This window comes from Mesorhizobium sp. M0051 (assembly GCF_040323235.1).
Lineage (GTDB): Bacteria > Pseudomonadota > Alphaproteobacteria > Rhizobiales > Rhizobiaceae > Mesorhizobium.
The window spans coordinates 56,171-112,282 of the sequence record NZ_JAMYUT010000022.1; the positions used below are offsets into that span (position 1 = coordinate 56,171).

At 62.8% G+C, this 56,112-nt stretch carries 52 protein-coding genes and 1 pseudogene (1 of these 53 running past the window's edge); 25 read left to right on the forward strand and 28 right to left on the reverse strand.

What is annotated here, in order from left to right:
* On the reverse strand, positions 1-13 hold the beginning of the coding sequence (locus NKJ90_RS21860; RefSeq protein ID WP_023758203.1) for an ABC transporter substrate-binding protein. Its footprint begins 1,580 nt before the window's first position; the window shows 13 of its 1,593 coding nt (coding positions 1-13); the start codon lies at positions 11-13; its stop codon lies beyond the left edge, outside the window.
* 446 nt (positions 14-459) lie between these two features.
* Between NKJ90_RS21860 and NKJ90_RS21865 the strand changes: the two genes are divergently transcribed.
* On the forward strand, positions 460-2,472 hold the full coding sequence (locus NKJ90_RS21865; RefSeq protein ID WP_352486764.1) for a long-chain fatty acid--CoA ligase: 2,013 nt from the start codon (positions 460-462) through the stop codon (positions 2,470-2,472).
* 85 nt (positions 2,473-2,557) lie between these two features.
* Positions 2,558-3,226 (forward strand): class I SAM-dependent methyltransferase, encoded by a 669-nt coding sequence (locus NKJ90_RS21870; protein WP_084025251.1) that lies wholly within the window; start codon positions 2,558-2,560, stop codon positions 3,224-3,226.
* Positions 3,227-3,608: 382 nt separating this feature from the next.
* Here the strand turns inward: NKJ90_RS21870 and NKJ90_RS21875 are convergent, their stop codons facing one another.
* On the reverse strand, positions 3,609-4,502 hold the full coding sequence (locus NKJ90_RS21875; protein ID WP_023758206.1) for an NAD(P)/FAD-dependent oxidoreductase: 894 nt from the start codon (positions 4,500-4,502) through the stop codon (positions 3,609-3,611).
* Here NKJ90_RS21875 and NKJ90_RS21880 point away from each other — a divergent pair.
* The gene (locus NKJ90_RS21880; protein WP_032907120.1) at positions 4,501-4,686 is read left to right on the forward strand and encodes a hypothetical protein; all 186 of its coding nucleotides are present in this window, start codon (positions 4,501-4,503) and stop codon (positions 4,684-4,686) included. The genes NKJ90_RS21875 and NKJ90_RS21880 overlap by 2 nt on opposite strands.
* Before the next feature lie 101 nt (positions 4,687-4,787).
* A complete protein-coding gene (locus NKJ90_RS21885) occupies positions 4,788-5,435 on the forward strand; it encodes a TetR/AcrR family transcriptional regulator (protein ID WP_023758208.1) in 648 nt (215 codons plus the stop codon).
* A 140-nt stretch (positions 5,436-5,575) separates the two neighbouring features.
* Here NKJ90_RS21885 and NKJ90_RS21890 read toward each other — a convergent pair whose 3' ends face one another.
* Both NKJ90_RS21890 and pgi read right to left on the reverse strand, forming a co-directional pair.
* Entirely contained in the window at positions 5,576-6,298 is a 723-nt protein-coding gene (locus NKJ90_RS21890; protein ID WP_023758209.1) for an HAD family hydrolase, read from the reverse strand.
* A 5-nt stretch (positions 6,299-6,303) separates the two neighbouring features.
* Positions 6,304-7,947 (reverse strand): glucose-6-phosphate isomerase, encoded by a 1,644-nt coding sequence (pgi, locus tag NKJ90_RS21895; protein WP_023758210.1) that lies wholly within the window; start codon positions 7,945-7,947, stop codon positions 6,304-6,306.
* A 301-nt stretch (positions 7,948-8,248) separates the two neighbouring features.
* Between pgi and pdxR the strand changes: the two genes are divergently transcribed.
* Positions 8,249-9,742, forward strand: a complete 1,494-nt coding sequence (gene pdxR / locus NKJ90_RS21900; protein ID WP_023758211.1) for a MocR-like pyridoxine biosynthesis transcription factor PdxR — start codon at positions 8,249-8,251, stop codon at positions 9,740-9,742.
* A 194-nt stretch (positions 9,743-9,936) separates the two neighbouring features.
* Positions 9,937-11,523: a trimethylamine methyltransferase family protein gene (locus tag NKJ90_RS21905; RefSeq protein WP_352486766.1), complete on the forward strand. Its 1,587-nt coding sequence runs from the start codon at positions 9,937-9,939 to the stop codon at positions 11,521-11,523.
* Between the two features lie 18 nt (positions 11,524-11,541).
* On the opposite strand, the gene NKJ90_RS21910 is transcribed toward NKJ90_RS21905, so the two are convergent.
* Positions 11,542-11,940: a hypothetical protein gene (locus NKJ90_RS21910; RefSeq protein ID WP_023758212.1), complete on the reverse strand. Its 399-nt coding sequence runs from the start codon at positions 11,938-11,940 to the stop codon at positions 11,542-11,544.
* 425 nt (positions 11,941-12,365) lie between these two features.
* Entirely contained in the window at positions 12,366-14,171 is a 1,806-nt protein-coding gene (locus NKJ90_RS21915; protein ID WP_023758213.1) for an IlvD/Edd family dehydratase, read from the reverse strand.
* A gap of 147 nt (positions 14,172-14,318) precedes the next feature.
* Between NKJ90_RS21915 and NKJ90_RS21920 the strand changes: the two genes are divergently transcribed.
* Positions 14,319-14,768, forward strand: coding sequence for an SRPBCC family protein (locus tag NKJ90_RS21920; protein ID WP_023758214.1), 450 nt, complete (start codon positions 14,319-14,321; stop codon positions 14,766-14,768).
* Positions 14,769-14,934: 166 nt separating this feature from the next.
* Here NKJ90_RS21920 and NKJ90_RS21925 read toward each other — a convergent pair whose 3' ends face one another.
* On the reverse strand, positions 14,935-16,119 hold the full coding sequence (locus NKJ90_RS21925) for an Mrp/NBP35 family ATP-binding protein (RefSeq protein ID WP_023758215.1): 1,185 nt from the start codon (positions 16,117-16,119) through the stop codon (positions 14,935-14,937).
* Positions 16,120-16,367: 248 nt separating this feature from the next.
* On the opposite strand from NKJ90_RS21925, the gene NKJ90_RS21930 reads away from it, so the two are divergent.
* Complete coding sequence (locus NKJ90_RS21930; protein ID WP_023758216.1) at positions 16,368-16,745, forward strand: VOC family protein; 378 nt, start codon at positions 16,368-16,370, stop codon at positions 16,743-16,745.
* A gap of 11 nt (positions 16,746-16,756) precedes the next feature.
* Here the strand turns inward: NKJ90_RS21930 and NKJ90_RS21935 are convergent, their stop codons facing one another.
* Positions 16,757-17,761, reverse strand: a complete 1,005-nt coding sequence (locus NKJ90_RS21935) for an inorganic phosphate transporter (protein ID WP_023758217.1) — start codon at positions 17,759-17,761, stop codon at positions 16,757-16,759.
* 3 nt (positions 17,762-17,764) lie between these two features.
* Complete coding sequence (locus NKJ90_RS21940) at positions 17,765-18,406, reverse strand: DUF47 domain-containing protein (RefSeq protein WP_023758218.1); 642 nt, start codon at positions 18,404-18,406, stop codon at positions 17,765-17,767.
* 151 nt (positions 18,407-18,557) lie between these two features.
* Here NKJ90_RS21940 and NKJ90_RS21945 point away from each other — a divergent pair, with 151 nt between their 5' ends.
* The 9 genes and pseudogenes from NKJ90_RS21945 (at position 18,558) to NKJ90_RS21985 (ending at position 27,248) form a co-directional block, all read left to right on the forward strand.
* Positions 18,558-19,457, forward strand: a complete 900-nt coding sequence (locus NKJ90_RS21945; protein WP_023758219.1) for a LysR family transcriptional regulator — start codon at positions 18,558-18,560, stop codon at positions 19,455-19,457.
* Positions 19,458-19,594: 137 nt separating this feature from the next.
* Positions 19,595-20,068 carry a formate dehydrogenase subunit gamma gene (locus NKJ90_RS21950; protein ID WP_502904929.1) on the forward strand — a complete coding sequence of 158 codons (474 nt, stop codon included), beginning with the start codon at positions 19,595-19,597 and terminating at the stop codon, positions 20,066-20,068.
* Positions 20,065-21,621, forward strand: coding sequence for a formate dehydrogenase beta subunit (locus NKJ90_RS21955; protein WP_023758221.1), 1,557 nt, complete (start codon positions 20,065-20,067; stop codon positions 21,619-21,621). The genes NKJ90_RS21950 and NKJ90_RS21955 overlap by 4 nt, the downstream gene beginning before the upstream one ends.
* 10 nt (positions 21,622-21,631) lie before the next feature.
* Positions 21,632-24,544: a formate dehydrogenase subunit alpha gene (gene fdhF / locus NKJ90_RS21960; protein WP_023758222.1), complete on the forward strand. Its 2,913-nt coding sequence runs from the start codon at positions 21,632-21,634 to the stop codon at positions 24,542-24,544.
* Between the two features lie 226 nt (positions 24,545-24,770).
* Positions 24,771-25,601, forward strand: coding sequence for a formate dehydrogenase accessory sulfurtransferase FdhD (fdhD, locus tag NKJ90_RS21965; RefSeq protein ID WP_023758223.1), 831 nt, complete (start codon positions 24,771-24,773; stop codon positions 25,599-25,601).
* Positions 25,591-25,902, forward strand: coding sequence for a formate dehydrogenase subunit delta (locus NKJ90_RS21970; RefSeq protein ID WP_023758224.1), 312 nt, complete (start codon positions 25,591-25,593; stop codon positions 25,900-25,902). The genes fdhD and NKJ90_RS21970 overlap by 11 nt, the downstream gene beginning before the upstream one ends.
* Positions 25,903-26,234: 332 nt before the next feature.
* Positions 26,235-26,363: pseudogene (locus tag NKJ90_RS21975) on the forward strand (carboxymuconolactone decarboxylase family protein); the annotation flags it as partial.
* A gap of 82 nt (positions 26,364-26,445) precedes the next feature.
* Complete coding sequence (locus tag NKJ90_RS21980) at positions 26,446-26,808, forward strand: nuclear transport factor 2 family protein (RefSeq protein WP_023758226.1); 363 nt, start codon at positions 26,446-26,448, stop codon at positions 26,806-26,808.
* Between the two features lie 125 nt (positions 26,809-26,933).
* Positions 26,934-27,248, forward strand: a complete 315-nt coding sequence (locus NKJ90_RS21985; protein WP_023758227.1) for a hypothetical protein — start codon at positions 26,934-26,936, stop codon at positions 27,246-27,248.
* A 131-nt stretch (positions 27,249-27,379) separates the two neighbouring features.
* Here the strand turns inward: NKJ90_RS21985 and NKJ90_RS21990 are convergent, their stop codons facing one another.
* The 7 genes from NKJ90_RS21990 to NKJ90_RS22020 form a co-directional block, all read right to left on the reverse strand.
* Positions 27,380-27,865, reverse strand: coding sequence for an ester cyclase (locus NKJ90_RS21990; RefSeq protein WP_031259802.1), 486 nt, complete (start codon positions 27,863-27,865; stop codon positions 27,380-27,382).
* A gap of 37 nt (positions 27,866-27,902) precedes the next feature.
* Entirely contained in the window at positions 27,903-29,330 is a 1,428-nt protein-coding gene (locus NKJ90_RS21995) for a gamma-aminobutyraldehyde dehydrogenase (protein ID WP_023758229.1), read from the reverse strand.
* Between the two features lie 103 nt (positions 29,331-29,433).
* On the reverse strand, positions 29,434-30,249 hold the full coding sequence (locus tag NKJ90_RS22000; protein WP_023758230.1) for an ABC transporter permease: 816 nt from the start codon (positions 30,247-30,249) through the stop codon (positions 29,434-29,436).
* A complete protein-coding gene (locus NKJ90_RS22005; protein ID WP_023758231.1) occupies positions 30,239-31,204 on the reverse strand; it encodes an ABC transporter permease in 966 nt (321 codons plus the stop codon). The genes NKJ90_RS22000 and NKJ90_RS22005 overlap by 11 nt, the downstream gene beginning before the upstream one ends.
* A 223-nt stretch (positions 31,205-31,427) precedes the next feature.
* Positions 31,428-32,426 carry an ABC transporter ATP-binding protein gene (locus tag NKJ90_RS22010; RefSeq protein ID WP_023758232.1) on the reverse strand — a complete coding sequence of 333 codons (999 nt, stop codon included), beginning with the start codon at positions 32,424-32,426 and terminating at the stop codon, positions 31,428-31,430.
* 215 nt (positions 32,427-32,641) lie between these two features.
* Complete coding sequence (locus tag NKJ90_RS22015) at positions 32,642-33,796, reverse strand: ABC transporter substrate-binding protein (RefSeq protein ID WP_023758233.1); 1,155 nt, start codon at positions 33,794-33,796, stop codon at positions 32,642-32,644.
* Between the two features lie 217 nt (positions 33,797-34,013).
* Positions 34,014-34,859, reverse strand: coding sequence for a class I SAM-dependent methyltransferase (locus NKJ90_RS22020; protein ID WP_023758234.1), 846 nt, complete (start codon positions 34,857-34,859; stop codon positions 34,014-34,016).
* A 79-nt stretch (positions 34,860-34,938) separates the two neighbouring features.
* Here NKJ90_RS22020 and NKJ90_RS22025 point away from each other — a divergent pair, with 79 nt between their 5' ends.
* Positions 34,939-35,412, forward strand: a complete 474-nt coding sequence (locus NKJ90_RS22025) for a helix-turn-helix domain-containing protein (RefSeq protein WP_023758235.1) — start codon at positions 34,939-34,941, stop codon at positions 35,410-35,412.
* Positions 35,413-35,418: 6 nt separating this feature from the next.
* Here the strand turns inward: NKJ90_RS22025 and NKJ90_RS22030 are convergent, their stop codons facing one another.
* Positions 35,419-36,324, reverse strand: coding sequence for a LysR family transcriptional regulator (locus NKJ90_RS22030; RefSeq protein ID WP_023758236.1), 906 nt, complete (start codon positions 36,322-36,324; stop codon positions 35,419-35,421).
* 69 nt (positions 36,325-36,393) lie between these two features.
* Positions 36,394-37,170 carry a DeoR/GlpR family DNA-binding transcription regulator gene (locus NKJ90_RS22035; protein WP_023758237.1) on the reverse strand — a complete coding sequence of 259 codons (777 nt, stop codon included), beginning with the start codon at positions 37,168-37,170 and terminating at the stop codon, positions 36,394-36,396.
* Positions 37,171-37,573: 403 nt separating this feature from the next.
* Here NKJ90_RS22035 and NKJ90_RS22040 point away from each other — a divergent pair, with 403 nt between their 5' ends.
* A complete protein-coding gene (locus NKJ90_RS22040; protein ID WP_023758238.1) occupies positions 37,574-38,461 on the forward strand; it encodes a phosphotransferase family protein in 888 nt (295 codons plus the stop codon).
* Positions 38,458-40,911 (forward strand): GcvT family protein, encoded by a 2,454-nt coding sequence (locus tag NKJ90_RS22045; protein ID WP_023758239.1) that lies wholly within the window; start codon positions 38,458-38,460, stop codon positions 40,909-40,911. The genes NKJ90_RS22040 and NKJ90_RS22045 overlap by 4 nt, the downstream gene beginning before the upstream one ends.
* 1 nt (position 40,912) lies before the next feature.
* Here the strand turns inward: NKJ90_RS22045 and NKJ90_RS22050 are convergent, their stop codons facing one another.
* The gene (locus NKJ90_RS22050; RefSeq protein WP_352486767.1) at positions 40,913-41,545 is read right to left on the reverse strand and encodes a class I SAM-dependent DNA methyltransferase; all 633 of its coding nucleotides are present in this window, start codon (positions 41,543-41,545) and stop codon (positions 40,913-40,915) included.
* Positions 41,546-41,647: 102 nt separating this feature from the next.
* On the opposite strand from NKJ90_RS22050, the gene NKJ90_RS22055 reads away from it, so the two are divergent.
* The gene (locus tag NKJ90_RS22055) at positions 41,648-42,550 is read left to right on the forward strand and encodes a phosphotransferase family protein (RefSeq protein WP_023758241.1); all 903 of its coding nucleotides are present in this window, start codon (positions 41,648-41,650) and stop codon (positions 42,548-42,550) included.
* Positions 42,551-42,624: 74 nt separating this feature from the next.
* Here NKJ90_RS22055 and NKJ90_RS22060 read toward each other — a convergent pair whose 3' ends face one another.
* The 3 genes from NKJ90_RS22060 to ilvD form a co-directional block, all read right to left on the reverse strand.
* Positions 42,625-43,548, reverse strand: coding sequence for a DMT family transporter (locus tag NKJ90_RS22060; RefSeq protein WP_352486768.1), 924 nt, complete (start codon positions 43,546-43,548; stop codon positions 42,625-42,627).
* Positions 43,549-43,759: 211 nt separating this feature from the next.
* The gene (locus tag NKJ90_RS22065) at positions 43,760-45,040 is read right to left on the reverse strand and encodes an amidohydrolase family protein (RefSeq protein WP_023758242.1); all 1,281 of its coding nucleotides are present in this window, start codon (positions 45,038-45,040) and stop codon (positions 43,760-43,762) included.
* A gap of 69 nt (positions 45,041-45,109) precedes the next feature.
* Positions 45,110-46,954 carry a dihydroxy-acid dehydratase gene (gene ilvD, locus NKJ90_RS22070; RefSeq protein ID WP_023758243.1) on the reverse strand — a complete coding sequence of 615 codons (1,845 nt, stop codon included), beginning with the start codon at positions 46,952-46,954 and terminating at the stop codon, positions 45,110-45,112.
* 273 nt (positions 46,955-47,227) lie between these two features.
* Between ilvD and NKJ90_RS22075 the strand changes: the two genes are divergently transcribed.
* The gene (locus NKJ90_RS22075) at positions 47,228-47,698 is read left to right on the forward strand and encodes a VOC family protein (RefSeq protein WP_023758244.1); all 471 of its coding nucleotides are present in this window, start codon (positions 47,228-47,230) and stop codon (positions 47,696-47,698) included.
* 160 nt (positions 47,699-47,858) lie between these two features.
* On the opposite strand, the gene NKJ90_RS22080 is transcribed toward NKJ90_RS22075, so the two are convergent.
* Positions 47,859-49,451 (reverse strand): peptide chain release factor 3, encoded by a 1,593-nt coding sequence (locus NKJ90_RS22080; protein WP_023758245.1) that lies wholly within the window; start codon positions 49,449-49,451, stop codon positions 47,859-47,861.
* A gap of 238 nt (positions 49,452-49,689) precedes the next feature.
* Here NKJ90_RS22080 and NKJ90_RS22085 point away from each other — a divergent pair, with 238 nt between their 5' ends.
* On the forward strand, positions 49,690-50,763 hold the full coding sequence (locus NKJ90_RS22085) for an NAD(P)/FAD-dependent oxidoreductase (RefSeq protein ID WP_023758246.1): 1,074 nt from the start codon (positions 49,690-49,692) through the stop codon (positions 50,761-50,763).
* Here the strand turns inward: NKJ90_RS22085 and NKJ90_RS22090 are convergent.
* The 3 genes from NKJ90_RS22090 to NKJ90_RS22100 all read right to left on the reverse strand — a co-directional run bounded on the left by NKJ90_RS22090 (position 50,757) and on the right by NKJ90_RS22100 (position 52,976).
* On the reverse strand, positions 50,757-52,130 hold the full coding sequence (locus NKJ90_RS22090) for an amidase (protein ID WP_023758247.1): 1,374 nt from the start codon (positions 52,128-52,130) through the stop codon (positions 50,757-50,759). The two genes, NKJ90_RS22085 and NKJ90_RS22090, sit on opposite strands and share 7 nt — an antisense overlap.
* A 280-nt stretch (positions 52,131-52,410) precedes the next feature.
* Positions 52,411-52,635, reverse strand: a complete 225-nt coding sequence (locus tag NKJ90_RS22095) for a hypothetical protein (RefSeq protein ID WP_023758248.1) — start codon at positions 52,633-52,635, stop codon at positions 52,411-52,413.
* 98 nt (positions 52,636-52,733) lie between these two features.
* The gene (locus NKJ90_RS22100) at positions 52,734-52,976 is read right to left on the reverse strand and encodes a hypothetical protein (RefSeq protein WP_023758249.1); all 243 of its coding nucleotides are present in this window, start codon (positions 52,974-52,976) and stop codon (positions 52,734-52,736) included.
* Positions 52,977-53,297: 321 nt separating this feature from the next.
* Here NKJ90_RS22100 and NKJ90_RS22105 point away from each other — a divergent pair, with 321 nt between their 5' ends.
* Entirely contained in the window at positions 53,298-54,248 is a 951-nt protein-coding gene (locus NKJ90_RS22105) for a hypothetical protein (protein ID WP_023758250.1), read from the forward strand.
* 141 nt (positions 54,249-54,389) lie between these two features.
* On the opposite strand, the gene NKJ90_RS22110 is transcribed toward NKJ90_RS22105, so the two are convergent.
* Together NKJ90_RS22110 and NKJ90_RS22115 are read right to left on the reverse strand one after the other, a co-directional pair.
* Positions 54,390-55,187, reverse strand: coding sequence for a class II glutamine amidotransferase (locus NKJ90_RS22110; RefSeq protein WP_023758251.1), 798 nt, complete (start codon positions 55,185-55,187; stop codon positions 54,390-54,392).
* Between the two features lie 16 nt (positions 55,188-55,203).
* A complete protein-coding gene (locus NKJ90_RS22115) occupies positions 55,204-55,452 on the reverse strand; it encodes a DUF6356 family protein (RefSeq protein WP_023758252.1) in 249 nt (82 codons plus the stop codon).
* Positions 55,453-55,567: 115 nt separating this feature from the next.
* Between NKJ90_RS22115 and NKJ90_RS22120 the strand changes: the two genes are divergently transcribed.
* On the forward strand, positions 55,568-56,038 hold the full coding sequence (locus NKJ90_RS22120) for an Lrp/AsnC family transcriptional regulator (RefSeq protein ID WP_023758253.1): 471 nt from the start codon (positions 55,568-55,570) through the stop codon (positions 56,036-56,038).
* Positions 56,039-56,112: the final 74 nt, after the last annotated feature.

Here is a 56,112-nt window from a genome sequence, read left to right on the forward strand (position 1 = left end):
GTTTCTTCTTCATTGAGCACTCCCTGATGTTCTTCCAAGCCCCTCTATCAGGCTCGCGAAGCGCGCATATAAGCACCGTTTTTCCGGCTTTGGAACACCCCGTTTGCTTACCCCGCGGGAAGCAGGAAAAAAATCCGCGATTTCGCTTAAACGCAGAAAAAATTAGCAGTTTTTTCCAATCACGAGATTGTTAACGACCGCATTTTTTTATTGATTGCCGATCTGACGATATTGATGCCGCGCGCACTTCCGAGCCGCCGGGTGTGCGGCAGGACAACGGTCGCGGCAGGAAGTATTTCTCGACGGCAAATCTTTCGCCGCCTTGCCGCAGGGGCAAGACTTGCACGGTCGTCAATGGAGGCAATACATAGGTGGTATAGCGGCGGCAGCGGAGGACGTCTCTGTCAATTCAGGGGCGAGCGCGGCGCGATCGAACAAGAATTGTCGAGGGAGGAACGGGTGGCAAAAGCATCGAGGAAGACGGCGCCGGCGAAGACGGAAGCCAAGGCGGCTCCAAAAGTAGCCGGCGGCATGTCCACGCCGAAAGTGCCCGCTGCCAAAGCCGCCGCGCCCAAGCCGAAGGCGCCCGTGCCGGCGAAGGCAAGCCCAAAGCCGGCAACCAAAGCCCCGATCAAGAAAGCCTCGACAAAGACTGTTGTCGGAAAGACGGTGCCCGCGGCAAAGTCGGCAGCTGCCAAGCCGGTGGCGAAGGCTGCGGCGGCCAAGGCCTCGCCGGCAGCGAAGCCTGCCGAGACTGCCGCCAGGCGATTGCCGAATGCACTGACGGCGCTGGCCGCCGGACTGCCGGAAAAGCCGTGGCTTAAGAGCTATCCGAAAAACGTGGCGGCCGAAATCGGCCCTCTGCCCTATAGTTCGATCGGCGATTTCCTGGTTGCCGCCTGCAAGCAATTTTCCGCGCAGCCCGCCTTCACCTGCATGGACAAGTCCATCAGCTACGCCGATGTCGAGCGGCTGTCGGCGGCCTTCGGCGCCTATCTACAATCGAAGGGTCTTCAGAAAGGCGCGCGCGTCGCGCTGATGATGCCGAACGTGCTGCAATATCCGGTGGCGATGATGGCCGTCTTGCGCGCCGGTTATGTCGTGGTGAACATCAACCCGCTCTACACGCCGCGCGAGCTCGAACATCAACTCAAGGACTCCGGTGCGCAAGCCATCGTCATCCTCGAGAACTTCGCCAACACCTTGCAGGCGGTGATCGCCAGGACGGCGGTCAAGCATGTCGTGGTTGCCGCGATGGGCGACATGCTCGGGGGACTGAAGGGTAGCATCGTCAATTTCGTCGTGCGCCGGGTGAAGAAGATGGTGCCGGCCTGGTCATTGCCCGGTCACGTCAAGTTCAATGTGGCCTTGAAGGCCGGCGCCGGCGCGACCTTCAAGCCGGCCAAGGTGACGGCCAATGATGTTGCCTTCCTGCAATATACGGGGGGCACCACGGGTGTCTCGAAGGGAGCCACGCTGCTGCACAGCAACGTGCTCGCCAACGTCGCGCAGAACGCGCAATGGATGGAGGACGCCTATACGATCAAGCCGAAACCGGCGCATCCCAACTTCATCTGCGCGCTGCCGCTCTATCATATCTTCGCGCTGACGGTTAACGCGCTGATGGGCATGCAGCAAGGCGCCCGCAATGTGCTCATTCCCAACCCGCGCGACATTCCCGGCTTCGTCAAGGAGCTCCAGAAATACCCGGTGCACATCTTTCCGGGCCTCAACACGCTGTTCAACGCACTGCTCAACAATGAGGATTTCCGCAAGCTCGACTTCAGGCCGCTGATCCTGACGCTGGGCGGCGGCATGGCGGTGCAGAAGGGCGTCGCCGAACGCTGGAAGGCGCTGACCGGTTGTTCGGTCACCGAAGGCTACGGCCTCTCGGAAACCTCGCCGGTGGCCACGGCCAACAAGTTCACCGCCGGCGACTTCACCGGCACGATCGGCCTGCCGCTGCCTTCTACCGAGATCGCCGTCCGCGACGACGACGGCAACAACCTGCCGCTCGGCGAGGTCGGTGAAATCTGCATCCGGGGACCGCAGGTGATGGCGGGCTACTGGAACCGGCCCGATGAGACCGCCAAGGTGATGACCAAGGACGGCTACTTCAAATCCGGCGACATGGGCTTCATGGACGAGCGCGGCTACACCAAGATCGTCGACCGCAAGAAGGACATGATCCTGGTCTCGGGCTTCAACGTCTATCCGAACGAGCTCGAGGAAGTCGTGGCGATGCATCCGGGAGTGCTCGAAGTGGCGGCGATCGGCGTGCCGGACGAGCATTCGGGCGAGGTGCCGAAACTGTTCGTGGTCAAGAAAGATCCGGCGCTGACCGCAGAGACGCTCACCGCGTATTGCCGCGAGAACCTGACCGGCTACAAACGGCCCAGATACATCGAGTTCAGGACCGAACTGCCGAAGACACCGGTCGGCAAGATCCTGCGCCGAGCGCTGCGGGAATAAACGCGATTTGAAGGATGGCCCTGGCAATCGAGGGTTCGCGGACGATGGCCGACGTCCCGACGCGGCTACGTTCATCAAGGCGAATATGCGCCTTGTGCCTGTTCCGGCACTTCCCCAAATCCTGCTCTACACGGCCCATCCTGCAAGCGGTCTCAGGCGGCTGATCGAGTGGTGTGACCATGGCGTCGAGCCGGAAGACAGCATCGAGGCCGACGAGAACGGGACCGAAGCGCAGCCGCCCTACTGGGCCTATGCCTGGGCCGGCGGCGCGGTGCTTGCCCGCTTCATATTCGAGCGACCGCAGACGGTAATCGGGCGGCGTGTGCTCGACCTCGGCGCCGGTTCAGGCCTCGTCGGTATCGCCGCCGCCAAGGCTGGCGCCCGCGCGGTGCTTGCGGCCGAGATAGACCGTAACGGCGTTGCAGCGATCGGCCTCAATGCCGCCGCCAACGGCGTCACGATCACCGTTGTCGACAAGGATATCACCACTGGCCCGCCACCGGCCGTCGACCTTGTGCTCGCAGGCGATGTTTTTTACGGCCATGAGGTTGCCTTACGCGTTACCCCATTCCTCGACCGCTGCCTGGCCGCCGGCATCGAGGTTCTGGTCGGCGATCCCCGTCGCACCGATCTGCCGCTGTCACGGCTGCGATTGCTCGCCGAGTACCGGGTGCCGGATTTCGGCGACGCGAAGGGTGTCGCGACGAAACCGAGCGGTGTGTTTTCCTTTGAAGCGGATGACCGCTGTCGCTGAACCCAGTCACTCGGAATGTACCGAGTTCGACCGCCAACGCAGATGATCATCCAATCAAAGGCACGTTCAGATAGCAGTCGTGACGGCCGCTAACATCTAAGCTCAGCGTCCCCTAATTCGCCAATGTACTTTTCGCCATACAGATGTATCCGCTCAAGTCGCTCGAAGCAGCTCTCCGCGAATAGAGCGCCCCGTCGCTAACGTCGCCTACGTCACGGTCGTCCTCACGCGCCATGCCAAGTCTAACAGATGCGGTTGCGCCGACGATCTTCTTGCCACGGGCCTCTATCGCACCACCGCTGATCTGCTGGCGTAGGCGCTCTCCCCCAAAAGGAGGTTTTCCGCGACGGCCCGCGGCAACCGGAGAAGGGAACCTGTGCTCTCAAACCAGCATCGACTGCTGGGAGAAGATGCCCGCCATCGCGCCGTGCGATGATGCCGTGGTGACCGAGGCCATGAGGGGGTTGGCGAGGTCGCCGGCGGCGTAGATGCCGGGCATGCTGGTTTCGCGGCGCTCGTCGACCTTGAGGGCAATGCCGAGGGGCGAATCGACCGTGGCGAGGCCCAGTGATTCATGCAGGCTTGCGGACGGCTTGTTGCGCGGATGCGCGAACAGGATGTCGACTGCGACATTGGGGCCGGTATCGAGCTCGACGGTGGCGTGATGGCCCCCGTGATGGGCGATTCCGGTGATCCGGCCATCGACGACAGGTATATTGCGGTGCCCCAGATCGGCCCGAATATCGGGCGGAATGTCGTGACCATCGGCGAAGAGCGTCAACGTGTCGGTCCAGTCGTGGTACAGCCTGACATAATTGTGCGACTGCCGGCCGGACCAGACGAGGCCCCAATGCTGGCCGGCGACTTCAAAGCCGTCGCAATAGGGACAGGGCACGATGGACGTGCCCCAGCCTTCGGCAAAGCCCGGAACATCAGGCATCTGGTCGACGACGCCATAGCTCAGGATCAGCCGGCGCGCCGCAAGGCTTTCGCCGTCGCCAGTGAGGACGGAGAAATCGTCGATGGCGCCAGAGATGCTGTCGGCCCGGGCATTGACCAGCCTGATCGTGGGATAGCGCGCCAGTTGCTGCCGCGCCTCGGCCAGGATGTCCAGCGGTGGCTTGTGGTCGTGGCCGAGCAGGCCATGCGAGTGGCCGGCAAAGCGGTTGCGCGGCAGGCCGGTATCGAGAACGGTGACCTTGCGGCGGGCACGGCCGAGCTGCAGGGCGCCGGCGAGACCGGCAAAGCTGCCGCCGATGATGATGACGTCATCCATGATGGGCTCCGTGTTGTGGATGGAGGGGGTTGGGCTGGGCCGGGCGCGAAATATCGTCCACCGATACGCGCTCGAGACGGTCAGCGAGCAGGGCTTCGGCATCGACGAGAATGTCGCCCATCACTGTGTTGACCGGCCGGACAATGCCGCATTCGATATCGCCGGGCGGCCCGGGGAAACTTGATTTGGAGGACAAGTTGAAACCGACCCGTTGGCTTGCACATTTCAGATACTACGTGGTATCGTAATGCACGAATTAGGATACTGTCAAGGACTGGAATTGTCGTGACCGTAAACAGCCAGGGCCGGCGCGGCCGGCCGGCCAACGAGGCGCTTGGCCAAACGATAGTCGACGCCGCGTGCGAACTCTTTGAGGAACTGGGTTTTCATGCGACGACATTGGACAAGGTCGCCCAGCGAGCGAAGATATCCAAGCTCAGCATCTATCGGCACTTCGAGAACAAGGAGGCGCTGTTCAGCGCGGCCATCGCGGCCCGCTGCCGTCAGTTTGCACCACAGGCCCTTGTTGAAGGCGTCGACGGTTCGGCCGAAGATCAGCTCATGGCGGTGGGATCATCGCTGCTTCGCACGCTGTTGAGCCCGGACGTCCGCAGTGTCGAAGCCATGATCATGGCCGACAAGACGAATCAAAATTCGTTAAGCAAGGTCCATTACGAAGCCGGCCCCGCCCATGTCATCGCCCAAATCGAGGCCCTGTTGCGCCGGTTGCACGCGAAGGCGGTTCTGAACGTGCCCGATCCTCTCCGGTCCGCCCGCTTGTTTGCCGCGCTTTTCAAAGGATCCGATCTCCTGATTATCGCACGCTTCGATCAGGCGAGAGCAGAGGACGACAACGAAATCGAATCCTATTGCCGGTCGGCCGTCGCCATGTTCATCGCCGCGCACGGCGGCAAAGGCCACGCAGGATACTAATCCCGCACATCTTATGTCGCGGGGTGAAGTGAAGAACGGCAGCTAACCGTCGGTTTCGACTACCTGCAGACGTTCGGCTCACCACCCCATCTCAGCCGTTGGCGGGAAAGTCCCAAGTCGATTTGCCAAGCCTAGCCCGGTCAGATCGTCTCCTTGACCCGTGCCGAGAGGAAGTCGGGCAGATCGGCAACCGAATCAAGAACAATGTCGGCAATCCCGGCCAGCGATTCGCGGGTGCCGGTGCCGGAGAGCACGCCGACCGCCAGTCCGCAGCCGCCGGCCCGCGCCATTTCGAGATCGTGGCGGTTGTCGCCGACCATGGCGATTTCCGTGGGCTTCAGCCCGGTGAGATCGCTGAAGGCCAGGATGGTGTCGGGCGCCGGCTTCGGATTGGCCACCGCGTCGTAGCCGTAAGCCGCGTCGAACAGCTGGGCGACGCCGAGCGTGACAAGCGTCTTTTCCGCACCGCTGGTCGAATCGTTGGTGGCGACGCCGAGCCGGTAGGACTTCCTGTGCAAGGCCGTCAGCGTGTCGACGATGCCCGGCAGCGCCACAGCCATCGCCGAGCCCTGCACCGAGGTGATCTCGTTGAAGCGGGCAACCGCAAGCATCTGGTCCTCGTTGGACAGCCGCGGGAACCACAATTCGACGACGTCGAGATTGGTGCCGGATGCAAAGATGGAGTCAGGCTTGAAGCGCTTGCTGGTGAAATCGAAGCCGGCGGCCGCCAGCAGCCTGTCGGCTTTCCAGCGATCACCCTCGGACGCATCCATGGCCATGAAGTCGGCAACTCCAAGCCAGGTCGCGTTGAAGTCGACAAGCGTTCCATCCTTGTCGAACAATATACCCTTGATGTCTGCCAAGCTTTTCACTCCGATCCACGCAAATGGTGGATGAATCCCACGAGACCAGCGGTCGATGCATCCCGCTTGGCGGCACTTTCCTTGCCCTCCACGACAGGCAGAAGGCCGGTGGCGAGTTCCTTGCCGAGTTCGACGCCCCACTGGTCGAAGGAGTTGATGTTGAACAGCGTTCCCTCGACGAAGACGCGGTGCTCGTAGAGCGCGATCAGCCGGCCGAAGGTGCGCGGATCGAGTTTGCGGTAGAGGATGGTCACGGAGGGCCGGTTTCCGGAGAAGACGCGGTGCGGGGCAATTTTGTCGACCTCGGCCGGCTTCATGCCCTTGGCCAGCATCTGGGCACGGGCCTCGTCCAGCGTGCGGCCCTTCATCAGCGCTTCCGACTGCGCCAGGCAGTTGGCGAGCAGCAAATCGTGCTGATGCTTTAGATCGGGCTCGTGGCCGACGGCCGCGGCAAGGAACTCGACCGGGATGAAATCGGTGCCCTGGTGCAGCAGTTGGAAGAAGGCATGCTGGCCGTTGGTGCCAGGCTCGCCCCAGACCAGTGGTCCGGTTTGCGTCGTTACGTCGGTGCCTTCGAGGGTGACGCTCTTGCCGTTGGATTCCATATCGAGCTGCTGCAGATAGGCCGGCAGCCTGGACAGGCGCTGGTCATAGGGGATGACGGCGCGCGCCGGATACCCGCAGATCACGCGATGCCACCAGCCGACCAGTCCCAGCAACGCCGGCAGGTTCTCCAGCACGGGCGCGGTGCGGAAATGCTCGTCCATCTCGTGCGCGCCATCGAGGAACGCGCGGAAATTCCGCGGGCCTACAGCGATCATCACCGGCAGGCCGATCGCACCCCAGAGCGAATAGCGGCCACCGACCCAGTCCCAGAAGCCGAAGACGCGATCCGGCGCGATGCCGAACTTGGCCACAAGGTCGAGCGCGGTCGAGACGGCGGCGAAATGCTTGCCCACCGCTTCCTTGCAGAGCGCTTCCTGCACCCATTTGCGCGCCGTCTGCGCATTCGTCATCGTCTCGACGGTGGTGAAGGTCTTGGAGGCGATAATGAACAACGTGGTTTCGGCCGACAGGCCCTTCAGCGTGTCGTGGATATGGGCGCCGTCGATGTTGGAGACGTAATGCGCGCGCGGCCCGTCATGATAGGGCGCCAGTGCCAGCGTTGCCATGGCCGGACCGAGATCGGAACCACCGATGCCGATGTTGACGATGTCGGTGATCTTCTTGCCCGTAGCGCCGGCCGCCTTGCCCGACCGCACGGCGTCGGCAAAGGCGCCCATCGCGTCGAGCACGGCTATGACGTCCGCCTTGACGTCCTGGCCATCGACGGTGACGCCCTTGCCGGTCAGGTTGCGCAACGCCGTATGCAGCACGGCGCGATCCTCAGTGAGGTTGATCTTCTTGCCGGCGAACATGGCGGCGCGACGACCTTCGAGATTGGCCGCCTTGGCGAGCCGTTCCAGCAAGTCCATGGTGAGCCCGTCGACGGCGCATTTCGACCAGTCGAGCAGAAGGTCGCCGTCGGTGGCGGAGAATGTCTCGAAACGCTTGGGATCAGCGGCGAAGGCCTGGCGCATGCTGGCGGGCGCCGCCGCGCGATGATCGCGCAAGGCAGCGAGCTGTTTTTGGAAGGACGATTGATCCACTGCCGAACTCCGAAACCTCGAGCCATCATTACGAACCGGATGTTTCCGGCGCGTGTCGTCGCGACAATCTATCGAACCTAATTCGAGCCATTTCAATGCGCAGCGATGACGCACGAAGTCATCGCCGGGACGAGGCGCCGCGTCACCCCGCGATGCCGCAGCGCAGCATCAAAATGGCGTGAAGGATCACTGGCATAAATCCCAACGATCAGAAAAATTGATTGGCGCAACCCCTTGTGCCACGGTTACGTTCGGCTGGTCCAGCCAAGCGAAAAAGACTGGCCATCGAGGAACACCTCCCATGCCACAGCGTAACGACACGGCCATATGGTCCGGCCTGTTCCGGATTTCGGCGGAATCGGGCCAGACCCTGCAGGCGCAGATCCGCCAAGCCATCGTGGCCGCCATTCTCGACCGCCAGATTGCCGCTTCGATGCCGCTTCCTTCGTGCCGGATCCTGGCTGAAAAGCTCGGCGTTGCGCGCGGAACCGTCGTGCTGGCGTTCCAGCAGCTCGTCGACCAGGGCTTCCTGGTGGCACGCGAGCGGCGTGGCCATTTCGTCAATCCCGATGTGCTGGCAACGCCTGCCAAGCCGCACCAGAAGGCGCCCGACCAGGCCAACGAAATTGACTGGAAGGCACGCCGCAAGATCGCCGCCAGCGACATGCCGCCGCCGGCCAAGCACGAGAACTGGATCAAGTCGTCCTACCCCTTCGTCTACGGCCAGTTCGACCCGGCGCTGTTCCCGACCGCCGAGTGGCGCGAGTGCAACCGCATGGCGCTTGCCGTGCTCGAAATCCGCAACTGGGCGTCCGACATGGTCGACCGCGACGATCCGCTGCTGATCGAGCAGATCCAGGCGCGGCTGTTGCCGCGACGCGGCATCTTCGCCAATCCCGACGAGATCATCGTCACGCTGGGCGCCCAGAACGCGCTTTACATGCTGGCGACGCTGCTGATGTCCAAGGGCTCCAAGGTGGCGATGGAGGATCCCGGCTACCCCGATGCACGCTCGATCTTCCGCCTTGCAGGCGCCGACATACAGCCGGTGCCGGTCGACCAGTCCGGCATCGTAACCGCTTCTATTCCCAACGATTCCGGGTTCGTCTTCGTCACGCCCAGCCACCATTGCCCGACGATGGTGCCGCTTTCGGCGGAACGGCGGCAGGATCTTCTGGCGCGAGCCAACCGCTACAACCAGATCATCATCGAGGACGGCTATGACAGCCAGCTTCTCGACGAAGCACCGCAGCAGGCGCTGAAAAGCCTCGATCGTTCCGGCCGTGTCGTCTATGTCGGCTCGATGTCGAAGACGCTGGCTCCCGGCCTGCGGCTTGGCTACATCGTGGCGTCTGCCGGACTGATCTCCGAGCTCAGGGCACTGCGCCGCTTCATGCTGCGTCATCCGCCGGCCAACAATCAGCGCGCCGTAGCACTCTTCCTGTCGCTCGGCCATCATGAGGCGCTGGTACGACGGCTGTCGTCGGCCTTCGACGAGCGGCGCAAGCGGCTGGTCCATGCGATTTCCGCCTTCCTGCCGGAGTGGCGCTCGACTGATTCGGCCGGCGGCACGTCGCTGTGGCTCGAGGGACCGCGCGGCACCGATTCACGCGGGCTGGCCGAGGCAGCAGCCTCGCGCAGCGTCATCATCGAGCCGGGCGACCGTTTCTTCGATCGGACCGAGAAGCCTTCGCGTTTCATGCGGCTGGGCATCTCGTCAATCGCGCTGCAGCACATCGAGCCAGGCATCCGTGAACTCGCCACCGCCGCCGGACGCAGGCCGGCGGCCGCCTGATCCATCGCCCACCCCTTTGGACCGCAGCCGTGCAGGCGTGGCTCCGGTCCTTTAGTGTTCTGGCATATGCGACCGGACCCTCTGGCTCATAGTCTGGGCCAATGCCGGCGGCATAGTCGGAGCACAAAGGGGAAGAAGCAGCCGATGGTGGACCAACCGCCGCGCCCTGCTTCTCGGAAAGGTGGAGTGTCTCCATGTCAGTTCTTGAAAAGCAGGAAGCGGCGGCGGACCAGCGTTCGCGTCGCTCCGGCGGGCGCGAAGCGCGCCGCGCCATGCGGGCAGCACCCTTGGCCGACGACATCAAGCCGGTGCGCGCCGGCCTCGAAGGCGGCAGCTACGGACCGCTGACACAGAACGACCAGGAACGCATCCACGAAGCGGTGTTGACGCTCCTGGAGACGGTTGGCTTTGCCAATGCCATCCCCTCTTGCATCGAAGCCTTGACAGAGGCCGGCGGCACCTATGGCGACGATGGGCGCATCCGCTTTCCACGAGCGCTCGTGCTCGACACGATCAAAAAAGCGGCACGGCATTTCACGCTACACGGCCAGGACCCCAAGCACGACATGCTGATCAAGGGTAAGCGCGTGCATTACGGCACGGCCGGAGCTGCCGTGCATCTGGTCGACGTCGAGAAGCGCGAATATCGCGAGTCGCTGCTGCAGGACATCTATGACGCCGCCCGCCTCGTCGAAGGGCTCGACAATATCCACTTCTTCCAGCGGCCGATGGTGCCGCGCGATATTCCCGATCCGCTCGAAATGGATTTCAACACGCTCTATGCCTGCGTGATGGGTACGTCCAAGCATGTCGGCACCTCGTTTACGGTGCGCGAGAATGTGCAGCCGGCGCTCGAAATGCTCTATGCCATTGCCGGAGGCGAGGAGAACTTCCGCGCCCGGCCGTTCGTGTCGAACTCGAACTGCTTCGTGGTGCCGCCGATGAAGTTCGCCGAGGACGCCTGCGGCGTGCTCGAGGCTTGCGTCGAGGGCGGCATCCCGATTCTCCTGCTGTCGGCCGGGCAGGCCGGCGCCACGGCACCGGCGGCGATTGCCGGTGCGGTGGTGCAAGCGGTGGCCGAAGTGCTGGCCGGTCTGGTCTATGTCAACGCCATCAAGCCGGGCCACCCGGCGATCTTCGGTACCTGGCCGTTCGTTTCGGATCTGCGCACCGGCGCAATGTCCGGCGGTTCGGCCGAGCAGGCAGTCCTGACTGCAGCGTGCGCACAAATGGCGCAATACTACGACTTGCCTGGCGGTTCAGCCGCCGGCATGACGGATTCGAAACTGCCCGATATCCAGTCCGGCTACGAAAAGGGCATCACCGACGTGATGGCCGGTCTCGCCGGGCTCAATCTCGTCTATGAATCGGCCGGCATGCATGCCTCCCTGCTCGGCTTTTGCCTGGAAAGCCTGATCATCGACAACGACATGCTCGGCCACTGCCTGCGCTGCGTGCGTGGCATCGAGGTGACTGACGAAGCGCTGTCGATCGATACCATTGCCGATGTCTGCCTGAAGGGTCCGGGCCACTATCTCGGCAATGAGCAGACGCTGCGGCTGATGCAGACGGAGTATTTTTACCCCGCCGTCGGCGACCGCTTTTCTCCCAAGGAATGGAACGAGAAGGGCCGGCCCGACATCTTGCAGCGGGCGATCATCGAGAAGAAGCGGGTGCTTGCCGAGCGCTTTCCGCGCCATGTGCCGAAGCCGATCGACGACCGGCTGCGCGCCCGCTTTGGCGAAATGATCAAACTGCCTCGCGGCAGGATGGGCGGGTAAACAACGCTCCCGGAACAGCTATTCGGTGCCCAGCCCATAGCGCTCGACGACCTCGGCGCTGATCAGCTTGGCGTGCAGGGTCATCAATACGATTTGCGCATCGAAACTGTCGCCGGCCTGCACCGCGGCCTCGACCCGGCGCTCGACGTCCTGCCGTTGCGGCAGGCCATGGGAGCTTTCGAAGGTTTCTGGCCCGGCAACGCAATAGCTGAACAATTGCGCCACTTCCGCATAGGCCTTGGTGGGCGGCTCGTCGGACCAGTGATCCTTCATCAGATTGACGATGGTGAGTTTTACGCCCTCCGGCACAAGGGCTGGGTGAAGGTCGGCGGCCCGCAACGCGACGTCGAGCTGTCTCAAATCGCTTGAGCGGCCGAACATTCCGAGGAAGCCGAGAGAAGAGCGCCGTCCCGCCATGAGTTCCAATCCGTTTCAACGCAATTAGGAGGTTCGCAAGCGGAATACAAAGGCCGTGGCTTTGGATCATTCCTGATGCGTGTCGTCTCCCCTGCCGGGGGCGCCCGGCAAACCGATGAGCCGGGACAATCGCGGTATGGTGATAGCGGTTGTTGACGGCATGGCGTCCACCTCCTGGAAGAGAAGCTTGGACGCGAACGTTGGGCTGACGCCTCACGGGGTCGTTGCGATGCACCCTTTGTCATGCTGGTGGAATTGTTGCGTGGCTTGTCAAGGATGGTTCTCGACCCTCGACCGGGACACGCTGAACGGAGCCCGAGAGGCAGCCTGATTGTTCAGGCCGCCTGTCAACGATCCAGCATCAGCAATCGTCGTCTGGAATAATCAGCGATTATCCGAGGATTATCAGCGATTATCCTGGAATATCAGTGATTGTCCCTGGGAACACCGCTGGTATGCGCGACATCCTGGTATTTCACCGCTGGCTCCAGCACCATTCCCTCCGAGAACTGCGCCACCATGCCACGCTGGATCTCCTGCCAGGGCGTCTGGTGCTTGGGATAGTGATAGCCGCCATTGTTCTGCAGTTCGGCGCGGCGGCGGGTGATCTCGTCATCGGTGACGAGGATATCGGCCGTGCCCTTGCGCAGGTCGATGCGGACACGGTCGCCCGTCTTCAACAGCGCCAGCCCGCCGCCGATCGCCGCTTCCGGCGAGGCGTTGAGGATCGACGGCGAACCTGACGTGCCCGACTGGCGACCGTCACCAATGCAGGCGAGCGCGTGGATGCCCTTCTTGATGAGGTAGGCTGGCGGCTGCATGTTGACGACCTCGGCACCGCCGGGATAGCCGACCGGGCCAGCGCCGCGCATGAACAGGATGGTGTGTTCGTCGATGCCTTGCGCCGGATCGTCGATGCGGGCGTGGTAGTCTTCCGGCCCGTCGAAAACCATGGCGTTGCCTTCGAAAGCCTCGGGGTCCCTGGGGTTGGACAAATAGCGTTCGCGGAACTCCGGCGAGATGCCGCTGGTCTTCATGATCGCCGAATCGAACAGATTGCCCCGCAGGTTGATGAAGCCGGCATTGGCTTTCAACGGCTCGGCCACGGTGCGGATGACCTCGATGTTCTCGTTGACGACCCCCTTGCAGTTGTCGCCGATCGATTTGCCGTTGACGGTGATGGCTTCGGGGAAAGGCAGCAATCCGCCCTTCATCAATTCGGCCACGACGGCGGGCACGCCGCCCGCGTGGTGATAATCCTCGCCGAGATATTCGCCGGTCGGCTGCAGATTGACGATGAGCGGGATCTTGAGCCCGACCTTCTGCCAGTCGTCATTATCGAGCGGCACGCCGAGATGGCGAGCGATGGCGTTGAGATGGATCGGTGCATTGGTCGAGCCGCCAATGGCCGAGTTGACGACGATGGCGTTCTCAAAGGCTTGGCGCGTCATGATATCCGACGGCTTCAAATCCTCGTGCACCATCTCGACAATGCGCTTTCCCGTCTCATAGGAAATCTGGCCGCGCTCGCGGTACGGCGCGGGAATGGCGGCCGAGCCAGGCAACTGCATGCCAAGCGCCTCGGCCAGCGAGTTCATCGTCGTGGCGGTGCCCATGGTGTTGCAATAGCCGGTGGACGGCGCCGAGGAAGCGACGATATCCATGAACTCGTCATAGCCGATCTCGCCGGCCGATAGCCGCTGGCGCGATTCCCAAACGATGGTGCCGGAGCCGGTGCGCTTGCCCTTGTGCCAGCCGTTCAGCATCGGGCCGACCGACAGCGCAATCGCCGGGATGTTGACGGTGGCCGCCGCCATCAGCAGGGCCGGCGTCGTCTTGTCGCAACCAATGGTGAGCACGACGCCATCGAGCGGATAGCCGTAAAGCACTTCGACTAGGCCAAGATAGGCAAGGTTGCGGTCAAGAGCGGCGGTCGGGCGCTTGCCGGTCTCCTGGATCGGGTGGCAGGGAAATTCGAAAGGGATGCCGCCCATCGAGACGATGCCTTCGCGCACGCGCTTGGCGAGTTCGATATGGTGCCGGTTGCAGGGCGAAAGATCGGAGCCGGTCTGCGCGATGCCGATCAGTGGCTTGCCGGACATCAGTTCGGCGCGCGTCAGGCCGTAATTCAGGTAGCGCTCGAGATAGAGCGCCGTCATGCCCGGGTTGTCGGGATTGTCGAACCACTCCTGCGAGCGAAATTTTTTCTTGTGGGTGGGGGCGCCTGCCATTGGTGGTCTCCGTATTTGTAAGACAAATCGATATGGCAACGCGCGAGAGCAGGCAAGAGGGCGTGCGGTCGCAACCGGACTTTGGTGTGATAGACAGGCAGCCAGCCGTGCGTTAGGGCTTTATTCAGTCTTGTCCGGGAGGTTTTCATGGCTTTGGTGATCGAAGGCGAGGAGCGCATTGCCGCTTCCCTGCAAAAAGTGTGGGAAGCGCTGAACGATCCCGAGGTCCTGAAGGCGACCATTCCCGGCTGCCAGAGCCTGGAGATGAGATCGACGACCGAAATGGCGGCGACCGTGGTGGTGAAGATCGGACCGATCAAGGCGACGTTCAACGGCGAAGTGACGTTGAAGAACTTGAAGCCGCCGCACTCCTACACCATCCAGGGTGAAGGCAGGGGTGGCATTGCCGGTTTCGCCAAGGGCGGTGCGGACGTGACGTTGGCATCAGATGGGCCCGATACAACGGTGTTGAAATACGCCGCCAAGGCCGATGTCGGCGGCAAGATCGCCCAGCTCGGCAGCCGGCTGATAGAATCGACCTCGAAGAAACTCGCCGGACAGTTTTTTTCGAGCTTCGGCGAAAAGGTCGGCGGCTAACCCTCTCCCTTGAGGGGAGGTCGCCTCGCAAAGCGAGGCGGGAGGGGTCGCCTCAGCTGCCTTAACTAACTGAACTGCCTCGACCTTCGACAAGTTGGAGCGCGTCACCGCGGACCCCACCCGGCCCTTCGGGCCACCCTCCCCTCAAGGGGGAGGGATATCCGTGCTACTCGAACACGATGCTCGGCACCGCCGCAGCAGCGGCACCACGCTCTTCGTTGACCCGGTCCCAAACCTTCGAAGCGATGTCGCGGTAGACTTTCGCCTCGGCGCCGTCGGGCTTCGAGACGACAACCGGCGCGCCGGCATCCGAGCTTTCGCGGATGCCCATCTCGAGCGGCACTTCGCCGAGGAAGGTGACGCCGAGACGCTCGGCCTCGCGACGGGCGCCGCCATGGCCGAAGATGTCGTAGCGTTTGCCGGTGTCCGGCGCGACGAAATAACTCATGTTTTCGACGATGCCGAGCAGCGGCACGTCGACCTTCTTGAACATGTTGAGGCCTTTTCGTGCGTCGATCAGGGCCAGATCCTGCGGCGTCGAGACGATGACGGCGCCGGCCAGCGGCACCTGCTGGGCCATGGTCAGCTGCGCGTCGCCGGTGCCGGGCGGCATGTCGACGACGAGCACGTCGAGCCGGCCCCATTCGACCTCGCGCAGCATCTGCGTCAGTGCCGACATCACCATCGGGCCGCGCCAGATCATCGGCGTTTCCTCATCGACGAGGAAGCCCATCGACATCACCTTCAGGCCGTAATTCTCCATCGGTTTCAAGATCTTGCCATCGACGGTCTGCGGCCGGCCATGAATATTGAGCAGCCGCGGCATGGATGGGCCGTAGATGTCGGCGTCGAGCACGCCGACGCGCAGGCCGTTGGCGGCGAGGCCGAGCGCGATGTTGACGGCGGTGGTCGACTTGCCGACGCCGCCCTTGCCGGAAGCAACGGCAATGATTGCCTCTATGCCGGGCACGCCGCGTTTGCCGGAGCTGTGCGAGGCCGGCGCGTGCGGGGTAGCACGCGGCGCAGCAGCGGGCGGAGCCGGCCTGGGTGCGGGGCGCGACGGGACCGGAGCCTCCATGCCGCCGCCCTTCTTTTCGGCCGTCAGGGCGACGACGGCGCCGGCGACACCGGGGATCGCCTTGACGACACGTTCGGCGGCGGCACGCAGCGGCTCCATCTCCTGGGCGCGGGCGGCGGGAACGGTAATCGAGAAGAAGACCTTCCCGTCGGCGATGAAAATCTCCGAAACCATGCCGAGGTCGACGATGTTGCCGGTGAAATCCGGCCCGTTGACCGTCTTCAGACGCTCGGTGACGATTTCCTTGGTGACGTTCTGCTGGACGGCGGACATGATATTTTTCCTTGGACGTTCAGGGCTTCAGATAATGCAGTTTCCGGACAGAACCAAGCCGTGGAGCAACAGCTGCCTCGGCGTGCCCGGAAAAACGACGAGGCCTGTCTGATCGCCTGATCGAATGCATCCGCGGAAAACGGCAGCCAAGGTGACCGATCACTCCAGCAAGTTGACGGTCGCCAATCTGCCGGTGCGACCTATCTGCATGACCATGGTGAGCACAACAACCAGGGAAGGAGATCATCATGCTCGCAAACTTCAACGCAACGGCCAACCTCGCGGTGAAGGATCTCGCGAAAGCCAAGGCTTTCTATGAGGGAACGCTTGGCCTGAAGCAGGTGCACGATGAGGGCGGTGAACTGATCGTGTATAAAAGCGGCGACACAGCCATCAATGTCTATCATTCCCAATATGCCGGAACCAACAAGGCAACAGCGGTGACGTGGACCGTGGGCGACGAGATCGGCAATGTCGTCAAGGCGCTGAAGTCGAAGGGCGTCAGCTTCGAGCACTATGATATGCCGGGCTTGACACTGGAGGGCGACGTCTATGTCGGCTCCGGCATGAAGGTCGTCTGGTTCAAGGACCCAGACGGCAACATCCTGAACCTTGTGAACAGGTAGATGTCTTCACGTCACCTCGCCAGGCCGACAGCGAGGTAGGTGAGCGCCGAGATCATAGCGGTTGCCGGCAAGGTGACGATCCAGGCGATGACGATGCTGCTGGCAATGCCCCAGCGCACCGCCGAGACCCGGCGAGCGGCGCCAACGCCTATGATGGCGCCGGTGATGGTGTGCGTGGTCGAAACGGGAACTCCGAGCCAGGTGGCGGCAAACAGGGTGATGGCACCACCGGTCTCGGCGCAAAAACCCTGCATCGGATTCAGCCGGGTGATCTTCGAGCCCATGGTGTGAACGATACGCCAGCCGCCGAACAGGGTGCCGAGGGCCAGCGCCGACTGACAGGTGAGTACGACCCACAGCGGCACATAGAAAGTCGCGCCGAGCATGCCTTGCGAATAGAGCAGCACGGCGATGATGCCCATGGTTTTCTGGGCGTCGTTGCCGCCATGCCCGAGCGAATAGAGCGAGGCGGAAAAGAACTGCAGGACGCGGAAGGTGCTGTCGACCGCAAACGGCGACTGGCGCACGAAGAGCCAGGAAACGGTCAGGATCAGGACGAGCGCCAAGACAAAGCCGGTCGCCGGCGACACGACGATAGCAGCGACAGTCTTGCCGAGTCCCGTCCAGACGATGGCACCGAGCCCGGCCTTCGCTACCCCGGCACCGACAAGACCGCCGATCAACGCATGCGAGCTGCTCGACGGAATGCCGACCATCCAGGTTACGATGTTCCAGACGATGGCGCCGACAAGGGCGGCGAAAATCACCGCCGGCGTGACGACGCTGACGTCGACGATACCCTTTCCCACTGTCTCGGCGACGTGGAGGCCGAAGAACATGAAGGCAATGAAATTGAAGAAGGCTGCCCACAACACCGCATATTGCGGCCTCAGCACCCGGGTGGACACGATGGTGGCGATGGAGTTGGCCGCGTCGTGCAGGCCGTTGAGAAAATCGAAGAACAGCGCGACGACGACGAGGCCGACCAGCACGGGAAAGGCAATGGTGGCTTCCATCACCTAAACATTCTCGATGACGATGCCGCTGATCTCGTTGGCGACGTCCTCGAAGCGATCGACCACCTTTTCCAGCTGGCCATAGATCTCTGAGCCAATCAGGTAGGCCATCGGGTCGCTGCTGCCATGCTTCCTGAAGAGATCCTTCAAACCCTGCTCGTGCAGATCATCGGCCCGGCTTTCGACGCGCATGACCTCTTCGGCGATGGCATTGAGGCGCACGGTGTGCGCACCAACCTTGCTGAGCAGCGGAATCGCCTCGGCCACCAACTTGGCGGCGGCGACGATGACGCCGCCCATTTCCTGCATCAGCGGATCGAATTCCTTCTTTTCGAACAGCCTCACCGTCTTGACCGTCTTGTGCATCATGTCGATGGCATCATCCATCGATTGGATCAGGTCCTTGATGTCGCCGCGATCGAAAGGCGTGATGAAGGAGCGCCGCACCGCCAGCAGCACTTCCGCGGTGATATGGTCGGCTTCGTCTTCGAGATCGATGATTTTCTGGCACCAGCGCTCGATGTCCTTGCCCTGGAGAAGCTGCTCCAGCGCCTCGGCGCCGCCGACCACCGTGCGGGAATGTCGTTCGAACAGTTCGAAGAAGCGATCTTCGCGCGGCAAAAGCTTGCGGAACCAGCCCAGCATGGTCGATCTCCCAGTTTCATCCACATAGCGCCGCATTCAGCCGGGGGGAACAGCTAGCCGGCTTAAAGATGTGGATGCAGGCCAATTGCGCATGGCGCTTGCGATAAAATGCGATTTCCCCGACCTTGCGTCGAACGACCGGAAAGATCGCATGATCGACAAGCTGGAATTCTTCATTGCGCTGGCCAGGGAGGAGCATTTCGGCCGGGCGGCGGAATTGTGCGGCGTGACCCAGCCGACGCTGTCGGCCGGCATCAAGCAGCTGGAGGGCCAGCTCGGGGTGATGCTGGTTTTGCGCGGCTCGCGCTTCCAGGGGCTGACGCCGGAGGGAAAACAGGTCCTGGTGTGGGCGCGCCGGATCGTCGGCGACACCCGCACCATGCGCGAGGAGATGCGCGCTGCGCGCTACGGTCTTTCGGGCCGCATCCGCATCGCCGCCATCCCGACGGCTCTGGCCATGGTGGCGCGGCTGACGACGCCGTTTCGGGCAAAGCATCCGGGCGTCACCTTTTCGGTGCTGTCGCGAACCTCCATCGAGGTGCTGTCGCTGCTTGGCAATTTCGACATCGATGCCGGCATCACCTATCTCGACAATGAGCCGCTGGGACGAGTGACCAGCGTGCCGCTCTATGACGAGCGCTATCAACTGATCACCGCGATGGGAAATCCCTATTCCGATCGCGACAAAGTGACATGGGCGGAGCTCTCAAGCCTGCCGCTGTGCCTGTTGACGCCGGACATGCAGAACCGCCGTATCATCGACCAGCATCTGGCCGAAGCCGGCGTGCAGGTGCGGCCGACGCTGGAATCCAACTCGATGATCGTGCTGTTTTCACATATCCGGACCGGCAAATGGTCGTCAATCATGCCACTCAACCTCACGGAAACATTCGGCTTTTCCGAACCGATCCGGGCCATTCCGATCGTCGAACCGGACGCCAGCCACACGGTCGGCCTGGTGGCGGCGCCGCGCGAACCGCACACGCCGCTGGTCTCGGCGCTGTTGGACGAGGCGATGGCGCTGGCGGACGATTTCCACGCCCACCGCTAGGCTAACAATGCTGGATGGAGGACTGATAGAAATTTTCTATCAATCAACGAAACAGCTTTATTGATTCAGCGGGTTTCCTCTGATTTTGTAACGGCTTAGCGATAAAAGCTATCGACCAGGGAGGGCGCTGCTTGACGATGCAGCCTGCAAGTACCGAGATCACATCGCGCACAGCCGCGATCATCCAGGAGTTGAAGGGCCTCGAAGGCCCGCTGCTGCCGATCCTTCACGGCATCCAGGAAGAGTTCGGCCATGTGCCCAAGGATGCGCTGCCGGTCATTGCCGAGGCGCTGAATATCTCCAGGGCCGAGGTGCACGGCGTCGTCAGCTTCTACCATGATTATCGCAGCCACCCCGCCGGCCGGCATGTGCTGAAGCTCTGCCAGGCGGAATCCTGCCAGTCGATGGGTTCGGACGCCATCGCCGCCAAACTTAAACAGTTGCTTGGCATCGGCTTCCATGAGACGGCCCGCGACGGTTCGGTGACGCTGGAGCCGGTCTATTGCCTGGGCTTGTGCGCCTGTTCGCCCGCCGCAATGCTCGATGGCCAGGTGATCGGGCGGCTCGATGACGAAAAGCTCGACGAAATCGTTGCCGAGGTGCGCTCATGATCCCGCGTATCTACATTCCCGGCGACTCCGGCGCGCTGGCGCTGGGTGCCGAAAAAGTCGCGAAGGCGATCGCAAGTGAGCTTGCCGAACGCGGCATCGAAGCCAAAATCGTGCGCAACGGCTCGCGCGGGGCTTACTTCCTCGAACCGATGGTCGAAGTGGCGACCGCCAATGGCCGGGTCGCTTATGGACCGGTCAAGCCGTCTGACGTCAAAAGCCTGTTCGACAGCGGCTTCCTCACCGGCGGCCATCACAAACGCTGGCTGGGCGTGCCGGACAAAATCCCCTTCCTGGCCAAGCAGACGCGATTGACCTTCGCACGCTGCGGCGTCACGGATCCGCTGTCGCTCGAATCCTACAAGAAATATGGCGGGTTGAATGGACTGACGAATGCGCTGGGACTGACGCCGGCCGCCATTGTCGCCGAGGTGACCGAATCCGGGCTGCGCGGGCGCGGCGGCGCGGGCTTCCCGACCGGCATCAAGTGGAAGACGGTGCTCGATACATCAGGCGACCGCAAATACATCGTCTGCAACGCCGACGAAGGCGATTCAGGCACCTTCGCCGACCGCATGATCATGGAGGGCGATCCCTTCGTGCTGATCGAAGGCATGACGATTGCCGGTATAGCCACGGGCGCGACCAAGGGCTTTGTCTATGTCCGCTCTGAATATCCGCATGCGGTGGCGGTGATGAACAAGGCCGTCGAGATCGCCCGCAAGGCCGGTGTTCTTGGCGCCAGCGTGCTGGGTTCGGCCCATGCTTTCGACATGGAGATCCGGGTTGGCGCAGGCGCCTATGTCTGTGGCGAGGAGACGGCGCTGCTGGACTCGCTCGAAGGCAAGCGCGGCATGGTCCGGGCAAAACCACCGCTGCCGGCTCACAAGGGGCTGTTCGGCAAGCCGACGGTGATCAACAACGTCATCTCGCTGGCTTCGGTGCCTATCATCATGGACAAGGGTGCGGCCTTCTACAAGGATTTCGGCATGGGCCGCTCGCGCGGCACGATCCCGATCCAGATCGCCGGCAATGTCAAATATGCCGGCCTGTTCGAAGCCGCTTTCGGCATGACGCTCGGCGAGATCGTCGACGAGATCGGCGGCGGCACGGCCACGGGGCGTCCCGTCAAGGCTGTGCAGGTCGGCGGACCGCTCGGCGCCTATTTCCCGCGCGCGCTGTTCGACACGCCGTTCGATTATGAGGCCTTCGCGGCCAAGGACGGGCTGATCGGCCATGCCGGCATCGTGGTGTTCGACGACACCGCCGACATGTTGAAACAGGCCCGCTTTGCGATGGAATTCTGCGCCATCGAAAGTTGCGGCAAGTGCACGCCATGCCGCATCGGCTCGACGCGCGGCGTCGAGACCATCGACAGAATTGCCGCGGGCATCGAACCGGAGAAGAACCTCGCTCTGGTCACCGACCTCTGCAACACGATGAAATTCGGCTCGCTGTGCGCGCTGGGCGGCTTCACGCCCTACCCTGTCATGAGCTCGATCACCCATTTCCCCGACGACTTCAAGCCCGCGCCCGTGCGCGTGGCTGCTGAATAGGAGCTGGCAGATGAACATCAAGGCCGACTTCCCGTCCCTCGTCGAAGAGATCGACTACGGAACCCCGGAATCGAAGGCGCAGAAGCAGGTCACGCTGAACGTCGACGGCCGCAGCATCACCGTCCCGGAAGGCACCTCGATCATGCGTGCCGCGATGGAAGGCGGGGTCGAGATCCCGAAGCTTTGCGCCACCGACATGCTGGACTCCTTCGGTTCGTGCCGTATCTGCCTTGTCGAGATCGAAGGGCGCGGCGGCACGCCGGCCTCCTGCACGACACCCGTCGGCGAGGGCATGGTGGTGCGTACGCAGACCGAGCGGCTCGACGCCATTCGCCGCGGTGTCATGGAACTCTACGTCTCCGACCATCCGACTGGCTGGAACGAGAAGGCCGGAACCGGCGTCAGCGAATTCGATGCGGTGGCGAAGTCGATCGGCCTGACCGAGAACCGCTACGGCATCGAGGGCCGCAACCACGTCAAGCCGGAAGGTGGCGTGGCGCCTGGCCACGGCTCGCTGGCGGTCGATTACATCGCCCGCGATGAGTCCAATCCCTATTTCACCTATGACGCCTCGCAATGCATCGTCTGCTCGCGCTGCGTGCGGGCTTGCGAGGAGGTCCAGGGCACTTTTGCGCTGACCATCGAGGGCCGTGGTTTCGAATCCAGGGTCTCGGCGGGAATGCACGAGGCATTCATCGATTCGGAATGCGTTTCCTGCGGAGCCTGCGTGCAGGCTTGTCCGACCGATGCGCTGCGCGAGAAAACGGTGCTTGCCAAGGGCCTGCCGGAACGCTCGGCCGTCACCACCTGCGCTTATTGCGGCGTCGGCTGCTCGTTCAAGGCCGAAGTGAAGGGAGACGAGGTCATTCGCATGATGCCCTACAAGGAGGGCAAGGCGAACCACGGCCATTCCTGTGTGAAGGGCCGTTTCGCTTATGGCTACGCCACCCACAAGGACCGCATCCTGTCACCGATGATCCGGGAAAAAATCACCGATCCATGGCGCGAGGTGAGCTGGGAAGAGGCGATCGCCCACACGGCCAAGGAATTTCGCCGCATCCAGTACCAGTACGGACGCACCGCGATCGGCGGCATCACCTCGTCGCGCTGCACCAACGAGGAAACCTATCTCGTCCAGAAGATGGTGCGACAGGGCTTCCGCAACAACAATGTCGACACCTGCGCACGCGTCTGCCATTCGCCGACGGGCTACGGGCTCGGCCAGACCTATGGCACCTCTGCCGGCACGCAGGATTTCGACTCCGTCGATTACACCGACGTCGCCGTCGTCATCGGTGCCAATCCCGCTTCGGCCCATCCGGTGTTCGCCTCGCGGCTGAAGAAGCGGCTGCGCCAGGGCGCCAGGCTGATCGTGCTCGATCCGCGGCGCACCGAGATGGTCAAGTCGGCACATATCGAAGCGGATTATCATCTGCCGCTGAAGCCCGGCACCAATGTGGCCGTGCTGACGGCGCTTGCACATGTCATCGTCACCGAAGGTCTTTTCGACGAAGCCTTCATCCGCGAACGCTGCGACTGGACGGAGTTCCAGGATTGGGCGTCGTTCGTCGCCCTGCCGGAGAACAGCCCGGAAACCGTCGGCAAGCTGTCCGGCGTCGATCCAGAGGCGATCCGCGGCGCGGCCCGACTCTACGCCACCGGCGGCAACGGCGCGATCTACTACGGCCTCGGGGTGACGGAACACAGCCAGGGTTCAACCACGGTGATGGCGATCGCCAATCTCGCCATGGCCACCGGCAATATCGGCCGGCCGGGCGTCGGCGTGAACCCGCTGCGTGGCCAGAACAATGTGCAGGGCTCCTGCGACATGGGCTCCTTCCCGCACGAACTGCCCGGCTATCGCCATATCTCCGGCGAAGCCGTGCGCGACATCTATGAGACCTTGTGGGGTGTGAAACTGGACGACGAGCCCGGCCTGCGCATCCCCAATATGCTGGATGCCGCCGTCGACGGCAGCTTCAAGGGCATCTACATCCAAGGTGAGGACATTCTTCAGTCCGACCCCGACACCAAGCATGTCGCCGCCGGGCTGGCCGCCATGGAATGCGTCGTCGTGCACGACCTCTTCCTCAACGAGACGGCGAACTACGCCCATGTCTTCCTGCCGGGCTCGACCTTCCTGGAGAAGGACGGCACCTTCACCAACGCGGAGCGCCGCATCAACATGGTGCGCAAGGTTCTGGAGCCGAAGGCGCGCTATGCCGATTGGGAGGCGACGCAGGAGCTTGCCCGCGCGATCGGGCTGGACTGGAACTATCGGCATCCTTCCGAGATCATGGATGAGATCGCGATGACGACGCCAAGCTTCGCCGGCGTTTCCTTCGACTTGCTCGACCGTGTCGGATCCGTGCAATGGCCCTGCAATGAGAAGGCACCGCTCGGCACCCCGATCATGCACATCGATGGGTTCGTGCGCGGCAAGGGCAAGTTCATCCGCACCGAATATGTGGCGACGGACGAGAGGACCGGCCCGCGCTTCCCGCTGCTGCTTACCACCGGCCGCATCCTTTCGCAGTACAATGTCGGAGCGCAGACCAGGCGCACCGATAACATCATGTGGCACGGCGAGGACCGGCTGGAGATCCACCCGCACGATGCCGAGAACCGCGGACTGCGCGACGGCGACTGGGTCCGGCTGACCAGCCGCTCGGGCGAGACGACGCTGCGCGCGCTGATCACGGACCGGGTGTCGCCAGGCGTCGTCTACACGACGTTCCATCATCCGGACACGCAGGCCAACGTCATCACCACCGACTTCTCCGACTGGGCGACCAACTGCCCGGAATACAAGGTGACGGCGGTGCAGGTCGGCGCCTCGAACGGGCCGTCGGAATGGCAGCGCGACTATGACGAGCAAGCCAAGCAGAGCCGTCGCATCGCGAAACTGGAAGCGGCGGAGTAGCTGTGTCGAGGCATTCGACAGCAAGAGCTTCAATCTCGACGGTTGGTCGACCCCCACTCCGTCGAGCTTCGCTCGACACCTCTCCCCCGATCGACGGGGGAGAGGAAAGGCGCGAGCCTTTGCCGGGAGGCGCCCTTCCTCTCCCTCCGGAGGGGGGAGAGGTGGCGCTGCGCAGCAGCGACGGAGTGGGGGACGGCTTTTCCGGCAGGCCAGAGGGGCGTGCTGCGTGACCCGCCAACGCCAGCCAATCAGCCAGATTTCCCGTCTCGCGCACCGCGCCAGCGGCACCGCCGCAGCCGACCGCATGGTGCCGGAAGAGACGCCGGTTGCGTTCTCCTTCGCCGGCACCACGCATGCGGTGATGATGGCGAGCCCAGCCGATTTCGAGGATTTCGCGCTCGGTTTCTCGCTAACCGAAGGCATCATTGCGCAGCCCGACGAGATCGAAGCGATCGAGGTCGAGGACCATGGCGCCGGCATCGACATCCAGATCCGGTTGAAGGACACCGCCAATACGCGCTTCGAGGCGCGGCGCAGGCGATTGGCCGGCCCGGTTGGCTGCGGGCTCTGCGGCATCGAATCCATCGAAGAAGCAATGCGCTCGGTCAATGCGGTTAGTGCGTCGAAGCTTACGCTCGATGCCGACGATATCGCCGCCTCGGTCAAGCTTCTGTCGAAAGTGCAGCCTCTGCACAGCGAGACCGGAGCGGTGCATGCCGCCGGCTTCTATGTGCCCGGCAAGGGCATCGTCATGGCGCGCGAAGATGTCGGCCGTCACAATGCGCTGGACAAGCTGGCTGGCGCGCTGGCCAAGGCCGGCATCGACGGCGCATCCGGTGCTGTCGTGGTGACGTCGCGCGTTTCGGTCGAAATGGTGCAGAAGGCGGCTTCTATCGGCTCGGCCTTCATCATCGCCGTCTCGGCGCCGACCGCATTGGCCATCCGCACGGCGCAAGAGGCTGGCATGACGCTGGTGGCGCTGGTTCGCGGCGACGATTTTGATATTTTCACCCACCCCGACCGGGTGGTTTGCGGAGTTGCCAAGCATGTCGCATGACGAAGAACACATCATGAGCACCAGCGAGAAGCTGGTGCGCATGGCGAACCAGATCGCCGATTTTTTCCATTCCAAGCCGCGCGAGGAAGGCATTGCCGGCGTCGCAGAGCACATCAACAAGTTCTGGGAGCCGAGAATGCGGCGGCAGTTCTTCGAGATGCTGGACGGCGGCACCGCGGATTTCAACGAGTTGGTGGTTGCTGCCTCCGCCAGGATCAAGCGACCGATCACACCAGCCGAGGCCGACATCAGGCTCGGGCTCAAGGCTTCTCCGGCCGACATCGCCGCCTCGCAAAAATAATCGTCGAGCCACGCCGGCGTATATTCCTTATCGCTAAGGTTTGGGCTGCCCCGATCGGCGTTGCTCTGCTATGGTTTACGACCAGAAATCGTCAGGCCAGGCGGAAAACCTCGTGAGGCCGATCGAGACCCGATACGCTCGCAGCGGCGATGTGCGGCTCGCCTATCAGGTGGTCGGGCAGGGGCCGTTCGATCTCGTCTTCGTGCCGGGCTTCATTTCCAACCTCGACCTGCAGTGGGAAGACGAAGGCTATAGCCGCCTCTTGAAACGGCTCTCGGCCTTCTCGCGGCTGATCCTGTTCGACAAGCGCCGTGACCGAGGTGGACCGCGTGGAGGCGGTGGCGATGGCGGCGATCGTGCGCCACTGGTCGACGATGCTCAATGGCAGCCAGGTCGATCTCGCCACCTTCAAGAAGCAGACCGACGACCTGTTCGCCGCCGTCAAGGCGAAGTCGCAGTGAAGAAATCACTGCCCGGCGATGAACGCCGGGCAGCACTTCGACCATCAACCGCCCGTCGGAAGACGGGCCAATGGAGCATGAAATGCTGACCAAGACCCAAACAGTGAATGGCGCGTCGATCAAGAAGGCTATCGAAGGCCGTGATGGCAGGATGCTGTCGAGCTTCTATGCCGACGACGCGCTGGTGCGGGTGATCGACCGCAACAACCCACCGAGCAAGCCGCGTGAAATTCGCGGGCGCGCGGCGATAAGCACGTTCTGGGACGACATCTGCAGCCGTGCGATGACCCATAAGGTCGAAACCACCATCGCCGAGGGCGACAACCTCGCCTTCACGCAAGCCTGCGCCTATCCGGACGGCACCAAGGTGTTCTGCGCGGCGACGCTGGAGCTGAAGAATGGGCTGATTGCACGGCAGACCGTCGTGCAGGCATGGGACGAGTAGGTCAACGGCGAAGCTGCCCATCCCGATTGAATCGGGATGGGCTCTGTTTCAGTGCTGGTGCCTGATCCCGATCGGATTCCACTTTTCTGGATCATGCCCCGGCCGCAACCCCGGAGGAGAAGACAATGTTCAGCGCCAGATGGCAGATCGACGCCAAGTTCGGACACAAGCAGACCGTGCTCGACCTGTTGAAGAAATGGGAACGCGAGATCGGCTCGCAGGTCGGACTCGCCGACCTTGAGTTCAAGATTATGACCGGCTCGATCGGCGCCCGGGAAGCGACGGTCGAGTCGCACCACCAGGTCGAGAGCCTGGCCCAATTGGAGGCTTTCTTCGCCAAGATCGGCAAGATCGACGCGCACGCCAAGTGGGGCAAGGAGATGGAGCCCTACGTCGTGTCAGGCACCAGCCTGTGGAATATCTACCGCATCGTGGAGTAGTGCTCTCTTCTCGCCGCTTACGGGAAGAAGATGCCGGCAGACAGATCGGGGCAGAGGCCAGCTTTTAAAGGTTGGCCCTGCGTCATACCGGTCCTTCGAACCGTTCTTCCTGCTCCCCACGAACGGTGCCTCTACATCAGGCCAAGCTGCTTGTAGAAGCCGAGCGCGTCATAGTAGTCACTCTGGGTGGCTATCTTGCCGTCCTTGATCGAGAACATCGAAGCGCCGGTGAAGGAAAATTTCTTGCCGGTGGCGGCCGTGCCATCGGCCCAAGCGCCTGTGTTAGTGCCGGAAAACTCCCATTCGAAGGAGACGCGGTCGCCTTCCACCACAGGCGCGCCCTTCATCGTCCAGACGGCATCAGGAACGGCCTTGAGGAAGTTGTCGATGACGCCGGTCTTGGCGGTTTCCTTGCCTTTGACCGGGGTGCCGACCGAGGCATCGTAGTAGATGACGTCGTCGGCGAAATAGCTGGCGGCCTTGGTCGAATCATGGGCATTCCAGGCGGCGAGATAGGCTTCGACGACCGATTGGGCGGTGTCGGCAGCAAAGGATGGCCCAGTGGCCAACAGTGCTCCAGCGATGGCTGCGGATGACAGAAACTGGCGGCGATGCATGGTCATTCCTCCTTCTGAGTGCTTGCATTTCCAAGCGCTAGCTATGCGCAACCATCACGTGCCGGACGGCGGTGTAGTCCTCGAGCGCGTAGAGCGACATGTCCTTGCCGTAGCCGGACTGTTTCAGTCCGCCATGCGGCATCTCGTTGGTCAGCATGAAATGGGTGTTGATCCAGGTGCAGCCATATTGCAGGCGGGCAGCCGTCGCCATAGCGCGGGACACGTCCTTGGTCCACACCGAGGATGCAAGGCCATAGTCGCTGTCATTCGCCCAGTTTACCGCCTCGTCGACTTCGGTGAAACGGGTGATCGAGACGACCGGCCCGAACACTTCGCGTCGCACGATCTCGTCTTCCTGCAGGGCGCCGGCAACGACGGTCGGCTGGTAATAGAATCCGGAGCCCTCGCCCGGTTTGCCACCGGTGGTGATCTCGATGTGCTTCAGTTCCGAGGCACGCTCGACGAAGCTCGAAACACGGTCGCGCTGGCGGCGCGAGATCAGCGGCCCGATCTCGTTTTCGGTGTCGTCTGGGCGATTGTACTTGATGGTCGAGACGGCTGAGGACAGATCGGCGACAAGCTTGTCGTAGATCTTCTTGCCGGCATAGATGCGGCAGGCGGCGGTGCAATCCTGGCCGGCATTGTAGTAGCCGAAGGCGCGCAGGCCGTTAACCACCGAGCGGAGGTCGGCATCGTCGAAGACGATGACCGGCGCCTTGCCGCCGAGTTCGAGATGGGTGCGCTTGACCGACTTGGCGGCCGCCTGCAGCACCTTCTTGCCGGTGGCGACGTCGCCGGTGATCGAGATCATGTTGACTTTGGGATGGTTGATCAGCGTGTTGCCGACACTGTCGCCGCGGCCGAGCACGACATTGACCACGCCTTCAGGCAGGATCTCGGCAAGGATTTTCGCCAGTTTCAGGGCCGTCAGCGGCGTCTGCTCGGACGGCTTGAAGACGACGGTGTTGCCGCCGGCGATCGCCGGCGCCACTTTCCAGGCCATCATCATCAGCGGGTAGTTCCACGGCGCGATGGAAGCGACGATGCCGATTGCGTCGCGGCGGACCATCGAGGTGTGGCCGGGAATGTATTCGCCGGCGACGACGCCCGGCATCGAGCGCACGGCGCCGGCAAAGAAGCGGTAGCAGTCGACGATCGCCGGGATTTCGTCATTGAGCACGGCATTGATCGGCTTGCCGCAATTGAGCGCCTCGAGCGTGGCGAACTCCTTGGCGTCGGCCTCGATGCGGTCGGCGATCTTAAGCAAATAGCCGGAGCGCTGCGCCGGCGTGGTGCGCGACCACAGGAAGAACGCCTTTTCGGCCGCCAGTACCGCCGCCTCGATCTGTGCCTGGCTGGCCTCGGGCAGGTTGAGGATGGTCGCCCCGGTCTTCGGATTGAGGATGGGTTCCTCGGTTTCGGTGCCCTTCTCGAATTTCGAGCCGATCAGCATCTGGGTTTCCATCGGGTTCTCCTTGAACAGGAGCGAGTAGCGAATAGCGAGCAGCGAGCAGGTCTTGGCAGTCGGTTTCCCTATTCGCTATTCGCTACTCCCTATTCGCTGTTTTTCATTTCCCGCTTCCAGCGATCTGGTCGCCGTCGCGGGTGAGGTAATAGGCGGCAAGGATCGGCAGCAGCGTCACCAGCACCACGACCATGGCGACGACGTTGGTGACCGGGCGCTGGCGCGGACGGATCAGCTCTTCCAGCATCCAGATCGGTAGCGTCTGCTGCTGGCCTGCGGTGAAGGTGGTGACGATGACCTCATCGAAAGACAAGGCAAAGGCCAGCATGCCGCCGGCCAGCAGCGCGGTGGCGATGTTGGGCAGCACGACATGGCGGAAGGTCTGGAAGCCGTCGGCACCAAGATCCATCGACGCCTCGATCATCGAGCCCGATGTGCGGCGAAAGCGGGCGACGGCGTTGTTGTAGACGACGACGACGCAGAAGGTGGCGTGGCCTAGCACGATCGTCCAGAACGAGAACGGGATGTCGGCCAGCGAAAAGGCCGAGCGCAACGCAATGCCGGTGATGATGCCGGGCAGCGCGATCGGCAGGATGACCAGCAGCGAGATGGTTTCGCGGCCGAAGAATTTCGTCCGCGACACAGCCGCCGAACAGAGCGTGCCGAGGACGAGCGCTATCGCCGTCGAGATGGCCGCGACCCTGACCGACAGCGACAGCGCCTGCCAGACGTCGGGCCGGTTCCAGGTAACGGCGAACCATTGCGTCGTCAGCCCCGGCGGCGGCCAGACGAAACTCTTCTCTTCGGTGGTGAACGCGTAGACGAAGATCAGCAGGATCGGCAGGTGCAGGAAAAGCAGCCCGCAGGCGGCGGCCACCTTCAGGCTGAGGGGCGCGGATTGCGAGCCATCAGAGCGCATCGAAGGCCCCCATGCGCTTGGCGCCCCAGAGATAGAATCCCATGATGACGATCGGCACCACGGTGAAGGCGGCGGCGAGCGGGATGTTGCCGGCGGTGCCTTGCTGCGAATAGACCGCCTGGCCGATGAACAGCCGCGAGGTGCCGATGATCTGCGGGATGATGTAGTCGCCGAGCGTCAGCGAAAAGGTAAAGATCGAGCCGGCGACTATGCCCGGCAACGCCAGCGGGAACAGCACGTTGCGGAAGGTCTGTCCCGGCGAAGCCCCCAAGTCGGACGATGCCTCGACCAGATTGCCGGGCACGCGCTCGAGCGCCGCCTGTACCGGCAGGATCATGAAAGGCAGCCAGACATAGACGAAGACGATGAAGGTGCCGGTGAACGACACCGACAGCGAATTGCCGCCAACGACCGGCAGCGACAGCCAGGCGTCGAGTACCCACGACAGATGCAGCTTGGCGAGCAGCCAGGTCAGGATTCCTTCCTTGGCCAGGATAAGCTTCCAGGCATAGATCTTGACCAGGTAGCTCGACCACAGCGGCAGCATGATGCCGAGGTAGAACAGCGCCTTCCAGCGGCCGCGCGCATAGCGCGCCGCGTAGTAGGCGATCGGGAAGGCGACGACGGCCGAGGCCAGCGTGACCAGAGCCGCCATCGTCACCGTGCGCAGGATGATGTCGAGATTGGCGGCCTGGAACAGGTCGGCATAGGTCTTCAACGTGAACTCTCGGTTGATGAGGCCGGAAAACTCGTCGATGGAGAAAAAACTCTGCGCCAGGAGAGCGAATAGCGAGCCGATATAGACGATCCCGAGCCACAGCACCGGTGGCAGCAGCATGAGCAGCAGCAGGACCTTCGGCTTGCGCCAGAAGAGGTCCGACAGTGCGCCGCGCACGCCGCCGCTGCCCGGCAGGATGGCGGGGGTGGGATTGGAGTTGAGCGCGGCGATTGTCATCGGGCCGCTCTGTATTGCGGGAGATCATGAGACAGGTAGCGCTCTACGGCGCCCCCCTCTGTCCTGCCGGACATCTCCCCCTCAAGGGGGGAGATTGGCTGTCCATTCGGGTTTCGCCAATCTCCTACGTGGCAGAATTGGCGAGGCCGGGAAGCTACTGATCTCCCCCCTTGAGGGGGTTATGTCGGGCAGGACAGAGGGGGGCGCTTCGCGCAAACCTTCATCATGCCGGCTCATCCATCAGGTGCAGGTGCTCGCGGTTGAAGGTGAGCACGACCGCCTCGCCTTCCCCAGGCAAGGCCGTGCCGACCGGCACGATGGCGTGCAACCGCAGCCCGTCAGCGTCGAGTGCCAGCTTCGTCGTGGCGCCGAGATAATTGGTCGAGACGAGGCGGGCGGACACGCCTTCACCACTGGCCGCTCGTCCGACGCGAATGGATTCAGGGCGCAGGCTGCCCCAGCGATGCTGGCCGGAATAACGCTGGACGAAATCCGGCGGCAGTACATTGGATGAGCCGACGAAATCGGCAACGAAGCGGGTCTTCGGCCGCTGGTAGATATCCTCCGGCGTACCGATTTGCATGATCTTGCCGTCATTGAAGACGGCGACGCGGTCGGCCATCGACAGCGCCTCGCCCTGATCGTGGGTGACGAAGACGAAGGTGATGCCGAGGGCCTTCTGCAGCGACTTCAGCTCCTCCTGCATGTTCTCGCGCAATTTGAGGTCGAGCGCGCCAAGCGGCTCGTCGAGCAACAGCACCCTGGGCTGGTTGACCAGCGCGCGGGCGAGTGCGACGCGCTGGCGCTGGCCGCCGGAAAGCTGGCCGGGGCGGCGAGCGCCATAGCCGGGCAGCCGCACCAGAGCCAGCGCCTCTTCCGCAGCCTTGTGCCGTTCAGCCTTGCCGGCGCCCTTGACCATCAGCCCGTAGGCGACGTTGTCGAGCACATTCAGATGCGGGAACAGTGCATAGTCCTGAAACACGGTGTTGACGTTGCGGCGATAGGGCGGCACGCCTTCGGCGCGTTCGCCGAAGATCGAGATCGAACCGGAGGTCGGCTGCTCGAAACCGGCGATGAGGCGCAGACAGGTGGTCTTGCCGGAACCGGACGGCCCCAGCATGGCGAAGAATTCGCCCGGCGCGATCTCGAGATCGACCGCGTCGACGGCGCGAACGCTGCCGAAATAGCGCGAGGCTTTCTGGAAGGAAACGGCTGATGTCATGGTGCTGTCAGTCTGTTGCCGGTTTAGTTCTGTCGATCACCTCGCCTGCAAATCCTGGCAGGGGATGGCGAATTCGCGCGCCACTACACCTCCCCTCGATGGGGGAGGTCGCGGCAAAGGCCGCGGGTGGGGCGGCCTCATAGGCAAAATCGTGTCCGGGACCCCACCCCGACGCTGCGCGTCGACCCTCCCCACAAGGGGGAGGGTAAGAGCGCTTAACGACCGCCGATGACGCCGATATAGTCCGATACCCAGCGGTAATAGGGCACGCACTGGTCGTTCTGGGTGGTGCATTTCGACACCGGGGTCTTCCAGAACTTGATCTTGTCGAAATTGTCGTAGCCGTTGGTCTTGCAGCCGTCGTCGGTCAAAAGCTCATTGCCTTTGCAGGCGGCTGGCACGACGGGCAGCGAACCAAACCAGGCCGAGACATCACCCTGCACCTTGGGCGACAGCGAATGTTCCATCCACATATAGGCGCAGTTGGGATTGGCCGAATCGGCTTCCATCATCGTGGTGTCGGCCCAACCGGTGGCGCCCTCCTCCGGAATGGTCGAGGCGATCGGCTTCTTGGCGGCGACCAGCGTATTGACCTGGAAAGGCCACGAACCGGAAGCGACGACGCCTTCGTTCTGGAAATCGTCGACCTGGATAGCTGCGTCATGCCAGTAGCGGCCGACCAGGGTGCGCTGGACGCGCAGCAGGTCGAGCGCTGCCTTGTACTGGTCCTCATTCAGTTCGTAAGGATCCTTGATGCCGAGTTCCGGCTTATGGAACATCAGATAGTTGGCCGCATCCGCGATGTGGATCGGCCCATCATAGGCCTGCACGCGCCCCTTGTTGGATTTGCCATCCGGCAGCTTCATTTCCTCGAAGACGACATTCCAGCTCTTGGGAGCCTCCTTGAATACGTCGGTGTTGTACATCAGGACGTTGGGACCCCACTGGTAGGGAACGCCGTAATGGACGCCGCCGACGGTAAACCACGGCGCGTCCTTGAGGCGCTCGTCGACCGTTTTCCAGCTCGGGATGAGATCGGTGTTGATTGGTTGCACGCGCTTGCCGGCAACGAGGCGCAGCGAGGCATCGCCTGAGGCGGTGACAAGGTCGAAACCACCCTCGTTCATCAGCGAGACCATCTCGTCGGAAGTATTGGCCGTCTTGACGTTTACCTTGCAGCCGGTTTCCTTCTCGAAAGAGGTCACCCAGTCATAGCCCTTGTCGGTTTCGCCGCGTTCGATGTAGCCCGGCCACGCCACGATGTTGAGCTGGCCTTCGCCCTTGCCAAGTTCCTTGACCTGGGCGACGGCCTGGCCGGAGAAGGTCAGCGCGATCGTCAAGGCAGTGCATGACTTGAGGAATGAATTCATCGTCGATCTCCCATTTTGGCGCTTGACTGCGAAAGCCGGTTTTCGGTCCTCGCCAGGGGTCACGCGCAGCCTGAAAAAGTCAGTTCGTCCGTTTGGACTTGATGCCGCTCTGATGGCGGCTTGTCCCTGAAATCGGAAAGTGCTGTGAAAAACCCGGTTTCGCAAATTGATTTATCAGAAAGGCGATATCGGTTTTACCGATAGCCAGACGCCCCCTTCAAGCCAGCGCCGTCACCAGCCAGCAGGCGGCATTGAAGCGAGCCTCACCGTCCTCCATGAAAGGCGCGAACGCAGCAGGCAACACCGTAGTGATTTTTTCGGCCGTTGCCCGGTCAACCTCGCGCAGCGCGGCGCCGACCGACCCTAGCCGGGTGACGTACGTCATCAGATCGTCTTGGGCGATCTGACACAGGACGTCCACCTGTTCGACTTCGATTGATGCCCAGCCGCTGGCGTCAAGGATCCGCTTCACCTTGGCGCCGTCGGCAAAGGCAAACTGCCCCGGCGCATCGGGGTCTGGCGCGGGTGCGGGCGGCAGGAAAGGCGCAGCCGCTCGCGCAGCGGTCGTCATGAAATCATTCTCGACTGGACTGCGCCAAGCAACAAAGGCGAGTTTGCCACCGCGCCTTGCGGCCCGTCTTATGTTGGTGAACGCGGCCACGGGATCATCGAAGAACATGACACCAAAGCGCGAGACAACAGCGTCGAAGTGCCCAGATTCGAATGCATACGCCTGGGCATCGCCCACTTCAAAACTTGCGTTTGCTACCTCTTCCCGCCGCGTGCGCTCCGTCGCCAGGGCGACAAGCGGCTGCGAGATGTCAAGCCCAACACAACGTCCGTCGTTGCCCACGAGGCGCGCCATCGCCAGAGTTGTAGCGCCGGCGCCGCAGCCGATGTCCAGGACATTGCCCCCTTCCCCGGGAGAGCCGGCATCGACTACCAGCCGCTCGAACGGCGCCAGTACCTCGTCGAGGATCGGCTGCATCTCGACCCAGGCCTTTCCGCTGACATCATTCCAGAGCGCGGCTTGCCGTGTGTTTGGCTGCGCGGATTGTGGCATAACGGACCTCACTTGCTGTTGCTCTCACCGCTCGTCGCGAGCACTCTACGAGTTCAAGCCGACTTGAGGTCAAGAAGATATGGATATTGCCGAAGTGTCACGCCGCACCGGCGTGCCCGCCTCGACACTTCGCTACCACGAGGAGAAGGGCCTCATTGCCTCGATCGGCCGTCGCGGCCAGCGCCGCTTGTTCGACCCGGCCGTCCTGGAACGGCTCGCCTTGATCGCGCTTGGACGCGCCGGTGGATTTGCACTGGACGAGATTTCCGCGATGCTGACGCCCGACGGCCTGCCGAAAATGGATCGAGGGCGCCTGGATGCCAAGGCGAACGAACTTGACCAAACCATCCAGCGCCTGACCGCGATCCGAGAGGCTTTGCGTCACGCCGCCCGATGTCCGGCAGCCCGGCCGATGGAGTGTCCGACGTTCCGCCGCGCCGTCAGGCTTGCCGGCGCCGGCCGCTTCGAGGTTGCTCCAATCGGGCCGTTCAAGGCGGAGGCGGTCTCTGTCACAAGGCGCGAGCGCAAGACTGGCGACGTCAACTTGGAGTAGGCCACACTAGCGGCGGACCGTCCGCTGCGACTGGGCAAGGCCGATGAAATCGCGTGCCGCCTGCGGCAGGCCGGAGCCGCGCCGCCAGACCATGCCGACCTGGACCACCGGCAAGGAACCGGAAATATCGCGCGATTCGATGCGGTCGCCTTCCAGCGACCAGGGCCGGTAGACGAGATCGGGCAACAGCGCCACGCCGGCACCGGTCGCGACCAGACTGCGCACGGCCTCGACGGAACGGGTGCGGAAAGCGACATGCGGCTTGGCGCCGATCGCCGTCAGCAGCTTGCCGGTGTTTTCCTCGATCTCGTCGACGGTCAGCATGATCAGCGTTTCGGAGGCAATGTCGCCGATGCTGATGATGTCAGCGCTGGCGAGCGGATGACCGAGCGGCAGCCACAGCCGATAGGCCGACACTTCGAGGATTTCCGACTGCAGTGCGGTGCGGTCGCGCAAATTGGAGGTGACCATAACGGCAATGTCGAGCTTGCCGCCGATCAGCAGGTGTTCGAGGTAATCGCCATTGTCCTCGATGGCCGAGACCTCGACGCCGGGATAGGCGCGGCGATAACGGGCAAGCAGATCCGACAGCACATAGCCCGCGACCAGCGAGGTGACGCCGAGCTGCAGTCGTCCGCCCACTGCCGCCTGTTCGCCTGAGAAAGAGCGGCGCGCGTCGGAAACGTCGGCAAGGATCTTTGTCGCATGGCGCAGGAACTGGTGGCCCTTGTGGGTGATGTTGAGGCCGCGCGGATGGCGTTCGAACAGTTCGACGCCAAGATCGCTTTCGAGTTCCTTGATCGCTTCGGTGACCGACGATTGCGAGATCGAGAGGTTCTGCGCGGCACCCGACACCGTGCCTTGCTCGGCCACGGCGATGAAGAACTGCAACTGGCGGATGGTGAAAGCCATGGCCGGACTAAACACGCTGCAGGCGACGGTGGGAAGTGCCGGCCAAATCGTCGACATAAGTTGGCTTGATCAGAACCCGCTCTCCGCGCCGACGATGCTGAGCCGCGCGCCGGCCTGCGCCAAGGCCGCGGCGATGTCGTGCGGCGGCGACCGGTCGGTGGCGATCTCGGAAAAACTGTCGAAGCCGCAGACCTGGACCAGACCGAGGCGGCCGAACTTCGAGTGATCGGTGATGACGAGCGAACGCTGGCCGCGCGACAGCACCATGCGCGCGAATTCGGCTTCTTCCAGGTCATAGTCCATGACCCCCATCACCGCATCGACGGCACCGGTGGAGATGATGGCATGGCTGACCGAGAAGCGGCTGACGAAGTCAATGGCCGAGGCGCCGAAGGCGGCGCCGGAATCGCTGCGCAGCTCGCCGCCGGCCATGTAGACCTTATTGCCGTTGATGGTGGCCAGCGTGCGGGCGATATCCGATGAGTTGGTGACGACCGTCAAGCGCCGATGGCCGAGCAGCTCGCGGGCTAGGAACGAGGTTGTCGTGCCGGTGTCGAGCATGATCGATTCGCCATCGCGGATGGTGCCGGCGACCATGCGGGCAATGATGCGCTTGGCATCGGCATTCTCACGCATGCGCCGCTCGAACGGCGCTTCGCCTACCATCGACGGCAGGCCGATGGCGCCATGCATCTTGAGGACGGAGCCGTCGCCGGTGAGAGGCTTGACGTCGCGGCGCACGGTCTCGAGCGACACGCCCAGCCGGTCGGCCAGGCTGGCGATGGTGACAGTGCCTTCTTCCTGCAGCAGCCGCAGGATCTCGCCGTGGCGCTTGGATTGAGCCATTTGGTTCCCCGAACTGAGACTCTGACCGATTTTAAGGTAATTCAAGCGTTTTTAAAGGAGCCATCTTAGGTTTCGGGCAAAACACCCAAAAAAGGTCACATCTTTTTCTTGACAACCGAGCAACCCGGGCGTGAAGTCAAGACAGGGTTCGGAGCTGCAACGGGAGGGTGATGGCAGACCCGCAACTCACGCACCAGGCCGTTTGTAACGTGCCGGGCGCGAGGAAGTTTCAGATCCGCGGGGGCGGATGCCGGGCTCAAAGACCTGGCCAAGGGGCTCGTCGGTGCGGTGCGGGATACCGATCCTGGCATCCCGCACCGACGAGGTTTTTTGCGTTTCTCCCCGCCATCCTCGCTCTGTCCATGGCACCTTATCGAACCCCCAGCAAACCAGGGATGATTCCGTGACCGCCGAAGAACGCATCCGCGACCTGCCCTGCTGGACCGGCGGCATCGAAATCGCACCCCTACCCGGCGGTCTGAGCAACGCCAACTATGTGGTCACGGATGCGGCCGGCAAACATGTCGTTCGCTTCGGCAAGGACTATCCGTTCCACCATGTCTTTCGTGAGCGCGAGGTGATGACCGCGCGGGCGGCCCATGCCGCTGGTTTCGCACCGGCCGTCCTCCATGCCGAGCCGGGCATCCTGGTGACGGAGTTTCTCGGCGCCAAAACCTTGCAGGCGGAGGATGTGCGCACCAGTCTCGGGCGTATCGCGGCGCTCATGCGCGCCTTCCATCGCGAGATGCCCAATCACGTCTCCGGCGCCGGCTTCATGTTCTGGGTGTTCCATGTCATCCGAGACTATGCGCGCACGCTTGAAGAAGGCGGCAGCCGCAAACGCAGCGACCTGCCGCGCCTGCTGACGCTGGCTGACGAGCTGGAGCGCGCACAGAAACTGCTGCCGATCGTCTTTGGCCACAACGATCTGCTGCCGGCCAACATTCTCGACGATGGCAACAGGCTGTGGCTGATCGACTTCGAATATGCCGGCTTCAATACGGCGATGTTCGATCTCGCCGGCGTAGCGTCCAACGCCGGGATGAGCGACGAGGAATCCTTCGCCTTCCTGACCGCCTATTTCATGAAGGAACCGGACGAGGCGATCCGCCGCTCGCACGCGGCTATGCAATGCGCTTCGCTGCTGCGCGAGGCGATGTGGAGCATGGTGTCCGAGCTCTACCTCGACGCGCCCGGCATCGACTACGTCGCCTACACCGAGGAAAACCTGACGCGGCTCGACGCCGCGCTGGAAAACTACAGAACGAAGTACGGGACACAGAAATCATGACATTGCCCAGCCAGGCCGCCATCGTCGTCATTGGCGGCGGCATCATCGGCTGTTCGACAGCGTATCACCTGGCGCGCGACCACAAGGCTGATGTCGTGTTGCTGGAGCAAGGCAAGCTGACCTCGGGCTCGACCTGGCACGCCGCCGGCCTTGTCGGCCAGCTGCGCTCGTCAGCGTCGATCACCCGTGTGCTAAAATACTCAGTCGACCTCTACAAGGGACTGGAGGCCGAGACCGGCCTCGCCACCGGCTGGAAGATGACCGGGTGCCTCAGGCTCGCCACCAATGCCGACCGCTGGACCGAGTACAAAAGGCTGGCGACGACGGCGAAAAGTTTCGGCATGGACATGCAATTGCTGTCCCCGGCGGAGATCAAATCCATGTGGCCGCTCATGGAAACCGACGATCTTGTCGGTGCTTCCTGGCTGCCGACCGATGGCCAGGCGAGCCCCTCCGACATCACGCAGTCGCTGGCCAAGGGCGCGCGCATGCATGGCGCCAAATTATTCGAGGATGTCCGCGTCACCGGCTTCGAGATAAAGGACGGCCGCATCACGGTGGTAAAGACCAGCAAGGGCGACATCGCTTGCGACAAGGTGGTCAACTGCGCCGGGCAATGGGCGCGGCAGGTCGGCGCGATGGCCGGCATCAACGTGCCGCTGCAGCCGGTGAAGCACCAGTACATCATCACCGAGAAGATCGACGGACTGGCGACCGACGCGCCGACCATCCGTGACCCGGACCGGCGCACCTATTTCAAGGAGGAGGTCGGCGGGCTGGTGATGGGCGGCTACGAGCCGAACCCACAGGCCTGGACGACCGATCTCCCCGGGGGCGACGTACCCAATGATTGGGAGTTCAGGCTGTTCGACGATGATTACGATCATTTCGAGCAACACATGATGCAGGCGATCGCGCGTGTGCCGGCACTGGAAACTGTCGGCGTCAAACAGATGATCAACGGTCCGGAGAGTTTTACGCCGGACGGCAATTTCATCCTCGGCACTGCGCCCGAATGCGCCAACATGTTCGTCGGCGCCGGCTTCAACGCCTTCGGCATCGCATCGGGCGGCGGGGCCGGCTGGGTGCTGGCGCAGTGGGTTGTCGACGGCGAAGCGCCGCTCGACCTGTGGGTCGTCGATATCAGGCGCTTTTCCAATTTGCACCGCGACCGGCAGTGGGTCCTCGATCGCACTCTGGAAGCCTATGGGAAACACTATACGATCGGCTTTCCGCATGAGGAGTACGTCAGCGGGCGGCCTCGTATCGTCTCGCCCCTTTACGACAGGCTGAAACAGCAGCGCGCCGTGTTCGGCTCGAAGCTCGGCTGGGAGCGGCCTAACTGGTTTGCGCCCGAAGGTGTCGAGCCCCAGGACATCTATTCGATGGGGCGGCAGAACTGGTTCGCCGCGGTCGGCGACGAACACAGGCACGTGCGCGAAAAGGTCGGCATCTTCGATCAATCGTCCTTCGCCAAATACGAGCTGAGCGGGGCTGATTCGCTGAAGGCGCTGGACTGGATCTGCGCCAACGACGTCAGCAAGCCTGTCGGCCGGCTGACCTACACGCAGCTTCTCAACACACGCGGCGGCATCGAGGCCGACCTGACGGTGGCGCGACTGGCCGAGGAGGCGTTCTATATCGTCACCGGCACCGGCTTCCGCACGCATGATGCTTCGTGGATCAGCGACCATATCGGCGAAGGCCTCGATGCCACGCTTGTCGACGTCACCGAGGACTTCGGCACGCTGTCGCTGATGGGTCCCCGGGCGCGCGACGTTCTTTCGGCGGTGACCGAAGCCGACGTGTCGAATGCGAGCTTCCCGTTCGGCCATGTGCGCGAAATCGCCGTCGCCGGTCACACGGTTCGGGCGCTGCGCGTCACCTATGTCGGCGAGCTCGGCTGGGAACTGCATGTGCCGATCGCGGCCACCGGCGAAGTCTTCGACTGCCTGATGGAGGCAGGAAAGACGTATGAGATCCGCCCGGTCGGCTATCGTGCGCTGGAATCGCTGCGGCTGGAAAAGGGCTACCGCGCCTGGGGCTCCGACATCACTCCCAACGACACGCCGCAGGAAGCCGGCCTCGGCTGGGCGGTCAAGCTGCGCAAGAACACCGATTTCATTGGGCGGCGAGCGCTCGAGACGGCCAGCGGCGCGGCGCTGAAGAAACGTTTCGTCGGCTTCACGGTCGATGACCCGGAGATCGTGTTGCTCGGCCGCGAGACCATCCTGCGCAATGGCGAGCTGGTCGGCTATCTCACCAGCGGCGGCTATGGCTACACGCTGGGCAAGAACATCGGCTACGGCTATGTGCGCAACGCCGATGGCGTCAGCGACGATTTTCTCACCTCGGGCGACTACGAACTGGTGGTCGCGATGGAACGAACACCGGCCAAGATCCATCTCGAGCCGATGTACGATCCGACAGCCGCCAAGATCAAAGCGTAGATCAGATCACGCGCAAAGCGAGACCGCGGCTCGGCACGGTGTCGGCCTCGCCCGGCATGGAGATGTAAGGCCTCGTTTCCTCGATGCGGGTGACGAGGCCTTGCGCCTCGAGCTCGGTGATGCGCGCGGCAAAGCCCGCTTCCCACAGTGTGTTCTTGACGGTCAGCACGATCACTCCGCCCGGCCGGCAGATGCGGATCAGCTCGTCCAAACCCTCGACTCCGACATGGCCGGAAGTGAAGACGCCGGCCGAGATGATCCCGGCATAGGCGCCGTCGGCAAAGGGCAGATGACCGCCGAGCGCCAGGCAATGCAGCGCCGAATAGACGCCCTTGCGCGCGGCCTGAGCCAGCATGCCTTCCGAGATGTCCAGCGCCTCGACCTCGGGACAGCCGGCAATGTTCAACCATTCGCCGATCAGCCCAGTGCCGGCCCCGGCATCGAGCAGCGGTGCGGCACCGCGCGGCAGATGCCGGGCCAGCAGCGCAAGGCAGATCGTTGGGTGGCGATAGCCGGCGGCCGACATGTCGGCGTCATAGGTCTGCGACCAGCTGTTATAGAGTGCTGCGACCTCCTCCGGGCGCTTGGCCGCATAGACGGCGCCAAGTACACCATGATGTTTGCTGTCCGCCACTTTGGTCCGTCCACCATTCCTTGGGTCTCACATCGGATGATAGCCAAAGCACGAAAATTGTGGAACCGTCGCTGCGACAAATAACAGCGTGGGGGCGCAGGCATGGTGACAGACGAAGTGCGCGCGACATTGGCCGCCATTCCCATGCTGGCCGGCTACACCGGGCCACTCGAACGGCTTGGCGGTCTCACCAATCTGGTCTTCAGGGCCGGCGACTTCTGCCTGCGCATCCCCGGCAAAGGCACCGAAGAATACATCAACCGCGCCAACGAGGCGGTAGCGGCGCGCGAAGCGGCAAAGGCAGAGGTCAGCCCTGAGGTGCTGCATGTCGATCCCGCCACCGGAATCATGGTGACGCGCTTCATTGCCGGCGCCGAGACAATGTCGCCGGAAAAATTCAAGCTTCGGCCGGGCAGTCCCGCGCGGGCCGGCGAGGCCTTCCGCAAGCTGCACAATTCAGGCGCGGTGTTTCCCTTCCGCTTCGAGCTGTTTGCGATGATCGACGATTATCTCAAGGTGCTGTCGACCAAGGATGTCGCCCTGCCCGCCGGCTACCATGACGTGGTGCGCGAGGCCGGGACCGTGCGATCGGCGCTCGCCGCCCATGCGCTGCCGCTCGTCGCCTGCCACTGCGATCCGCTTTGCGAAAACTTCCTCGATACAGGCGAGCGGATGTGGATCGTCGACTGGGAATATTCGGGCATGAACGACCCGCTCTGGGACCTTGGCGACCTCAGCGTGGAAGGCAAATTCGACACAGCGCAGGATGAAGCGATGATGGGCGCCTATTTCGGCGGCGAGGCCAGGCCTGCGGGTCGCGGCCGCATCGTCATCTACAAGGCGATGTGCGACCTTTTGTGGACGCTGTGGGGGCTGATCCAACTCGCCAACAACAATCCGGTCGAGGATTTCCGCGCCTATGCCGACGGCCGGTTTGTCCGCTGCAAGGCACTGATGGAGACGTCGGAGTTTTCACGGCATCTGGCGGCGATCCGCCGGGGTTAGGCACCAGGAACCTTGAAGCTATCTTTGTGCATGTCGTTATCCCAAAACCGCTGCGCACTTTTGGGCGACATGCATCAATTCACGCCCTTCGGCACGTTCTCCGGCGGCACCGTGGTCTCGACGACTTTCTGACGGTGGAAGATGAACAGGCCGGCGAGAACGACGATGCCCGAGCCGATCAGGATGCGAGGACCCGGAACGTCGCCGAAGAACACCAGCCCGAACACCACCGCCCACAGGAGCAGCGTGTAGTGCAGCGGAGCCAGTGTCGAGGCCGGAGCCAACTTGAGCGCCCTGGTGATCATCAGATGCGCGCCGCAGGAGACGATGCCGAGCAGCAGCATGGCACCAAAATCGAGTGCTGACGGCGTTTGCCAGGCACCTATGGTCAGCACACCGCCGACCAGCAGCGTGCCGATGGTCTGCCACGTCACCAGATTGGTGTCGCTGGTGCCGCGCAGCCGCCGGTTGAGGATGATGGCGAAAGCGAAGGCGATGCTGCCTGCCAGCGCGAAGCCAGATGACAGCGAGAATGCCGCCGAGGACGGTTTCAGCATGATCAGCACGCCGCAGAAGCCGAGCAGGATCGCCATCCAGCGGCGCCAGCCGACCTTTTCGCCAAGCAAGAGATGCGAGAGTGCCGCAACGTAGATCGGCCCGGCCATGTAGAAACTCATCACATCCGCGAGCGGCAGATAGACGACGGCGGCATAGAAGAGCGCGGTGTCGAGCGTGGTCATGACAACGCGCAGCAGCTGCAGCTCCAGGCGTTCCAAGCGGAACAGCTTGGCCGCGCCCTGATGGGCGATCATCGGGCCAAGCACGAAGAAGGCGCCGATGGATCGGATCAGCACCACCTGGCCGACGGAGAAGCTGGCGACCAGCCACTTGCCCATGGCGTCGTTCAGCGCAAACAGGAAGTCGCCGGCCAGCATCAGCAGAATGCCGGCCAGAAGCACGTTCCGAACTGTGGAATTCTGCGCCACGGGCTGCGTCATGCCGATCCCGATTCCTCCCCTGTGTAAGCCGCGTCGTAGACGGAAGCAGCGGCTTTGACGAGGAGAATTCCGGCGATGGGTAAGACCAGCGCGGGGAATCGGCTGTATCTGGAGCAATTCCAGGAAAAGTGTGAAACGGTTTTCTGTCCGGAATTGCGTCAAAACAAAGAGCTAGCAGTGGTTCGCCGTTTCCGCGAAACGGTGACCCGCTCTAGCTGGATATGTGCCGCCGGTTCACCATCCCCGGCCGCCCATCGATCGAAAGCCGGGTCTCCTGCTTCGTCCGCTGCGCCACCACCCTGCCCCTGGCGATGACGCACAGGCGCTCGGCGCGCAGGCGCAGGGCCTCGACCGGATTGCCGGCGTCGAGGACGACGAGGCTGGCGCGCTTGCCTGCCGCCAGGCCGAGATGATCGAGCCCCATGATCGACGCGTTGACATTGGTGACCATGTCGAAGCAACGCGCCATGTCGGCCGGGCTCGACATCTGGGCGACATGCAGGCCCATGAAGGCGACGTCGAGCATGTCTGCGGTGCCCAGCGAATACCAGGGATCGAGCACGCAATCCTGGCCCCAGCCGACGCGAATGCCGAGCGCCAGCATCTCCTTGACCCGGGTCAGCCCTCGGCGCTTGGGGAAGGTGTCATGGCGGCCCTGCAGCATGATGTTGATCAAAGGATTGGGAATGACCGAGACGCCGGCCTCGGCGATCAGCGGCAGCAGCTTCGAGACATAGTAATTGTCCATCGAATGCATCGAGGTGAGGTGCGATCCGACCACCCGGCCGTGCAGGCCAAGGCGCTGCGTCTCAAAGGCAAGCTGTTCGATGTGACGCGACAGCGGGTCGTCAGTCTCGTCGCAATGCAAGTCGACCATCAGGCCACGCGTGGCCGCAATCTCGCACAGCTCCGTTACCGAGCGCGTGCCGTCGGCCATGGTGCGCTCGAAATGCGGGATGCCGCCGACAATGTCGACGCCCATGTCCAGCGCGCGGATGGTGTTTTCCCGTGCCGATGGCGAGCGATAAAACCCGTCCTGCGGGAAGGCGACCAGTTGCAGGTCGATATAAGGCGCCACCGTCTTCTTGACGTCGAGGAGGGCCTCGACCGCCAGCAGCCTGTCGTCGCAGACGTCGACATGGGTGCGGATGGCGAGCAGACCCATCGACACCGCCCAGTCGCAATAGGCCAGCGCGCGGTCGCGCACCGCCTCATGCGTCAGAAGCGGCTTCAACTCGCCCCATAGTGAAATGCCTTCGAGCAGCGTGCCCGAAGCATTGATGCGCGGAATGCCGTAAGAGAGCGTTGCGTCCATGTGGAAATGCGGATCGACGAAGGGCGCAGAGACCAGGTTGCCTCGGGCGTCGATCTCGGTTTGCGCGGAACCACGCAGAGCGGGCTCGATCGCCGCGATGGTCTCACCGGAGATGCCAATGTCGGCAACCCTGCCATCAGGCAGCGTGCCGCCGCTAACGATAAGGTCGAAATCCATGTCGCCATCCCGCTTGAAGAATCATCCAGCGCGGCTCCTCCTTCTCCCTTGTGGAGAAGGAAAAACTCCCTACTCCGGCACGAACCTTACCGCGCCCTTGGCCGCGCTGGTGGCCATCGCGGCATAGGCGCGCAAGGCGGTCGTCACCTTGCGCTTGCGCTTTTCCTCGGGCTTCCAGGCCAAGGCGCCCTTTGCTTCCATCGCAGCCCGGCGGGCAGCGATTTCAGCGTCGCTAACGGCAAGGCGGATGCTGCGGTTGGGGATGTCGATCTCGATCGTATCGCCTTCCCGCACCAAGCCGATCAGGCCGCCTTCGGCGGCTTCCGGCGACGCATGGCCGATCGACAGGCCCGACGTGCCGCCGGAGAAGCGCCCATCGGTGACCAGGGCGCAGGCCTTGCCGAGCCCCTTCGACTTCAGATAGCTGGTCGGGTAGAGCATCTCCTGCATGCCGGGGCCGCCGCGCGGTCCCTCATAGCGAATGACGACGACATCGCCGGCCTTGATCTCGTTGGACAGGATCGCTTTGACGCTAGAATCCTGGCTTTCGAACACGCGGGCCGGGCCGGTGAACTTCAGGATCGATTCGTCGACGCCGGCCGTCTTCACTATGCAGCCGTCGAGCGCCAGATTGCCTTTCAGAACGGCGAGGCCGCCATCCTTGGAAAAGGGATGTTGCGCCGAGCGGATAGCACCCTTTTCGCGGTCGAGATCGAGCTCGTCCCAGCGACGGTCCTGGCTGAAGGCGACCTGCGTCGGCACGCCGCCAGGGGCAGCGAGGAAGAAATCGCGCACGCTCTGGCTGGTCGTACGGGAAATATCCCAATGGTCGAGTGCTTCACCGAGCGTTGACGTATGAACTGTCGGCAGGTCGCGGTTGATCAAGCCGGCATTGTCGAGCTGGCCGAGGATGGCCATGATGCCGCCGGCGCGGTGGACGTCTTCCATATGGATGTCCGCCTTGGCGGGAGCCACCTTGCACAGCACCGGCACCTTGCGGGAAAGCGCGTCGATGTCATCCTGATCGAAGTCGATCTCACCCTCATGCGCGGCGGCGAGGATGTGCAGCACGGTGTTGGTCGAGCCGCCCATGGCGATATCGAGCGTCATGGCGTTCTCGAAGGCGCCTTTTGAGGCGATGTTGCGCGGCAGAGCGGTCTCATCATCCTGCTCGTAGTAGCGCTGCGCGAGATCGACGATAAGGTGACCGGCCTCGACGAACAGACGCTTGCGGTCGGCATGCGTGGCCAGCGTCGAGCCGTTGCCGGGCAGCGAAAGACCCAGCGCCTCGGTCAGACAATTCATCGAATTGGCAGTGAACATGCCCGAGCAGGAGCCGCAGGTCGGGCAGGCCGATCGCTCGATGACCTTGACGTCCTCGTCGGAGATCTTGTCGTCGGCGGCCGCCACCATGGCGTCGACCAGATCGAGCGCCTGGGTCCTGCCGGCCAGCACCACCTTGCCGGCTTCCATCGGCCCGCCGGAAACGAAGACGGTCGGAATGTTGAGGCGCAACGAGGCCATCAGCATGCCGGGGGTGATCTTGTCGCAATTGGAGATGCAGACCATGGCATCGGCGCAATGCGCATTGACCATGTATTCGACGGAATCGGCGATCAGCTCGCGCGACGGCAGCGAATAGAGCATGCCGTCATGGCCCATGGCGATGCCGTCATCGACGGCGATGGTGTTGAATTCCTTGGCGACGCCGCCGGCCTTCTCGATCTCGCGCGCGACCAGCTGGCCGAGGTCCTTCAAATGGACATGGCCGGGCACGAACTGAGTGAAGGAGTTGACGACGGCGATAATCGGCTTGCCGAAGTCGCTGTCCTTCATGCCTGTGGCGCGCCACAGACCGCGGGCGCCGGCCATGTTGCGGCCATGAGTGGTGGTGCGGGAGCGATAGGCAGGCATGTTTTTTCCTTGGTGGCTGGCCGCAGCCGAAGATATGGCGCGGCGGCGCTGAATTCGGACCGCAGGCGTTATAGACGCGCAAACATGGTCTGGCCACAATTTTGCAATGCGCCAGATTCCCCTCAAAAATCAGATCTTCCAAAAAAATTGCACCCTGTTGTCGGATTGCGTGCCGCACGGCCGTCCTTAGGCAAACGGTATGGAAATGGCAGCACCATTCCCGGAGTCAGCCGTTTCGCCGTAACCGCAACCAAAACACCCGAGGAGCACGACATGCAAAAGATCACCACCTGCCTGTGGTTCGACGGCCAGGCCGAAGAGGCCATGAATTTCTACGTCTCCATCTTCAAGAATTCGAAGGTGCTGAGCGTGATGCGTTGGCCCGAAGGCCACGCCGACGAAGGCAAGGTGTTGGTGACCACGTTCGAACTCGACGGCGTGCAGTTCCAGGCGCTCAATGGTGGACCGCAGTTCAAGCACACCGAAGCGATGTCGCAGTCGATCGACTGCAAGACGCAGGAAGAGGTAGATTACTTCTGGGACAAGCTCATCGAAGGTGGCGGCCAACCGTCGCAATGCAGCTGGCTGAAGGATAAATTCGGCGTCTCCTGGCAGGTTGTGCCGGAGCAGCTGCCGCACCTGCTTCTGGATCCGGACCGGGCCAAGGCCGGCCGCGTGATGTCCGCGATGATGCAGATGAGCAAGATCGACGTCGCCAAGATCGAGGAAGCGGCGAAAGGGTGAGAAGCGGTCCGCGTGGCGGACGGAAAGCCACTTGCTTCGAACGCCTGGAGCCTGCGACGGGCGGGGGACGTTGGAGTCTATTAGACCCAGGTCGACGCTGCCCCTCATCCGCCCTCCGGGCACCCTCTCCCCGTGAACGGGGAGAAGGAAAAACTGGCGCCTACGCCGCTCTGTCGCGGACCTGATAGTCCTTGATCGTGGCAAACTTGATCGCCTTCCAGCGCTCGGCTTCGTAGTTCAGCGAAAAGGCGTGCTGGGCCAGAAACACCGGATCATTGTCGAGGTCGCGGGCGATGTCGCCGCGATGCCCCTCGATGAAGCGGTGTACCTCGGCCTGGTCGTCGGCCGAGATCCAGCGGCAGACGGAAAAGCGCGACATCTCGAATTCGACGGGCAGTGTGTATTCGAAGTTCAGCCGTTCCTTCAGCACGTCGAGTTGCAGCGCGCCGACGACGCCGACTATCGCTGGTGAACCATCCTCGGGTGAAAACAGCTGCACGACGCCTTCCTCGGCCATCTGCTGCAGCGCCTCCTTGAGCTTCTTGGCCTTCATCGCATCGCCGAGGCGGACACGACGCAGGATTTCGGGCGCGAAATTCGGCACACCGCGGAACAGGATCTCCTCGCCCTCGGTCAGCGTGTCGCCGATGCGCAGCGTGCCGTGGTTGGGAATGCCGACGACGTCGCCGGCGAAGGCCTCATCGGCGGTGACGCGGGTGCGGGCAAAGAAGAATTGCGGCGCCGACAGCGACATCGGTTTTCCCGTGCGCACCAGCCTGGCCTTCATGCCGCGCTCGAGCTTGCCCGAGCAGACGCGGACGAAGGCGATACGGTCGCGGTGATTGGGGTCCATGTTGGCCTGGATCTTGAAGACGAAGGACGTCATCTTCTCTTCGGTCGCCTCGACCTTGCGGGTGTCGGCCTCCTGCGCGCGCGGCGGCGGCCCAAACGCGCCAAGCGCCTCGATCAGGTCGCGGACGCCATAATTGCGCAGCGCCGAGCCGAAATAGACCGGCGTCAGATGACCTTCCCGGAACGAGTCAATATCAAGAGGTCGGCAAGCCTCCCGCGCGAGCTCCAGCTCCTCGATAAAGGCCTCGCGCTCGTTTTCCGGCAGCAGCCCGGCAACGCGGTTGGAATCGGGACCGTTGACCGGCGTGCGTTCCTTCTCGTCGTCGCCTTTGCGCACCGCGTTCAGCGCCAGATGGTAGGTGCCGGAAAAGGTTCTTCCCCGACCAATCGGCCACGTGATGGGCGCGGTATCCAGCGCCAGCTTCTGCTCGATCTCGTCGAGAATCTCGAACGGGTCGCGGCTTTCGCGGTCCATCTTGTTGACGAAGGTGATGATCGGGATGTCACGCAGCCGGCAGACCTCGAACAGTTTCAGCGTGCGCGGCTCGATGCCCTTGGCGGCGTCGATGACCATGACGGCCGAGTCCACCGCCGACAGCGTGCGGTAAGTATCGTCGGCGAAATCCTCGTGGCCGGGCGTGTCCAGCAGGTTGAAGACGGTGTTCTCGTACTCGAAGGTCATCACCGAAGTGACGACCGAAATTCCGCGCTCGCGCTCGATCTTCATCCAGTCGGACCGGGTCTGGATCCTGTCCTTCTTGGCCTTGACTTCGCCGGCAAGCTGGATGGCGCCGCCGAACAGCAGCAGCTTTTCGGTCAACGTCGTCTTGCCGGCGTCGGGGTGCGCGATGATCGCGAAGGTGCGGCGGCGCGCCACTTCTTCTTCTATTGCTTCGGGCATTCTCTGGTATTTCCGTGTGACAGGCCGGGCTTCTAGCAGCGCAGTGCCGGGCTGTCGACCGCTCCGGCGGCACGGACATCGCTTGGATGCCGCTCGCCCTCGGAATAAGGAACTTGATCACGTTGCGCCTCGGGCCAGCGCATTGCGCATATTTCCTGCTGCGCGATGTTGGCAAGCGGGAAACAGGATGGCACTTGGGTGGATGTCCGTCAGGAATTGCGAGGCAGAGGGAATCAGCATGAGCGCTGCGAAGCAAGTGATCGTCATCGGCGCCGGTATCATCGGCGCCTCCATCGCCTGGCATCTGAGCAAGGGGGGTGCGCAGGTGACGGTTATCGCCGACAGTGCTGCCGGCGGGGTGGCGACGCCGAACTCGTTCGCCTGGATCAATGCCAGTTGGGGCAACCCGGAGCCGTATTTCCGACTGCGCACCCGCGCGATGGCCGAGTGGTCGCGGCTGGCGCAGGACCTGCCCGGCCTCCCGCTCAGCTGGTGCGGCGGCCTGTGCTGGGACCTGCCGGCCGCCGCAATGGAAACTTACGCCATGGAGCATTCCGCCTGGGGCTACGGCATCGAGCGCGTCGACCGCGCCAGCGTGGCGCGCATCGAGCCAAATCTCGCCGAGCTTCCCGACTTTGCCCTGCATGTCGCTGAGGAAGGTGTCGTCGAGCCGGTGGCCGCCGCCAAAATGCTGCTGGCCGATGCCGAACGACAAGGCGCGCGCACCATCTCCAGCACCGCTACGGCGCTGGTCCAGACCGGCGGCCGGATTACTGGCGTGGACACATCGCATGGCCTGATTGCCGCCGACGAGGTCGTGATCGCGGCTGGCGTCGGCTCACCGGATATTGCCGCGACGGCAGGGATCAGACTGCCTATCGAGACGCCGCCCGGGCTGATCGTCCACTCACAGCCCTACAAAAAACTGCTCAACGGCCTGGTGCTGGCCGAGCGGCTGCACATGCGCCAGACAGCCGAAGGCCGGATCATTGCCGGCTCCGATTTCGGCGGTGCCGACCCGGGCATGGATCCGCGAGGCACCGCCCGCGGGCTTTTTGCGGCCATGAAAGCAATGCTGCACGGCAGCGATGGGCTGGAATTGGATTTCCACACAGTCGGCTATCGTCCGACACCGATCGACGGCTTTCCAATCATCGGCCGCGCCGAGGGCATGGAAGGTGTCTATGTCGCGGTCATGCATTCGGGCATCACCCTGGCGCCGGCCGTCGGCCTGTTCGTCGCACGGGAGATACTGGAGGGCGAGCGCGACCCGCTGCTTGGCGCTTATGGATTGTCGCGCTTCGCTCAATAGCCAGGCGGACGGCGAAAGCCGCCAGCCAAAGGTTCGATTGCCCTGGCGATGCCGAGCAAGCGCGACTCGGACCAGCGCTTGCCGACCAGTTGCAGGCCGACCGGCAGGCCGGCGCTGCCCAGTCCGCAAGGCATCGAAAGCGCGGGATGGCCGCTGTAGTTGAACACCGCGCCATAGGCCGGCAGCATCCAATAGCTCTGCTCTTTGCCGTCGACCTCGATGGATGTGCCCGGCTCGCAATGCGGAAAGGCCGTGGTCATGGCGACCGGGCAGAGCAACGCGTCGTAATTTTCGAAAAACCGGTCCCAGGCGAGAATGGATTTGTCGCGGCGGGCGAGCGCCTCGAACCAGCGTGAGACCGGAGTCGGTTCCTGTGGCGGCTCCTGCTGCGCGGCCTCCATCATCATGCCGATCAGGGCGCCGCCCTGCTCCAGATCGTCATGCAGATTGAGTTTCGGCAGTTTCGCTTCTTCGACGACGGCGCCTGCGCCTTGCAGCTGCCTTGCGAGACTTTCGACCGCGGCACTGATGTCGCCGGCCACCGGAAATCCGGGAAAGGACGGCGCGAAGGCAATGCGCACTGTCTTGAGGTCGAGGCTTGGCATGTCCTCGACCGGCGCCGGCGCAAGATCGGTGTCGCACCCGTCAGGACCGGCAACGATTTGATAGATCAGCGACAAGTCTTCCACACTGCGCGCCAACGGGCCGAGACAAGACATCAGCCGCACACTGCGCGCAGCATCGGCTGGGTTCGGGAAGGCGCCGGTCAGCGAAACGCGATGCTCCGTCGGCTTTAGGCCATAGACACCGCAGAAGGCGGCCGGCAGCCGGATCGAATCCTGCATGTCCGTGCCGATGTCGAACGGTGTCATCCCTGTGCAAATCGCCGCTGCCGCACCGCCACTGGAGCCGCCGGCGGTGCACTCGAGGTCCCATGGATTGTTGGTGCGGCCAAACAGCGGATTGTTCGACTGCCAATCGGACAGCATGGTCGGGACATTGGTCTTGGCCATCAGCACGCCGCCGGCTGCCTTCAATCGCGCGACGACGGGGCTGTCTTGTCTGGCGATGTAATCGGCGAAGGCCGGGAAGCCGACTGTGGTCTTCATGCCAGATGTCTCGTGCATGTCCTTCAGCGTGAACGGTACGCCATGCAGCGGCCCAAGTGCGGCGCCGCGCACCAGTGCCGCGTCGGCTTCTTTGGCTCGGCTGCGGGCCCCTTCCCTGTCGAGCGAGATGACGGCGTTGACCGCATCGTTGTGCGCATCGATCTGCGCCAAGTGCGCGTCGAGCGCTTCGATGGCGGAAATCTTGCGGTCAAGTATCGCGGCGGCCAGTTGGCCGGTTGAGGAAAAGATGCTGTCCATAACCATGCTCCGGCTTGACGCTCGCCCTGGTCAAGATGGCGGATGGCGTTGCGATTTCAAGCGAAATTGAGCAGTTGAGGATCGGCTGCGTTTGATCGAAGTCGCGCAGGCTGGAACTGTCCAAGTCTGCGCTCTACGGCGCCCCCTTTGTCCTGCCGGACATCTCCGCCACAAGTGGGGAGATCAGCAGCTTCGGTGCCGCGCTCGATCCTGCAACGGTAAGTCTCAGTGACGGCTCAAGATCGGCGCCGCACGGGTCGTCGATCGGCAAGCAACCGGCCTACAGGAAATTGAAATACAGCGCCGGCGGGTACTGCGGCCCGTCGGTGGCCGGCGCCTGTGGATTCGCGGCCGGCCTAATCCCGCCTGTCGATGCATTGTCGAGCGGCGGCCGGGGCGCCTGTGCCTTGGCGACATTGTCCAGCGTCACCAAGACTTTCTTCTTCGCCTCCGCCACCTGCGACAAGGCAAGCAACACAAGCAACGCGGACAGAACGAGTCTCATGACTGTTTCCTCTCAGGTTCCAAAGCGCTCCGCATTTTCTGGATCAGCCATGCGTCGCGCCCAAATTCTTGCCTCATGCATTCAAAGCGGCCGGCGCCTCACTGCCTGAAACCGGACTGATCGAGCAAGGCGACCTGCTTGCCATCGATGTAGAAGCGTATGGCGTGCGCTTCATTGTCGACGTCGATACGGGTTGGATTTGCGGCGCGTGCCACCGGTGCGACCTTGGTATATTTCGAAGGAAATTCACCGGTCGGCGCGTATCGGAAGAGCAGCGCCAACGCGATACAGCCAGCGGTAAATACAATGAACGTCAGTCTGGAAGAGGCGTTCGAGGTCATCCGGTCATTCCTTCAGGTTGAGATGGCACTACGGTTCTGTTGCCAGCAGGCTCCTTAAGCTTGGTTGCCCGTTGCTCGACAGGAGCGTGTCACTGCTCTGCAAAGGAAGGGACGTGCTCAGCCCACGTTCAGCACGTTCTCGCGGATGATATGCCCCTAGCCCTCTGCGAGCTTAGCGCCGGCCCGCGACCGGAAAAGGCAGCACGTATGGAATACCGTGGAATTCTCTGGAATTCCTGGAATATTAGCTAATGGAAATATATCATGGAAGGATAGGTGCAGCATGCTATGGCAGAACAACTAGCAGCAAGAGGCAGCCGAATGGCACAGCACATTGCGCAGAAATTGCGGTTGACGTCGGCGTTATTGGGGACCGTCACCCGCAAGGATCTGGCGGCGGCGTTCCGGGCCGTTAACCCCAAGACCGCGTTCGATCTCGGCCGCGCCGACAAATGGCTGCAGGGTCGCGCCCAGCCGCGCGAGCACAGTGTCTATGACGATTGGACGAAGCTGCTAGGCCTGGAGCAGCCCGGCTCATGGATCGCCGACTGCGACCTGCCGCACTTCACCGCCGCCATCGCAGCCCGCCACGGCGTCGACAGCGCGGTGCTCGAACGCCGCGCCGGCACTCAATTCGATGCCTCCTCCAACCATGATGAGCGCAGCGTCGTCTTCGCGCTGACCGGTGCTTATGCATGTTATTCGCGCGCCTGGTCGCCTTACTATCGCGGCCAGATCATCAAGGGCATCCTGTCGATCGAGACAGGGCCTGGCCTGCATGGCTTGACCGCCACATATCGCGAAGCCTTGCCGACCGGCCAGTTGGTGCTTGGCGGCCCGGTCACGCCAGCCAAGCGCGCTCTTTACGTGCATCTGAAGGAAGCTGGCGGCGACGCCCAGTTCTTCATCAGCCTGTTGCCGCAGTCGCAGCCGGGAAGTGTGCTTGGCGGGTATATGTGCGGAACCGCTATTATCGGCCCGGAGGCGCTGCCGTCATTGACCCGAATCCTCATGGTACGTCTGCGCGATCCGGCGCCTGGAACCACCTCGTGGGGCGGATACCTGCTGGGCGACCAGTCGATATCGGAGGATTTGGCATCGCTCGGCATATCCATCGACCAGCCGGAGCAGGTCGACCGACAACTCGTACGGTTCCTCGTGGGAGGCAGCGATGGCGGCGTCCACCAGATCCCGCCAGCCGAGTTCCGCGCCATTCTCGATGTCTTCGACCGCCATTGGCTGAGACAATCCAGCGCGCCGCAAAGCCCCTGAAAGTGACTGCCAGCCGATGCCCGCGACGACGCCGTGATTTGCGACTAAAGCGCGTCGCGTCGAAGTGGATTCATGCACCGCGCTTTAGGTCTCAATGCATGTCGTTGTCTTAAAACCGGGGCCACTTTTGAGCGACATGCATTAGACGGCCAGCGCCAGCTTCGCAGCCGGAGCAAAGGGACGAATAGCCATGCCATCCGTGGTCATGGTGACAAAGCTCGATGGCGGAATAGCCTGCCAATCGCCGCCCTCGCGGTCAAACGGTTCGGACATGATGCAGCGGCCGCCGCCCTTGCGTAAGGTGGAGGTGTAGAGCGTCGGCGCGTGCGCGTCGGTCGCATAACGCACCGCATGAAGTTCCTGCCCGTCCGAGAAGGCGGCGGTGAGTTTCAGTGACGGATCGAGACCGGCGCGGCGCGAAGCGTCGAGCACGCGGCTGGTGGCACGCGAGACGGCACCTTGCGGGTCGCCGGCCAACCCTTCATCGATCATCAGCAGGAAAAACAATTCGGAATCAGTGGTGCCCTCGCGCTGGTCGAAGACGGCGTCGGACAGCGAGTTCTCCAGCGCTCGGCGGATTTTTTCGAAGCCGCCGATCTGGCCGTTGTGCATGAACGACCAGGAGCTGGATATGAACGGATGGCAGTTCATGCGGCTGGTGGCGCCGCCGGTGGAGGCGCGCACATGGGCCAGGAACAGGCCGGATTTGATCTGCCGGCACAGGCTCTTCAGATTGGGATCCGACCAGGCCGGCAGGATATCGCGATAGAGACCCGGCTCAGGGCGGTCGCCATACCAGGCAAGACCAAAGCCGTCGCCATTGGTCGGCGACTTTGCTTCCTGGGCGCAATGGCTCTGGGCGATCAGCGAGTGACAGGGCGCGGTAAGGATGTCTTCGAGAAAGACCGCTTCACCAAGATAGGCCGCCCATCGGCACATCGCTTTCTGTCGTCCTCTAGGCGCGATCCATAAGAGCCGCAGGCTCCTTGATCGGGTGTTTGCCTCTGTTGTGCGTCCGCTCGTAAAGCTCGCGAACGATTCGGCTGGCCGTAGTTTCAAACAGAAATGGCAAGAAAGCGTGAACGAGCGCAGCGGCCGCCGCCATCAGCAGACGCGACGAGAACCAGGCGGCAAAAGCCATGTGACCGAAATAGGTTTCGCCGACCTTGGCCGGATGAGAGGTGAAAATCCTTGCGATCGACATTCTGGTTCCCCTTCAGCGCTTGACGTTCCTGATATGAGTATCCTGACATGCTTCGCCGGTTCATCGGTCTCAAATTATCCTTGTATTTGGCCATCTCATGGGACAAACATCCCGCATGGCGTTGGAAATCGACGAAATCGACCGGAAATTGCTGGCAGAGTTGCAATGTGACGGCACGCTGTCGGTCGACCAACTGTCGGAACGCGTGGCGCTGTCGCGCAATGCCTGCTGGCGCCGCGTGAAGCGGCTGGAGGAGGATGGCGTCATCACCGGCCGGGTGGCCCTGGTCGATGCCGAAAAGCTCGGACTTGGCCTTTCCGTCTTCATCCTGATCCGCACGTCCAACCACGACCCGGAGTGGCTGCGGAAGTTCCGGGCGGCGGTGACAAGCTTTCCCGAGATCATCGGCGTCTACCGGATGTCCGGCGACCTCGACTATGTCTTGCGCGCCCGCGTCGCCGACGTGAAGGCCTATGACCGGCTCTACCAGCGGCTGATCGCCAAGGTGGCGCTGTCCGATGTATCGGCCTCCTTCGTGATGGAAGAGATCAAAGAGACGACCGTCGTTCCGATGGCCAGGTCATAGTGATGCCTGAAAGAAAGACGTTGATAGCATTGTTGTCGAGTTGACCGAATCGCCGTCCGCGCCGATAGGATCGA

Bases quoted from the DNA above. Each gene is read 5' to 3' on its own strand.
- NKJ90_RS21870 (WP_084025251.1), top strand. From the start codon at position 2,558: ATGCGCCTTGTGCCTGTTCCGGCACTTCCCCAAATCCTGCTCTACACG.
- NKJ90_RS21880 (WP_032907120.1), top strand. From the start codon at position 4,501: ATGATGGGCTCCGTGTTGTGGATGGAGGGGGTTGGGCTGGGCCGGGCG.
- NKJ90_RS21875 (WP_023758206.1), bottom strand. From the start codon at position 4,502: ATGGATGACGTCATCATCATCGGCGGCAGCTTTGCCGGTCTCGCCGGC.
- pdxR (WP_023758211.1), top strand. From the start codon at position 8,249: ATGCCACAGCGTAACGACACGGCCATATGGTCCGGCCTGTTCCGGATT.
- NKJ90_RS21905 (WP_352486766.1), top strand. From the start codon at position 9,937: ATGTCAGTTCTTGAAAAGCAGGAAGCGGCGGCGGACCAGCGTTCGCGT.
- NKJ90_RS21910 (WP_023758212.1), bottom strand. From the start codon at position 11,940: ATGGCGGGACGGCGCTCTTCTCTCGGCTTCCTCGGAATGTTCGGCCGC.
- NKJ90_RS21915 (WP_023758213.1), bottom strand. From the start codon at position 14,171: ATGGCAGGCGCCCCCACCCACAAGAAAAAATTTCGCTCGCAGGAGTGG.
- NKJ90_RS21920 (WP_023758214.1), top strand. From the start codon at position 14,319: ATGGCTTTGGTGATCGAAGGCGAGGAGCGCATTGCCGCTTCCCTGCAA.
- NKJ90_RS21925 (WP_023758215.1), bottom strand. From the start codon at position 16,119: ATGTCCGCCGTCCAGCAGAACGTCACCAAGGAAATCGTCACCGAGCGT.
- NKJ90_RS21930 (WP_023758216.1), top strand. From the start codon at position 16,368: ATGCTCGCAAACTTCAACGCAACGGCCAACCTCGCGGTGAAGGATCTC.
- NKJ90_RS21935 (WP_023758217.1), bottom strand. From the start codon at position 17,761: ATGGAAGCCACCATTGCCTTTCCCGTGCTGGTCGGCCTCGTCGTCGTC.
- NKJ90_RS21940 (WP_023758218.1), bottom strand. From the start codon at position 18,406: ATGCTGGGCTGGTTCCGCAAGCTTTTGCCGCGCGAAGATCGCTTCTTC.
- NKJ90_RS21945 (WP_023758219.1), top strand. From the start codon at position 18,558: ATGATCGACAAGCTGGAATTCTTCATTGCGCTGGCCAGGGAGGAGCAT.
- NKJ90_RS21950 (WP_502904929.1), top strand. From the start codon at position 19,595: ATGCAGCCTGCAAGTACCGAGATCACATCGCGCACAGCCGCGATCATC.
- NKJ90_RS21955 (WP_023758221.1), top strand. From the start codon at position 20,065: ATGATCCCGCGTATCTACATTCCCGGCGACTCCGGCGCGCTGGCGCTG.
- fdhF (WP_023758222.1), top strand. From the start codon at position 21,632: ATGAACATCAAGGCCGACTTCCCGTCCCTCGTCGAAGAGATCGACTAC.
- NKJ90_RS21970 (WP_023758224.1), top strand. From the start codon at position 25,591: ATGTCGCATGACGAAGAACACATCATGAGCACCAGCGAGAAGCTGGTG.
- NKJ90_RS21980 (WP_023758226.1), top strand. From the start codon at position 26,446: ATGCTGACCAAGACCCAAACAGTGAATGGCGCGTCGATCAAGAAGGCT.
- NKJ90_RS21985 (WP_023758227.1), top strand. From the start codon at position 26,934: ATGTTCAGCGCCAGATGGCAGATCGACGCCAAGTTCGGACACAAGCAG.
- NKJ90_RS21990 (WP_031259802.1), bottom strand. From the start codon at position 27,865: ATGCATCGCCGCCAGTTTCTGTCATCCGCAGCCATCGCTGGAGCACTG.
- NKJ90_RS21995 (WP_023758229.1), bottom strand. From the start codon at position 29,330: ATGGAAACCCAGATGCTGATCGGCTCGAAATTCGAGAAGGGCACCGAA.
- NKJ90_RS22000 (WP_023758230.1), bottom strand. From the start codon at position 30,249: ATGCGCTCTGATGGCTCGCAATCCGCGCCCCTCAGCCTGAAGGTGGCC.
- NKJ90_RS22005 (WP_023758231.1), bottom strand. From the start codon at position 31,204: ATGACAATCGCCGCGCTCAACTCCAATCCCACCCCCGCCATCCTGCCG.
- NKJ90_RS22010 (WP_023758232.1), bottom strand. From the start codon at position 32,426: ATGACATCAGCCGTTTCCTTCCAGAAAGCCTCGCGCTATTTCGGCAGC.
- NKJ90_RS22015 (WP_023758233.1), bottom strand. From the start codon at position 33,796: ATGAATTCATTCCTCAAGTCATGCACTGCCTTGACGATCGCGCTGACC.
- NKJ90_RS22020 (WP_023758234.1), bottom strand. From the start codon at position 34,859: ATGCCACAATCCGCGCAGCCAAACACACGGCAAGCCGCGCTCTGGAAT.
- NKJ90_RS22025 (WP_023758235.1), top strand. From the start codon at position 34,939: ATGGATATTGCCGAAGTGTCACGCCGCACCGGCGTGCCCGCCTCGACA.
- NKJ90_RS22030 (WP_023758236.1), bottom strand. From the start codon at position 36,324: ATGGCTTTCACCATCCGCCAGTTGCAGTTCTTCATCGCCGTGGCCGAG.
- NKJ90_RS22035 (WP_023758237.1), bottom strand. From the start codon at position 37,170: ATGGCTCAATCCAAGCGCCACGGCGAGATCCTGCGGCTGCTGCAGGAA.
- NKJ90_RS22045 (WP_023758239.1), top strand. From the start codon at position 38,458: ATGACATTGCCCAGCCAGGCCGCCATCGTCGTCATTGGCGGCGGCATC.
- NKJ90_RS22055 (WP_023758241.1), top strand. From the start codon at position 41,648: ATGGTGACAGACGAAGTGCGCGCGACATTGGCCGCCATTCCCATGCTG.
- NKJ90_RS22060 (WP_352486768.1), bottom strand. From the start codon at position 43,548: ATGACGCAGCCCGTGGCGCAGAATTCCACAGTTCGGAACGTGCTTCTG.
- NKJ90_RS22065 (WP_023758242.1), bottom strand. From the start codon at position 45,040: ATGGATTTCGACCTTATCGTTAGCGGCGGCACGCTGCCTGATGGCAGG.
- ilvD (WP_023758243.1), bottom strand. From the start codon at position 46,954: ATGCCTGCCTATCGCTCCCGCACCACCACTCATGGCCGCAACATGGCC.
- NKJ90_RS22075 (WP_023758244.1), top strand. From the start codon at position 47,228: ATGCAAAAGATCACCACCTGCCTGTGGTTCGACGGCCAGGCCGAAGAG.
- NKJ90_RS22080 (WP_023758245.1), bottom strand. From the start codon at position 49,451: ATGCCCGAAGCAATAGAAGAAGAAGTGGCGCGCCGCCGCACCTTCGCG.
- NKJ90_RS22085 (WP_023758246.1), top strand. From the start codon at position 49,690: ATGAGCGCTGCGAAGCAAGTGATCGTCATCGGCGCCGGTATCATCGGC.
- NKJ90_RS22090 (WP_023758247.1), bottom strand. From the start codon at position 52,130: ATGGACAGCATCTTTTCCTCAACCGGCCAACTGGCCGCCGCGATACTT.
- NKJ90_RS22095 (WP_023758248.1), bottom strand. From the start codon at position 52,635: ATGAGACTCGTTCTGTCCGCGTTGCTTGTGTTGCTTGCCTTGTCGCAG.
- NKJ90_RS22100 (WP_023758249.1), bottom strand. From the start codon at position 52,976: ATGACCTCGAACGCCTCTTCCAGACTGACGTTCATTGTATTTACCGCT.
- NKJ90_RS22105 (WP_023758250.1), top strand. From the start codon at position 53,298: ATGGCACAGCACATTGCGCAGAAATTGCGGTTGACGTCGGCGTTATTG.
- NKJ90_RS22110 (WP_023758251.1), bottom strand. From the start codon at position 55,187: ATGTGCCGATGGGCGGCCTATCTTGGTGAAGCGGTCTTTCTCGAAGAC.
- NKJ90_RS22115 (WP_023758252.1), bottom strand. From the start codon at position 55,452: ATGTCGATCGCAAGGATTTTCACCTCTCATCCGGCCAAGGTCGGCGAA.
- NKJ90_RS22120 (WP_023758253.1), top strand. From the start codon at position 55,568: ATGGCGTTGGAAATCGACGAAATCGACCGGAAATTGCTGGCAGAGTTG.